This window comes from Streptomyces sp. NPDC015661 (assembly GCF_043077765.1).
GTDB lineage: Bacteria > Actinomycetota > Actinomycetes > Streptomycetales > Streptomycetaceae > Streptomyces.
Genome location: NZ_JBIBST010000004.1, coordinates 398294 through 455964 on the forward strand (window position 1 = coordinate 398294; position 57671 = coordinate 455964).

Below are 57671 nucleotides of genomic sequence, written 5' to 3' on the forward strand. Positions count from 1 at the left end.
CGAGAACCCCGCCCAGCGGCCGAGCGCCCGCTCCGCGTGGACCGAGAACGCACCCGAGGCGGGCATCGCCGCCGACATCTCGCCGAGCATCCGCATCACCAGCATCGCCAGCGCGCCGGCGATCAGGTACGAGACCACGATGCCGGGCCCGGCGACGGCGATGCCGGCGCCCGAACCGACGAAGAGGCCGGCGCCGATCACTCCGCCGAGCCCGAGCATCGTCAGATGACGCTGCTTCAGGCCGTGGGAGAGGGGCTCCGGTTCGGGGGCGAGGGAGTCGTGCATGTGGGGGGTTCGCGCTCTCTGACAGTTTATGGAGACTCCACAGTCTCTCCGTTGACCTTCCTCTGACGCAAAAGGGACGTCTGGCAGCGAGTTCCCAGTGACAAGGGTCACGTGGCGCGAGGCATGAAATCCGTCCTTTGTCGGAACCCCATGAACCGCTCGCCTCACGCTTTGTCGGCGGCTGACGGTGATCGGTCGTTCACTCCTGGCATACCGTCAACCTGTCCCCCTCACCCTCACCCCGCGGAGTACCGATGAGCACCGCCGCCGCCCCCGCCCGCTCCCTCCGGGCGGGCACCGTCCTCGCCGACCTCATCCCGGCGAGCCGCGCCCGCGACATCGCCCTGGTCGTCGGCGGCGCCGCCCTCACCGGCCTCGCCGCGCAGATCACGGTCCCGGTCCCCGGCTCCCCGGTCCCGGTCTCCGGCCAGACCTTCGCCGCCCTGCTCGTCGGCACCGCGCTCGGCGCCCGCCGCGGCTTCCTCGCCCTCGCCCTGTACGCGGTCGCGGGCATGGCGGGCGTCCCGTGGTTCGCCGAGGCCTCCTCCGGCTACGCCATGCCGACCTTCGGCTACATCCTCGGCATGCTCCTCGCCTCCACCGTCGTCGGCGCCCTCGCCCGCCGCGGCGCCGACCGCTCCGTGCTCCGCACCGCCGGCGCCATGGTGCTCGGCTCCGCGATCATCTACGCGGTCGGCGTGCCGTACCTGGCCCTCGCCACCGGCATGACCCTCGGCAAGGCCGTCGCCCTCGGCCTCACCCCGTTCCTCCTCGGCGACGCCCTCAAGGCCGCGCTCGCCATGGGCGCCCTGCCGGCCGCCTGGAAGCTCGTCGGCCGCAAGGGCTGAGCCCCGGAGCCGTACGCGAAGGGCCCCGCCGTTCCCGGAGGAACGGCGGGGCCCTTTCACATGCGGCCGATCACGTACAGCCGTGGTCAGACGCGTTCGGCGGACTTCCCGATCCGCTCCCGGACCAGGGCGATGCCGATCACGAGCGCGGCGACCAGCAGGGACAGCACGACCTGCTCACGGTTGCTGCCGCCGTCGTAGACCATGTAGCCGAGCACCGAGACGATCATGGCGATCGTCGCCCACGTCAGGTACGGGAAGAGCCACATCTTCACGACCAGCTTCTCCGGCGACTCGCGCAGGATGATGCCGCGCATCCGCAGCTGGGTCACGCAGATGACCAGCCAGACGAAGAGCGCGACCGCGCCGGAGGAGTTCAGCAGGAAGGCGAAGACGGTGTCCGGCCACTTGTAGTTGAAGAAGACCGCGACGAAGCCGAAGACGACCGAGCCGAGGATCGCGGCCGTCGGCACGCCCCGCTTGTTGGTCTTCGCGAAGGCCTTCGGCGCGTCACCGCGCTGCCCGAGCGAGAAGGCCATACGGGAGGCGGTGTAGAGACCCGAGTTCAGGCAGGACAGGACGGCCGTCAGGACGATCACGTTCATGATCTGGCCGGCGTGCGGGATGCCGATGGAGTCGAGGGCGGCGACGTACGAGCCCTTGTCGACGATCGACTTGTCGTTCCACGGCAGCAGCGTCAGGACGACGAAGATCGAGCCCAGGTAGAAGACGCCGATCCGCCAGATCACGCTGTTGGTGGCCTTGGTGACGGCCTTCTGCGGGTCCTCCGACTCGCCGGCGGCGAGCGTGACGATCTCGCTGCCCATGAACGAGAAGACGACCATCAGCACACCGGTGAGGACCGCGCCCGCGCCCATCGGGAAGAAGCCCCCGCTGTCGGTGAGGTGCGCGAATCCGGCGCCCGGGTTGTCCGAGCCGGGCAGCACGCCGAAGACCGCGAGCAGACCGATGACGACGAAGGCGCCGATGGCGACGACCTTGATGCCGGCGAACCAGAACTCGAACTCGCCGTACGAGGCGACGGAGCCCAGGTTGGTCACGGTGAGCACCACCATCACGATGAGCGCCCAGCCCCACTGCGGCACGGCCGGGACCCAGCTCTCCAGGATCTTGGCGCCCGCGGTCGCCTCGACGGCGAGGACGACGACCCAGAAGAACCAGTACAGCCAGCCGATGCTGAAACCGGCCCAGCGGCCCAGGGCCCGGTCCGCGTAGGCGGAGAAGGAACCGGAGGACGGCCGGGCGGCGGCCATCTCGCCGAGCATCCGCATCACGAAGACGACCATGGCGCCGACGAGTGCGTACGAGAGGAGGATCGCGGGACCGGCGGCGGCGATGCCGGAGCCGGAGCCGACGAAGAGGCCGGCGCCGATGACACCGCCGATGGCGATCATCGACAGGTGGCGGTTCTTGAGCCCGGCCTTGAGGCCGTCGGAGGACTCCGGAACACCGGGGGTGCCGGTCTCCTGGCCGTCCTTCATCAGGGTCGGTTGCGTGTTCACAGACGCTTCCTCGTGTGTGGGGGGCGCTCGGGTCGCGAGCCTGAGCATTGAACCCCGTGAGCAGGGATGATCGGAAGACCTCATTCCGGATCGTTGTACGGGCGACCTCGCGAGAGTCGAAGGTCCGTACCAGGTCGGGTGAAGGTCCCGACCCCGCTGCCTGCTACCCGGGCCCTGACGTGCCACACTCGGCATCATGCGCGTCTATATCGGTTCCGACCACGCCGGCTTTGAACTAAAGAACCACCTCGTCGAGTGGCTCAAGGCCCACGGCCACGAGCCCGTCGACTGCGGTCCCCACATCTACGACGCCCTCGACGACTACCCGCCGTTCTGCCTGCGTGCCGCCGAGAAGACGGCCGCGGACCCGGACAGCCTGGGCATCGTCATCGGCGGCTCCGGCAACGGTGAGCAGATCGCCGCGAACAAGGTGAAGGGGGTGCGCGCCGCCCTCGCCTGGAGCGAGCAGACCGCCGCCCTCGGCCGCGAGCACAACAACGCCAACGTGATCTCCGTCGGCGGCCGGATGCACACCCAGGAAGAGGCGACCAAGTTCGTCGAGATCTTCCTGAACACCCCGTACTCGGGTGACGAGCGTCACACCCGCCGCATCGACATGCTGTCGACGTACGAGACCACCGGCGAGCTCCCCCCGATCCCCGCGCACCACCCGCAGGAGCCGACCGCCTGATGCCCGAGGGGCACACCATCCACCGGCTGGCCGCCGACCACCGCGAGCGGTTCGGCGGCCGGCCCGTGCGCGTCTCCAGCCCCCAGGGCAAGTTCTCCGACTCGGCGGCCCTGCTCGACGGCGCGACCCTGGAGACGACGGAGGCCCACGGGAAGCACCTCTTCCTGGGCTTCCCCGGCGAGGAATGGATCCACATCCACCTGGGCCTCTTCGGCAAGGTGAACTTCGGCGACACCCCGGCCCCGCCGCCCACGGACACGGTCCGACTGCGCCTCGCCAACCCCGACGCGTACGTGGACCTGCGCGGCCCCACCACCTGCGCCCTGATCACGGACGCCGAGAAGCGGGCGATACACGACCGCCTCGGCCCGGACCCGCTCCGCGAGGACGACGACCGGGCGAGGGCCTGGCACCGGATCTCGAAGTCCCGGACGACGATCGCCGCCCTCCTCATGGACCAGAAGGTCATCGCGGGCGTCGGCAACGTCTACCGCGCCGAGGTCCTCTTCCGGCACGGCATCGACCCGTACCGCGCGGGCAGGGACCTCACGGCGGGGGAGTGGGACGCGATCTGGGAGGACCTGGCGATGCTCATGCGCGAGGGCGTCCGCCTGAACCGCATCGACACCGTCCGCCCCGAACACACCCCCGAGGCCATGGACCGCCCGCCCCGCGTGGACGACCACGGCGGCGAGGTCTACGTCTACCGCCGGGCCCGGATGCCCTGCCACATCTGCGGCGACGAGATCCGCACGGCGGACCTGGCAGCCCGCAACCTCTTCTGGTGCCCGAGCTGCCAGGCCCGCTAGCCGTCCCCTAGAACCCGTGCGGCAGCCACGGTGCGACAGGCGACCCGAAGGCCACCGACGCCTCGACGAGCGCCCCTTCCCGAAGCTCCCGCACCCGCCCGGCCGAGGCCAGCGACACCAACGAGGTCCCGCCCAGGTACGCCGCTCCCAGCTCCCGCACGGACAGCGCGAGGTCCGCGGGATCGGACGTCCGGAGACAGACCGCCCCCTTCGTGTCCCCCGTCAAGCGCCACCGCCCCTCGTTCCAGGGACAGAACGCGTCCGCGACCTCGAACACCACGTCCACCGGCGCCTGATACGTCCGCGCCTCAAGCGCCGCGCCCACCTCCACGAGCCGCACGTGCAGCGCGTCCCGCAGCGTCGGCTCGCACCGCCGCACGTCGCTCACCAGGTGCTGCCAGCCGTCGTCCACGGGCCGGCTGCGGAACCGTACCGACGAGGTCAGGTCCACCGAGCAGAGGAACCGCCACAGCGCCGCCTCGGCCACCGGGTCCAGACCCATCAGCTGATGCACGGCCACCGACCCCTCGGCCCCCGCGTAGGACCAGTCCGGCTTGATCGCGTAGTGCGCGAAGCCCACGACCTCCCCGCCCCGCTCCGCGAGCACGCACAGCCGCGGCGACGAACCCTCCCGCTGGCCCGGCGGGTCGAGCAGCGGCAGCCGCTCCCACTGCGGCTGCCGCGCGAGCATGCCGGGCCGCGCCGGCACGAGCTCCGCGTACACCGCCTCGCAGGCCGCCGCGGACTCCGCCAGGTCGGCCCGGCGCAGGGTGACCCCGTCCACGCCGTCCGGCCCCGTGAGCCGCACCCGGTTCGTATCGATGGCGGCGTGGACCGAGTACGCACCGACGCCGTAACCGAACCGCCCGTAGATCTCCGGCTCCGAGGCCGTCAGGACCGCCAGCGGCTCGCCCCAGCTCCGTACGTCCTCCAGCTGCCGCCGCATCATCGAGGTCAGGATCCCGCGCCGCCGGTGCGTCCCCGCCACGCTCACCATCGTCACGCCGCCCGCCGGGACCGACGCGCCGCCCGGCACCGTGAGCCGGAAGCTGAACGCCCCCGCCGTACCCACGCACACGTCACCGTCCCAGGCACCCAGGAAACGGTCGAACTCGGTCAGGTCGCGCCACAGCTGCCGCTCCTCCGGTGCCTCCGGCACACCGCCGAACGCGAGCTCCAGCACCCCGTACCAGCGGTCCCACTCCGACGGGTCGAGAACCCGCAGTTCAGTCGTCATATGCCATCGATATCAGCGGCGCGCGCCCGGGGCGACCCGATTTCACGCACATTGTCACCGGGGTACCCCTGCACGATGTCCGACGGGATGGATAGGGTCCAGGCCAATGGGACAGCGCGCCGGAGTGAACACGTACGCGGCCCGGACACGCAGGCGCGTGCGCCGGGCCCGCGTCGCGCTGCGCAGATCCGCCGTCGACTACTTCCGCGGCGATGGCGCCGACTGGCTCGCCTTCGCCGGACTCCTCCTGATGATCCCCGCCATCGCGTGCGGGACCCTCCTCAACCCCGTCTGGTGCGCACCCGCCGCGCTCGTCCTGCCCATCGTGGCCGGCGGCCTGCTGCTGCGCCCCGCCAGCCTGCTCGGTCTGTACGCGGCGGCCGCCGGCGCCCTCATCGTCGAGTCCGTCGTCCTCGGCCCGTACACCCAGGGCCCGGCCAGGGTCACCCCCGGCACCGTCCTGGTCGTCGCCGCCTGCGGACTCTTCGGGCTGCTCATCGCCCAGTTCCGGGCCAGGGTCGGCGTGCCCTGGCGGCGCGGCGGCACCATGCTCTTCGACCTGCGCGAGCGCATCCGCGTCCAGAGCGCCCTGCCCCGGCTCCCGCAGGGCTGGCACCGCGAGATGGCGCTGCGCCCGGCCGGCGGCCAGTCCTTCTCGGGCGACTTCGTCGTCGCCGCCCGCACCCACGGCGGACGCACCCTGGAAGTCGTCCTCACCGACGTCTCCGGCAAGGGCATGGACGCCGCCTCCCGCTCCCTGCTGCTCTCCGGCGCGTTCGGCGGTCTGCTCGGCTCGCTCCCGCCGCACGGCTTCCTCCCGGCGGCCAACGGCTACCTCCTCCGCCAGAACTGGGACGAGGGCTTCGCCACCTCGATCCATCTCGTCCTCGACCTGGAGTCCGGCGACTACGAACTGTTCTCCGCCGGCCACCTGCCCGCCCTCCAGCTCCACGCGGGCAGCGGCCGCTGGGAGGAGAAGGCCGCCGACGGGCCCCTCCTCGGCGTCTACGACGGGGCGGAGTTCCACCCGGTCAAGGGCTCGCTGCGCCCCGGCGACGTCCTGATGCTCTTCACCGACGGCCTGGTGGAGGCCGCGGACCGGGACATCGCCGAGGGCATCGACCGTCTCACCGGCGAGGCCGACCGCTGCGTCGCCGAGGGCTTCGAGGGCGTCGCCTGGCACCTGATCGAGGCCGTCGCCAAGGACGTCAACGACGACCGGGCGCTTCTCCTGCTTTCCCGTCCTTCCTGAACGCCCAGGCCAGCTCCGGCTCCGTCACCGGCTTCATGATCCGGTGCACCACCGGGGTGCACAGCAGCGTCATCACGGCGAGCGTCGTCACGGCGAGGAGGACCCGGCCGCCCGGCGTGCCGAGCGACGGGTACTGGTCGAAGAAGCCCGAGTACTGCCCGGCCCGGATGAGGAGTCCGTGCAGCAGGTAGCCGCAGATGGTGCCGGAGCCCAGCACGGTGAACCAGCGCTTGCGGGCGGGGACCAGGGCGAGGAAGGCCGCGGTGAGGATCAGCGTGCAGACGAAGAGGGCGCCGACCCTGATGAGCCCGGGCCACCACGCCACACCCATCTCCTGGGCGCTCACGGTCCGGTAGAACCAGGTCATGTAGATGCTGGCGGTGGCCCAGTAGGTGAAGGGCAGGGCGCCGGCGAAGACCAGGGCGGCGACGATCCGCACCGGCCGCCGCCGCAGGAACAGGAAGTGCTCGGGCCGCATGCGGAGCCCGATCACGAAGAACGGCAGGAACTGCAGCACCCGCTGCATGCCGATGACACCGTCGAGGCCGGGGGTGATCGCCGCGAGCGCCCCGATCCCGATGGACACGGGCACCGGCCAGCGGACGACCGACCAGAAGGGGGCGGTCACCCGCCAGACGAACAGCGCGATCAGGAACCACATCAGGTACGAGGGGTGGAGCAGGCTGTACGGCCGTTCGGGCTGCGCGCCCCAGCGGATGAGCAGCGTGTACGCGACCTCGAAGACGAGGTACGGCACGACGATCCCGGTGAGCAGCCGCCGCAGCTGGTCGGGCCGCCCGGTGTAGCTGCGCGAGAGGTAGCCGGATATCAGGACGAAGGCCGGCATGTGGAAGGCGTACACCAGCATGTACAGGGTTCTGGTCGTCCGGCTGCCCTCCACCACCACGGGGAGCACGTGCCCCACGGCCACGAGCAGGATGGCGAGGTACTTCGCGTTGTCGAAGTACGGGTCACGCCGCCGCCCGGCTCTGGGGGCGGGCGCGGTCAGCAGGGGAGAAGCGACGATTCCTGGGTGAGTGGTGGACGACATTGGCGAGACGGTAGCTGTGAGCCCGCTGTCCGAAAAGCATGAGCCGCAAAGGGTGTAAATAGCCTCAAACGACGGCGAAAGGTGCCAGTGGAGCGCGGTTCAAAAGCCTCAAAACACCGCAATCGACCTCTGGTTGTACGGGTGTGGCAATCCTCTCCCTTTCCGGTGCCGGTGCTCGACGATTCGTCACCCGGCAGCGAGGGCAAGGGGGTTGGTGGCACGATGGAGACAGCGGGGGGTGTTCCGAGACAGGGGCTCCCTGGTGGGCAAGGTGGGACCGACCGAGGGTGTGATCAGTTGTGGCCATTTCACTGTCTGTGGTGTTGCTGTTGGCAATCATCCTGGTGGTGCTGATCCGAGGGGGAAACCTCAAGGGCGGCCCGGCCGTGGTCGCGGTCCTCTTCGGCTTCTTCCTCGCCTCCACCGGCATGGCCGACGACATCCAGCGCTTTCTCGACTCGATAACGCAGACCGTCGGGTCCATAAAGTTCTGAGCCGGCCACGGCCCCCACCGATCCCGGCAGGGGCCGTGGCGGTCGTGCGTCGCCTCAGAAGAAGGCGACACCGCTCCATCCCGAGGACTGCAGCGTCACCGGAGCGGCCAGCGAGCCGTCCTCGGCGGCCGGGTGGAGCAGGAGCGCCCCCGAGCGGTCGACGCTCACCAGATCACTCCGCCCGTCCCCGTTCAGGTCGCCGACGACGGCCACGGAGGGGTGCTGCCGCGCGGTCCAGCCGGACGCGGCGACGGTGGTCGGCGTCCCCAGCATCCACGGCTCGGTCGTCCCGTACTCGACAGGGAAGTACTCCAGCGTTCCCCGTTTGGCGTCCCGCGCCCAGAAGAAGGGCATGCCGGACTCGGCAGGGCCGTCCGAGAAGTGGATGGACTTCGAGGCCCAGCCGCTCGAGGCGAGGACGATCGGCTCACCGATCACCCTTGGCTGTCCGTACGTGCTCAGATCGAAGAGCAGCAGCCGGTCACCCTCCTTCGCCAGCAGCAGAGAGCTCTCGCCCCGGTTGAATGTGACGTCGGTGACGCCCGACCAGTCGTAGCCGTCGATCTCCACGGGGGCGCCGAAACCGCCCTCGCCGTCGCCCGGGTACACGGACAGCTTCCCGTCCCGGAGCACAACAACGTCGTTGCGGACGTCGTTCATCGACTGGGGGCCGTCCCGGTGGGTGAGCCAACTCGCCCTCCGCACCACCGCGCCCGACCAGTCACGGCCGTCCGCGACCGCAGGGGCGCCGAAACCGCCACCCTCCTGCCCGGCGCGCAGCGTCAACTTCCCGTCCGCGCCGACACCGAGCAGATCGGCGCGGCCGTCGCTGGTGTAGTCGCCGAAGGGCTCGGCGAAGGGGTACGCGATCCAGTAGGACTCCCGCGCCGTCGCGGAGATGTTGCCGGCGCGGTCGGCCGCCAGTGCGTACAGCGTCATGGGACCGGAGCGCTCGGGCGTGACGAAGGTGGCCGTCGCGGTCCCGTCCGCCCCCACCGGCACCCACTGGCTGTCACAGCCGCTCTCGGACACGCCGATCTCCCGCTCCGGGTTGAAGCAGAAGCCCGTCGCCTCGGTCCCGGCCGGCAGGGTGAACCGCACCGTGCGGGTGACCCCGGGGGGTGCCCCCTGCGGGTACTGCCCGGCGTCCGTGAACGTGACCGAGGGGGTGGCGGGCGCCGTGTGGTCGGTCCGGAAACCGCAGGGCGCGCTCCAGTCGGAGGCCCCGGCGGCGCCCTCGATCCGGGCATGCCACCAGTAGGGCCCCTCCTCCGGGACCTGATCCCGCAGGACCTGGAGCCAGGCCGTCGACCCCGGGACCGTTGTGGCGGCCGCCTCGATCGCGGGAGTCGCCTCCTCGCCCTGCTTCCACAGCTGGAAGCGGGTCGTCACCAGCGCCCCGTCGCCCTGGCCCGCCGCCTTCACGGACAGGCTCAGGTCGTTGTTCCCCACCCACGGCAGCTCGCCGGCCGTCGCGCACCCGCCCGGCCAGAGCGTCGGCTCGGCCGGTGTGTACGGGAACTCCGCCGCCTGCGCCGTCCCGCCGCCCAGCAGTCCGGCCGCGCAGGCCAGCGCCAGCGCGGCCACCACGGCCGGCCGTCTCGTCTCCCTCATGACGTTCCCCTCCCGGATCTCTTGATCGTGGAGGGGAACGTAGCGATCCGCCCGGGCGGCGTGCGCAGCAATAAGCGGTAGTACGTCAGACGCGGCCGAAACGAGGCGGGGCCGGTCCGGAGAAGCTTCTCCGGACCGGCCCCGACCTGCGTGGAGCGGGTGACGGGAATCGAACCCGCGTAGCTAGTTTGGAAGACTAGTGCTCTACCATTGAGCTACACCCGCACAGCATCGCGCCGCAGGTCACGAGGACCGCGGCACGAGGAGCATGGTAGCCGGTCAGAGGCCTTTCGCGCACACCCCGAAATCAGGGGGCGCCGCACAGTCCCCGTCCATGTACCCTACGTGTCGCACCGACGGGGTGTGGCGCAGCTTGGTAGCGCGTCCGCTTTGGGAGCGGAAGGCCGTGGGTTCAAATCCCGCCACCCCGACCATGACGATCACGCGTCCACCTCGCGCGTTCTTGATCACGTTGTGGGCGTCATCCCGCTTGCGGTTACTATGCAAGCTGCGTGCCCGTGTGTCTTTCTGACCGGGCCGACCCGCCGGAACCGCCACACGCGGCCCCGGCGGATTCCAGGAATCAGCCACAAGGAGACCGAACCGTGAAGAGCGCCGTGGAGACCCTGAACCCGACCCGGGTTCGGCTCACTGTCGAGGTGCCCTTCGAGGAGCTCAAGGACAGCCTCGACGCGGCGTACAAGAAGATCAACCAGCAGGTCACGGTCAAGGGCTTCCGTAAGGGCAAGATCCCGGCTCGCGTGATCGACCAGCGGTTCGGCCGCGGCGCCGTGCTGGAGGAGGCCGTCAACGACGCGCTCCCGAAGTTCTACACCGAGGCCGTCAACGAGGCCGAGGTCAACCCGCTCGGCCAGCCCGAGGTCGACATCACCGAGCTGAAGGACGGCGAGCTGCTGGCCTTCACCGCCGAGGTCGACATCCGCCCGACGATCGAGATCCCGGACTACTCCGGCATCGAGGTCACCGTCGACGCGGTCGAGGTCACCGACGAGGACGTCGAGAAGTCCGTGGAGCAGCTCCGCGAGCGCTTCGCCTCGACGAAGACCGTCGAGCGCGCCGCCGCCGAGGGCGACGTCGTCACCATCGACCTCGAGGCCAAGGTCGACGGCGAGGTCCTGCCCGACGGTGTCGCCGGCGACGTCTCGTACACGATCGGCTCCGGCGAGCTGCTCGACGGCATCGACGAGGCCGTCAAGGGCCTGGAGGCCGGTGGCGAGGCCACCTTCACCTCGCAGCTGAAGGGCGGCTCCGCCGAGGGCAAGGACGCGGAGGTCACCGTCAAGGTCACCGCCGTCGCCGCCCGTGAGCTCCCCGAGCTCGACGACGAGTTCGCGCAGATGGCCTCGGAGTTCGACACCCTCGACGAGCTCAAGGCCGACAGCCGCAAGCGCCTCGAGAACATGAAGCAGTTCGACCAGGCCACCCAGGCCCAGGAGCGCGTCCTCGACGAGCTCCTCAAGCTGGTCGAGGTCCCGATGCCCGAGAAGCTTCTCGAGGACGAGATCAACACCCGCAAGCACAACCTGGAGCACCACCAGCTCGGCCAGATGGGCCTCGACCTCGCGAAGTACCTGGAGATCCAGGGCAAGACCGAGGAAGAGTTCCTGGCCGAGACCAAGGAGCAGGCCGAGAAGGGCATCAAGACGCAGTTCATCCTCGATGAGCTCGTCAACAAGGAGAAGCTCGACGTCTCCCGCGAGGAGCTCACCGAGCACCTGTTCCGCCGTGCCGCCTCCTCCGGCATGAGCCCCGACCAGTTCGCCCAGGCCGTCGCCCAGCAGGGCCAGGTCCCGATGCTGGTCGGCGAGGTCGCCCGCGGCAAGGCCCTCGCGGTCGTCGTCGAGGCCGCCAAGGTCGTCGACACCAACGGCGAGGTCGTCGACCTCTCCGACGACGAGGACGAGGTCGAGACCGCCGCCGAGGCCGTCGAGGCCGTCACCGGCGAGGCCGAGGTCTCCGAGGACAAGTAAGGGCTCCCGCCCCCGGCGGACCCTGCTCCACGGGCCCGTGCGCACTCCTGTGCGTACGGGCCCGTGGACGTACCGGGACCCCCTTACACGCCCCCAACTACCTTGCGCTCCCAGCGAACAGTTCGGGAACCGGGATGGCGTTGTCCGACCTGCGCGTTAGGGTCCATGAATACGAGGGCACTGCCCTCAGAACAAGACGCTGAGACGGCTTGGGGCCGTCGGAGACGAGCAGGTGGATACGTGACGAATCTGAAGCCTTACGCCGCGGGTGAGCCGTCCATCGGTGGCGGCCTCGGCGACCATGTCTACAACCGGCTGCTCGGCGAGCGGATCATCTTCCTCGGCCAGCAGGTCGACGACGAGATCGCCAACAAGATCACCGCGCAGATGCTCCTCCTGGCCGCCGAGCCGGAGAAGGACATCTTCCTGTACATCAACAGCCCCGGCGGCTCGGTGACGGCCGGCATGGCGGTCTACGACACCATGCAGTTCATCCCGAACGACGTCGTCACCATCGGTATGGGCATGGCGGCCTCCATGGGCCAGTTCCTGCTCACCGCCGGTGCCCCCGGCAAGCGCTTCGCGCTGCCGAACACCGACATCCTGATGCACCAGGGATCCGCCGGCATCGGCGGCACCGCCTCCGACATCAAGATCCAGGCCCAGTACCTCCTGCGCACCAAGCAGCGCATGGCCGAGATCACCGCGCAGCACTCCGGCCAGACCGTCGAGGCGATCATCCGCGACGGCGACCGCGACCGCTGGTTCACCGCGGACGAGGCCAAGGAGTACGGCCTCATCGACGACATCATCACGCACGCTGCGGGTGTTCCGGGCGGCGGCGGCACGGGCGCCTGAGCGCCGGCAGCCCACCGAAGAGCCCCAGCCCCCCGCCGAACGCCACCAGGACGGTGAACACCCAGATGCAGAACAACCTCTCCCCGAGCGGCCTCTACACCGGCGCGCCGATGGACAACCGCTACGTCGTGCCGCGCTTCGTCGAGCGCACCTCGCAGGGCGTCCGCGAGTACGACCCGTACGCGAAGCTGTTCGAGGAGCGCGTGATCTTCCTCGGCGTGCAGATCGACGACGCCTCCGCCAACGACGTCATGGCGCAGCTCCTGTGCCTGGAGTCGATGGACCCGGACCGCGACATCTCGATCTACATCAACAGCCCGGGCGGCTCCTTCACCGCCCTCACGGCCATCTACGACACGATGCAGTTCGTGAAGCCCGACATCCAGACGGTCTGCATGGGCCAGGCGGCCTCCGCCGCGGCCGTGCTGCTCGCCGCCGGCACCCCCGGCAAGCGGATGGCCCTGCCGAACGCCCGTGTGCTGATCCACCAGCCCTCCGGCGGCACCGGCCGTGAGCAGCTCTCCGACCTGGAGATCGCGGCCAACGAGATCCTGCGCATGCGCAGCCAGCTCGAAGAGATGCTGGCCAAGCACTCCTCGACGCCGATCGAGAAGATCCGCGACGACATCGAGCGCGACAAGATCCTGACGGCCGAGGACGCCCTGGCGTACGGCCTGATCGACCAGATCGTCTCCACCCGCAAGAGCACGGCCTCCGCCGAGCGCTGACGCCCGACCTTCCCTCGGCACGGTTCGCGCGGCCCCGACGGCCCGTGTGGCCGAATCGCGACCATGTGAACCGTGCCAAGGGGGGCCCGAACGGGGGGCCCGGCAAGGTACCGTCGAATATGAGGCACCAGGAGTCGCTGAACCAAGCGCTCCCAGGCGAAGGGGAAGCACCTCGTGGCACGCATCGGTGATGGCGGCGATCTGCTCAAGTGCTCGTTCTGCGGAAAGAGCCAGAAGCAGGTGAAGAAGCTCATCGCGGGACCCGGTGTGTACATCTGCGACGAGTGCATCGACCTCTGCAACGAGATCATCGAGGAAGAACTCGCGGAGACGAGCGAGGTGCGGTGGGAGGAACTCCCCAAGCCCCGCGAGATCTACGAGTTCCTCGAGGGGTACGTCGTCGGGCAGGAGCCCGCGAAGAAGGCCCTCTCGGTCGCGGTGTACAACCATTACAAGCGCGTCCAGGCCGGCGAGAACGGCGGCGCGCAGGGCCGTGACGACGCCATCGAACTGGCGAAGTCCAACATTCTGCTGCTGGGTCCCACGGGCTCCGGGAAGACGCTCCTGGCCCAGACCCTGGCCCGCATGCTCAACGTCCCGTTCGCCATCGCGGACGCGACGGCGTTGACGGAGGCCGGCTATGTCGGCGAGGACGTCGAGAACATCCTGCTCAAGCTGATCCAGGCCGCCGACTACGACGTCAAGAAGGCCGAGACCGGGATCATCTACATCGACGAGATCGACAAGGTCGCCCGTAAGAGCGAAAACCCGTCGATCACGCGTGACGTGAGCGGCGAGGGCGTGCAGCAGGCCCTCCTGAAGATCCTGGAAGGGACGACGGCCTCGGTTCCCCCGCAGGGCGGCCGGAAGCACCCGCACCAGGAGTTCATCCAGATCGACACGACGAACGTGCTCTTCATCGTGGGCGGCGCCTTCGCCGGCCTGGAGAAGATCATCGAGTCGCGGGCGGGCGCCAAGGGCATCGGCTTCGGGGCGACCATCCGCTCCAAGCGGGAGATCGAGGCGAGTGACCAGTTCCAGGAGGTCATGCCGGAGGACCTGGTGAAGTTCGGGATGATCCCCGAGTTCATCGGCCGTCTCCCCGTGCTCACCTCCGTCCACAACCTGGACCGCGAGGCGCTCCTCCAGATCCTGGTCGAGCCGCGCAACGCGCTGGTGAAGCAGTACCAGCGCCTCTTCGAACTCGACGGTGTGGAGCTGGACTTCGACCGCCCGGCCCTGGAGGCCATCGCCGACCAGGCGATCCTCCGCGGCACCGGCGCGCGCGGCCTGCGCGCCATCATGGAGGAGGTCCTCCAGTCGGTCATGTACGAGGTCCCGTCCCGCAAGGACGTGGCCCGCGTGGTCATCACGGCCGACGTCGTCCGCAACAACGTCAACCCGACGCTGGTCCCGCGGATCGTGAAGAACGACGGCAGGCACGAGAAGTCGGCCTGAGCCGTACGGACATGGAAGGGGCGCCCCGCCGGCCGGCGGGGCGCCCCTTCTCCGTGTGCGGGCCGGGCATCAGGCCTTGACGCGGATCTCCTTGCGGAGCTTGGCGGTGGTGGCGGCGGCGTCCTCGGCGGAGCCGGCCTTGCCCGTGAGCAGCGAGGCCATGTCGACCGGGACGGTCATGCCCACCGTGCTGTGGTCGGCCCACACGCACATCGTCATGGTCATCGCGGGGACGCTGGCGGAGGGGTCGGCCTTGGTCTTGAGCTGCTGGCACTTCAGGATCGCGCCGTCGAGGTCGGCCGGCTCGTAGGCCTGCGGGCTGCCGACCAGTTCGGGCGCGTCCTTGTCGTTGTCCTTCTCGGCCTCGGTCTTCGTGTAGGTGAAGATGGCGTCGACGACCTTCTCGGGGTCGTCGATCTCGCCGTAGAGGCCGTTGAAGGAGAGCATCTTGCCCCCGAGCGGGTTGGCCGGGTCCTTCACCTGCCAGGAGGCCTGAACCTCCTTGGCGTTCTTGACGCCGTTCTTCTCGGCCTCCTTCAGGGACTCCTTGTCGGAGGAGTTCTCCTTGTCCGGCGCCTTCTTGTACTCGCCGAGCACCGTCTCCGGCGTGATCAGCTTGTGCGGGCCGTCGTCCGCGACCGAGCCGCCGCCACCGCCGCCGATGACGAAGTACGCGCCCACGCCGATCGCCGCGACGACCGCGACCGCGCCGATGATCCAGCCGGCCTTGGACTTCTTCGGGGCCGGCGGGTGGGGCACGTAGCCGCCGGGGCCCTGCGGCGCGCCGTACTGCGGCTGCTGGCCGTAGGGGCCGGGCTGCTGGGGCTGCTGGGGGTAGCCGTAGGGCGGCTGCTGCGGCGGAACGCCCTGCGGGGCCTGCTGGGGGTATCCGTAACCGGGCTGCGGAGCCTGCGGCTGGCCGTACGGGCCCGGCTGCTGCGGCTGCTGGCCGTAGGGGCCCGGCTGGCCGTAAGGACCGGGCTGCTGACCGCCGTACGGACCCGGCTGGTTGTAGCTCATCGACAGGTTCCCCTCACAGGATGTTTATGTCTGCCGAACATCCTGGCGGAACCCGCGGCCGGTCAGTGCGGCGGGGGCCACACCGTTACCGAACCAAAGCGTTTCAGGACAGCACCGGGACACCCCTAAACTGGCCCCGTGACCGAGAACACTCAGCAGCAGACAGCGCCCACCACCGAACTGCCGACCCAGTACGCGCCGGCCGAGGTAGAGGGGCCGCTGTACGAGCGCTGGGTAGAGCGTGGGTACTTCGAGGCGGACCCGAAGAGCGAGAAGCCGCCGTACACCATCGTCATCCCGCCGCCGAACGTCACCGGTTCGCTCCACCTGGGCCACGCCTTCGAGCACACGCTGATCGACGCCCTCACCCGCCGCAAGCGCATGCAGGGCTTCGAGACGCTGTGGCAGCCCGGCATGGACCACGCCGGCATCGCCACCCAGAACGTCGTCGAGCGTGAGCTCGCCAAGGAGGGCAAGTCCCGCCACGACCTGGGCCGTGAGGCCTTCGTCGAGCGTGTCTGGGAGTGGAAGGCCGAATCCGGCGGGCAGATCGCCGGCCAGATGCGGCGCCTCGGCGAGGGCCTGGCGTGGAGCCGGGACCGCTTCACCATGGACGAGGGCCTGTCCCGTGCCGTCCAGACCATCTTCAAGAAGCTCTACGACGACGAGCTGATCTACCGCGCCGAGCGCATCATCAACTGGTGCCCGCGCTGCCTGACGGCCATCTCCGACATCGAGGTGGACTACCAGGAGGACGACGGCGAGCTCGTCTCCATGCAGTACGGCGAGGGCGAGGACACCATCGTCGTCGCCACGACCCGCGCCGAGACGATGCTCGGTGACACCGCCGTCGCCGTCCACCCGGACGACGAGCGCTACGCCCACCTGATCGGCAAGCGGATCAAGCTGCCGCTGACCGACCGTACGATCCCGGTCGTCGCCGACACGCATGTCGACCCGGAGTTCGGCACCGGCGCCGTCAAGGTGACGCCGGCGCACGACCCGAACGACTTCGCCATCGGCCAGCGTCACGACCTCGAGTCCATCGAGGTCCTCGACGAGCGCGGTGTGATCACCGTCCACGGACCCTTCCAGGGCCTGGACCGCTTCGAGGCGCGCTCCGCGATCGTCGCCGCCCTGCGCGCCGACGGCCGGATCGTCGCCGAGAAGCGTCCGTACGTCCACTCCGTCGGCCACTGCTCGCGCTGCAAGACGACGCTGGAGCCGCGTCTGTCGATGCAGTGGTGGGTCAAGGTCGAGACCCTCGCCAAGGCCGCCGGTGACGCGGTCCGCGACGGCCGGGTCAACATCCACCCGGCCGACATGTCGCAGCGTTACTTCGACTGGGTCGACAACCTCAACGACTGGTGCATCTCGCGCCAGCTGTGGTGGGGTCACCGCATCCCGGTCTGGCACGGCCCGAACGGCGAGCTGGTCTGCGTCGGCCCCGACGAGGAGCCGCCGACGGGCGAGGGCTGGACGCAGGACACCGACGTCCTCGACACGTGGTTCTCGTCCGGCCTGTGGCCGTTCTCGACGATGGGCTGGCCGGAGCAGACGCCCGACCTGGAGAAGTTCTACCCGAACTCCGTCCTGGTCACCGGCTACGACCTGATGTTCTTCTGGGTCGCCCGGATGATGATGTTCGGCCTGTACGCGATGGACGGTCAGCCGCCGTTCCACACGATCGCGTTCCACGGCATGGTCCGTGACGAGTTCGGCAAGAAGATGTCGAAGTCGTTCGGGAACACGGTCAACCCGCTGGACTGGATGGACAAGTACGGCTCCGACGCCCTGCGCTTCACCCTGGCCAAGGGCGCCAACCCCGGTGTCGACGTCCCGATCGGCGAGGACTGGGTCCAGGCCTCCCGGAACTTCGCCAACAAGATCTGGAACGCGACCCGTTTCGCGATGATGAACGGCGCGAACATCGAGGGTCCGCTGCCGGACGCCTCCGAGATGTCGGCGACCGACCGCTGGATCCTGTCCCGTCTCAACGAGACGGTCGCTCAGGTCGACGCGTACTACGAGGACTTCCAGTTCGCCAAGCTCAGCGAGGCGCTCTACCACTTCGCGTGGGACGAGGTCTTCGCCTGGTACGTCGAGCTGTCGAAGACCACGTTCTTCGCGGGCGGCGAGGGCGCCAAGGTCTCCGGCCGGGTCCTCGGCGAGGTCCTGGACGTCATGCTGCGGCTGCTGCACCCGATCGTCCCGTTCGTCACCGACACCCTGTGGACGACGCTCACGGGCGGCGAGTCCCTCGTGATCGCCGACTGGCCGAAGGACAGCGGCTTCCGCGACGAGGCCGCCGAGAAGGAGATCGAGCTCGTCCAGCGGGTCGTCACCGAGGTCCGCCGCTTCCGCAAGGAGCAGGGCCTCCAGGACGCCCAGAAGGTGCCGGCCCGCCTCGCCCTCGACGGCACCCCGCTCGGCGCGCACGAGGCCGCCATCCGGCAGATCCTGCGCCTCCAGCCGGAGGGCGAGGGCTTCTCCGCCACCGCCTCCCTGCCGGTCGCCGGTGCCACCGTCGCGCTCGACCTCTCGGGCACGATCGACGTGGAGGCCGAGCGCAAGCGCCTCGCGAAGGACCTCGCGGCGGCCGAGAAGGAGAAGGCCCAGGCCGAGGGCAAGCTCGGCAACGAGGCCTTCCTCGCCAAGGCCCCGGACAACGTGGTCGACAAGATCCGTGGCCGCCTCGCCAAGGCGGACGAGGACATCGCCCGCATCCAGGCCCAGCTGGCGAGCCTGCCGCAGGCCTGATCCGTACGACGAGAGGGGCCCGGAACCGCTTCCCGCGGTTCCGGGCCCCTTTCGGGTTTGTCCGTTTGTGGGTGAGATCACGCGACTTGTGACCGAAGTCCATGGGCCCGGGCCGAAAGACCCTGGATGATGGAAGGCATGCTCCGCCTCCCCACCGTCCCCGCGCTCCGCCGTTGCGTGGACCGGTGGGCCGTCTCGCCCCGCGCCCTCGACGTCGTCGCCGCGCTCAGCGCCTTCGGCCTGATGGTCCTGGACGTGCCGGGGCTCGCCCGCGCCGACAACTCCCTCACCGGGGTCACCGCGACCCTGGTCCTGGCGGCCGGCGCCGCCACGCTGGTGCTGCGCCGCCGGCTGCCCTGGCTGCCGTACGCCGTGGCGCTCGGCCTGATGGGCTGGCTGCACGAGCTGACCATGATCCAGTTCGCGCTGTACTCGATCGGCCGGTTCCGCGGGCGCCGCGCCGCGATCGTCGCGACCCTGCTGTACGTCGCCGTGGCGTACGGCCTCTTCCTGACGCCCGGCTGGCCCGCCGAGCACGGCGAGACCCTCAGCGACTTCCTCAGCCTGGTCGTCCCGATCGGCACCCTCGCGGCCGGCGTCGGCATCGCCGCCTACCGCCAGGACCTCGTCCGCGCCCTGGAGGCGCAGCGCCGCGAGGCCGCCGCCCGGCAGGCCGTGCAGGAGGAGCGGATCTCCGTCGGCCGGGACGTCCACGACCTGGTCGGCCGTGAGCTCACCGTCCTCGCGGTGCGGGCCGAGGTCCTCGCCGTACGGGCCAGGGGAGAGGCCCACCAGAAGGACTTCGAGGAGCTCGCGGACACCGCCCGGCGCGCCCACCTGATGCTCAACGAGACGATCGTGCGCCGCGCCGACCGGGACGCCGCGACGCCCGGCCTCGAAGGGCTCGCCGAACTCGCGGGGGAGAGCGAGCGGATGGGCAACCCCGTCGAGCTGACGGTCGCCGAGGAGGCCAAGGCGCTGTCCCCGCTCCGGCAGGCCGCCGTCCACCGCGTCGTCCAGGAGTGCCTGACCAACGCCGCCAAGCACGCGCCCGGCCTCCCCGTGACGGTCGCGATCACCGTGGCGGGACCCGATCTGCGCATCGAGGTGCGCAACCCGCTGCCGAAGAGCCCGCCGGACCCGTCGCCCGTGTCGACCGGCACCGGCCTGTTCTCCATGGAGGAGCGCGTCACGAGCATGGGCGGCACGCTGAAGGCCCGCCGGGAGGACGGCGGCTACCTCGTGACGGCGCTGCTCCCGACGGGCCTCGACCGGTAGCTCAGCGCACCGTCTCCGCCTTCCCCAGGACCCGCTGGAGCCCGTCGAAGTCCTCCACGCACCGGCCCGAACCCGGCGCCACGCAGTCCAGCGGCACGTCCGCGAGTGCTCCCCGGGAGCCCTCCTGGCCGCCACCACGGACGGTTCGTTGAGCACGATGCCCCGGCCCCGGGCGTAGAGGAGCGTGTTGGCCGTGCCGAGGTCGATCCCTATGTCCATGATCGCCAAGTTCGCCGGGGCGATCACTCCGGCGGTGGACCGAAAGTCCCGAAAGGGGTGGGTCCATCGTCCCGTCGGTGCCGCTCCGTAGACTGGGCCCCGTGAGCGAGCCGAGCGACCAGAGCGACGACCAGTTCGACGAGATCGTCGACACCGAGACCCAGCGTGATCCCGACCTGGCGGTGATCGAGGCCGGCAGCCGTACCCTGCGCACGCAGGGCGGACCGCCGCAGGGCGACCCCGTGCCCAGCCGCCCCGAGGACCCCGAGCTGGACAAGGCGCTGCGCGAGGTCGAGACCGAGCTGTCCACCCGCTGGGGCGAGACCAAGCTGGAGCCCTCCGTCACCCGGATCGCGGCCCTGATGGACGTCCTGGGCGAGCCGCAGCGCGCGTACCCCTCGATCCACGTCACCGGCACCAACGGCAAGACCTCGACGGCCCGCATGATCGAGGCCCTGCTCGGCGCCTTCGAGCTGCGCACCGGGCGCTACACCTCGCCGCACGTGCAGACCATCACCGAGCGGATCAGCCTGGACGGCGCCCCGATCTCCGCCGAGCGGTTCATCGAGACGTACCAGGACGTCAAGCCGTACGTGGAGATGGTCGACGCCCGCGAGGAGTACCGGCTCTCCTTCTTCGAGGTCCTCACCGGCATGGCGTACGCGGCCTTCGCGGACGCCCCGGTCGACGCGGCCGTCGTCGAGGTCGGCATGGGCGGCACCTGGGACGCGACGAACGTCATCGACGCCTCCGTCGCCGTCGTCACCCCCATCGACCTCGACCACACGGACCGGCTCGGCGGGACGACCGCCGAGATCGCGGCCGAGAAGTCGGGGATCATCAAGCCGGGCGCGACCGTCATCCTGGCCCAGCAGCCGGTCGACGCGGCCCAGGTCCTGCTGAAGAAGGCCGTCGAGGCGGACGCGACCGTGGCCCGTGAGGGCATGGAGTTCGGCGTGGTCTCCCGCGAGGTCGCGGTCGGCGGACAGCTCCTCACCCTGCGCGGACTCGGCGGCGAGTACGACGAGCTCTTCCTGCCGCTGCACGGCGCCTACCAGGCGCACAACGCCGCGGTGGCGCTCGCGGCGGTCGAGGCCTTCTTCGGGATCGGCGCCGAGCACGCCAGGACCCTGGACATCGACACCGTCCGGCGGGCCTTCGCCCAGGTGGCCTCGCCGGGCCGCCTGGAGATCGTCCGCTCCTCGCCGACCGTCGTCCTGGACGCCGCGCACAACCCGCACGGCGCGCGGGCGACGGCCGAGGGCATCAGCGAGGCCTTCGGCTTCTCCCGGCTCATCGGCGTGGTCTCCACGAGCGGGGACAAGGACGCCAAGGGGCTCCTGGAGGCCTTCGAGCCGATCTTCGCGGAGGTCGTGGTCACCGCGAACTCCAACCCGCGGGCCACCGACGTCGACGCGCTCGCCGCGATCGCGGTCGAGGTCTTCGGCGAGGACCGGGTGGTCGTCGAGCCGCGGCTGCCCGACGCCATCGAGGCGGCCATCACCCTCGCGGAGGAAGAGGCCGAGTTCGGCGGCGCGGGTGTGCTCGTGACCGGTTCGATCTTCACGGTCGGCGACGCCCGACTGCTGCTGCGAAGGGGCTGAAACCGATGCGTGTGCTCTGTTCCTCGACGCTCATCGGCGAGTTCTTCGTGATCGGCTTCGCCGGGCTCGTCGCCATGAAGGACGACGGTCTCGCCACGTCCACCGTCTGGTGGGTCTGCGGCGTGGCCATGCTCCTCTCGGTGCTGCTGTGCGGGATGATCACCCGGCCCGGCGGGGTGCAGCTCGGCTGGGCGCTCCAGGTCGGGCTGATCCTCAGCGGCTTCTTCGTCCCGACCATGTTCTTCCTCGGGGCGGTCTTCGCCGGTCTGTGGTGGGCCTCGGTGCACTACGGGCGGCGGATCGACGAGACCAAGGCGCGCTGGGCCGCACAGGCCTCGGCAGGGCCTGACGCTGCGTAATCGACGGGGGTGCGGGCCCTGTAGCCTCGGAGGTCCCGCACACCGTTTTTCCGAAGGAGTTCCCCCGTGAGCCAGCGATCGCTCGTCCTGCTCAAGCCCGACGCCGTCCGCCGTGGTCTGATCGGCGAGATCATCGGCCGTATCGAGCGCAAGGCCGGCTGGACCATCACGGCCCTGGAGCTGCGCGAGCTCGACCAGGACACGCTGGAGCAGCACTACGGCGAGCACAAGGGCAAGCCCTTCTACGAGCCGCTCATGGGCTTCATGCAGTCCGGCCCGGTCGTCGCGCTCGTCGTCGACGGCGAGAGGGTCATCGAGGGCCTGCGGACGCTCGCCGGCCCGACCGACCCGATCGCCGCCGCGCCGGGCTCCATCCGGGGCGACTTCGGCACGATCGTCCGCGAGAACCTGATCCACGCCTCGGACTCCGAGGAGTCGGCGGCCCGTGAGCTGAAGATCTTCTTCCCGGGTCTCGTCTGACGCGAAGTCAGCCGAACGAAGCACCCTGTGGGGCGACCGAAGGAATTTCGGTCGCCCCCAGGCATATGAACGCCAATCCCGGGAACGGATCGCCGCGTCCTGCCGTCACCAGTACTGAGGTGGACCAACGCGCGCCATTCGCGCGGGCGGCACTACGATGGAAAACTCCACGCCGCACCACTCTCAGCCATGGGAAATCAAGGGGAACTCAATGTCGTTCATCGGCCGTGACATGGCTGTCGACCTCGGGACCGCCAACACGCTGGTGTACGTCAGGGGTCGAGGCATCGTTCTGAACGAGCCGTCAGTCGTCGCCATCAACACCAACACCGGGGGCATCCTCGCGGTCGGCGCGGAGGCGAAGAAGATGATCGGCCGGACCCCCGGCAACATCGTCGCCGTGCGCCCGCTCAAGGACGGTGTGATCGCGGACTTCGAGATCACCGAGCGGATGCTCCGCTACTTCATCCTCAAGATCCACAAGCGCCGCTACCTGGCCCGCCCCCGCGTCGTCGTCTGCGTGCCCTCCGGCATCACCGGAGTGGAGCGCCGCGCCGTCATCGAGGCGTCGACCCAGGCCGGCGCCCGCCAGGTGCACATCATCGAGGAGCCCATGGCCGCGGCCATCGGCGCGGGCCTCCCCGTCCACGAGGCCACCGGCAACATGGTCGTCGACATCGGTGGCGGCACCACCGAGGTCGCCGTCATCTCCCTCGGCGGAATCGTCACGGCACAGTCCATCCGGGTCGCCGGCGACGAGCTGGACAACGCGATCATCCAGCACATCAAGAAGGAGTACTCGCTCCTCCTCGGTGAGCGCACCGCCGAGCAGATCAAGATCACCATCGGCTCCGCGTACGACCTCGACAAGGACGAGCACACCGAGATCCGCGGCCGCGACCTCGTCTCGGGTCTGCCCAAGACCGTGGTCATCTCCGCCGCCGAGGTCCGCAAGGCCATCGAGGAGCCGGTCAACGCAATCGTCGACGCCGTGAAGACCACCCTCGACAAGTGCCCGCCGGAGCTCTCCGGTGACGTCATGGACCGCGGCATCGTTCTCACGGGTGGCGGTGCTCTGCTCCGCGGCCTCGACGAGCGCCTCCGGCGCGAGACCGGCATGCCGATCCACATCGCCGAGGACCCGCTGGACTCGGTGGCGCTCGGCTCCGGCAAGTGCGTGGAGGAGTTCGAGGCCCTCCAGCAGGTCCTGGACGCCCAGCCGCGCCGCTAGAACCGCACCACCGCAGTAGTACAGCCGAACAACCGAACCACGAGGAAAGGCACGGCCGCCGCACGTGAGGGACACACGAGAGAGCCGGCTGCTCCTGGTGCTGCTGATCGCCATCGCGTTCGCACTGATCACGGTGGACATCCGCGGCGGTCAGGAGTCACCCGTCGACGGTGCCCGACAGGCCGCAGCCGCGGTCTTCGGGCCCGTCGAGAACGGTGTGGCGGCCGCCGTCGATCCCGTCGGCAACGCCATAGGCGCGGTACGGGACTCCGGCGAGCGGCACACCCGGATCGCCGCCCTGGAGAAGGAGAACGCCGAACTCAAGGCGAAGCTCGGCAGCGACGACCGCAACCGCAACCGGCTGCGCGAGCTCGACGCCATGCTCAAGACCGCCGGCGCCGGGCAGTACGGCATCAAGGGCGCCCAGGTCATCGCCATAGGAGCGGCCCAGGGCTTCTCCTGGACCGTCACCATCGACGTCGGCGCGCGCGACGGCATCAAGCGGGACATGACCGTCCTCAACGGCTCCGGTCTCGTCGGCCGCGTCACCACCGTCGGCCCCTCCACCTCCACCGTCCTCCTCGCCAACGACCCCGACTTCACCGTCGGCACCCGCATGGAGAAGAGCGACGAACTCGGCTTCGCCACCGGCCAGGGCGACAGCCCGCTCCTCGTCCAGCTCCTCAACGGCAAGGCCAAGGTCAAGCCCGGCGACCGGCTCGTCACCTTCGGCTCCCGCGCCGACAAGCCCTTCGTGCCCGGCGTCCCGGTCGGCGAGGTCGTCCGCGTCGACCCCTCGGGCGGCGGCCTGACCCGCAACATCTACGTCCGCCCGTACGTCGGCTTCACCAAGCTCGACATCGTCGGCGTCGTCGTCCAGGCCCCCCGCTCCGACCCCCGCGACACGGTCCTGCCGCAGAAGCCCAAGCCGGCACCGACCGTCACCGTCACGGTCACACCGCCGCCACCGGACGGACAGGCGAACCAGCAGAACCAGGGCCAGAATCAGAACGACGGTCAGAACCAGCAGGCGCAGCAGGACCAGGGGGGCGTGACACCGTGAAGTTCAACCGCATCCTCCTCTCCGCCACCCTGATCGTCGTCGCCCTGGTCGTCCAGGTCTCCGTCCTCGCCCGCCTCCAGCTCCCCGGCGCCGTCCCCGACCTCGTCCTCCTCACCGTCGTCGGCCTCGCCCTCGTCTACGGACCGGTCAGCGGCTCCCTCATCGGCTTCACCGCCGGCCTGCTCTCCGACCTCGCCCCGCCCGCCGACCACGCCGCCGGCCGCTACGCCCTCGTGCTCTGCGTCATCGGCTACCTCGTCGGCCTCGCGAAGCCGGACAACGGCCGGCTGACCTCCGCGACCGGCCCCATGGCCGTCGTCGTCGCCGCGGCCCTCGGCTCCACGCTCCTGTACGCGGGCGTGGGCGCCCTCGTCGGCGACACCGCCGCCCGCCATGTCGGCCTCGGCTTCCTGCTGTTCACCGCGGCCGTGTACGACCTGCTCCTCGCGCCCTTCACGGTGCCGCTCATCATGGCCCTGGCCCGCCGCGCCGAGAACGACCCGCTCGCCGACGCCGGCGGCGGCAACGGCGCCGACGTCGCCTCCGGCTGGCTCTCCTCCGGCACCGGCCTCAGGATCGGCGCCCAGCGCGGGGGCCTGCGCGTGAAGGCCGCACGGAGCCGCGCCTCACGGGCCGGACGCATCAAGGGAGTCAAGCGACTGTGACGACCGGACGCATCAAGGGAGCCGAGCGACCGTGACCGAGGGGGCACCGGCAGCATGAGCAACATCCCCGAGACAGGGCGGACCCCCCGGGTCCAGATCCGGCTCGTCGTCATCCAGATCCTCGTCTTCTCCCTGCTCCTCACCCTGGGCGGCCGGCTCTGGTACCTCCAGATCCGCAACGGCAAGGAGTACACGGACGAGGCGAAGAACAACCACGTCCAGCAGGTCGTCCAGCCCGCCGTCCGCGGCTCGCTCCTCGACGCCCGCGGCGTCCCGCTCGCCGACAACGAGACCCGCCTCGTGGTCTCCGCGTCCCGCACCGAGCTGATGAAGATGGAGGACCGCGGCAAAGCCGTCCTCACCCGGCTCGCCGACGTCCTCGACATGAAGCCGCAGGACGTCATCAACAAGATCCGGCTCTGCGACTCCAAGACGCCCAAGCCCTGCTGGAACGGTTCGCCCTACCAGCCGATCCCCGTCACCGACGAGGCCACCACCCAGCAGGCCCTCCAGATCCGCGAGCGCGCCGAGGACTTCCCCGGCATCACCGCCGAACCCACCGCCGTCCGCCGCTACCCGGCCCCCGGCAAGTCCCGCACCTCCCAGGTCCTCGGCTACCTCTCGCCCGTCACCGACGCCGAGATCGAGAAGGCCAAGGACACCGACTCGCCGTTCCTCCGCTCCGACCAGGTCGGCCGCTCCGGCCTGGAGCGCACCTACGACAAGGAACTCCGCGGCAAGGCCGGCGTCACCCGCTACGAGGTCGACAACCTCGGCCGCGTCATCGGCCAGGCCAAGAGCGACCCCGCCGTCCCCGGCTCCAACGTCGTCACCTCCATCGACGCCCGCGTCCAGGCGGTCGCCGAATGGGAGCTGCACAACGCGATGGTGGAAGCCCGCAAGACGTACGACAAGAACACCAGCGAGAACTACAAGGCCGACGCGGGCGCCGTCGTCGTCATGGAGAACAAGACCGGCCGCATCGTCGCCATGGCCTCGCAGCCCGACTACGACCCCAACGCCTGGGTCGGCGGCATCTCCGCCAAGGACTACTCCGCCCTCACCGGCAAGGACTCCAACTTCCCGCTCCTCAACCGGGCCATCCAGGGCCAGGCCGCCCCCGGCTCCATCTTCAAGGTCATGTCGACCACCGCCGCCGTCAACGCCGGATACGAGTTCAACGGCCACTACCCGTGCCCCTCCTCGTACTCCATCGGCGGCCAGGTCTTCAAGAACTTCGAGTCCCAGGGCCACGGCTCCATCACCCTCGGCCAGGCCCTCGAAGTCTCCTGCGACACCGTCTACTACGCCCTCGCCCACCAGCAGTGGCTCAACGACGGCGGCATGAAGCCGAAGAAGGACGCCAAGGACTGGTTCTACAGGACGGCCCATCAGTTCGGCCTCGGCGCCGAGACCGGCATCGACCTCCCCAACGAGGTCACGGGCCGCGTCCCCGACCGCAAGTGGAAGCAGGACTTCTGGGCGGCCAACAAGGACTACTGGTGCAAGATCGGCAAGCGCGGCGGCACCTACGTCCAGCAGCTCTCCTACGAGAACTGCCTCGAAGGCAACCTCATGCGCGCCGGTGACTCCGTCAACTACTCCATCGGCCAGGGCGACACCCTCGTCACCCCCATCCAGATGGCCACCATCTACGCCGCCATCGCCAACGGCGGCACCCTCTGGAACCCCACCGTCGGCAAGGCGGTCATCAGCCCCGACGGCAAGAAGGTCACCGAGATCAAGCCCAAGTCCCACGGCAAACTCCCGATGACGGAGGAGACCCGCGGCTTGATAGAGGAAGCCCTCGCGGGAGTCGCCACCCGCGGTACCGCCGCCTGGCGATTCGGCGGCTGGCCGCAGGACAAGATCCCGATGCACGCCAAGACGGGTACCGCGGAGGTCTACGGCAAGCAGACGACCTCCTGGTTCGCCACGTACACCAAGGACTACGCGATCGTCATGACGATCTCCCAGGGTGGTACCGGCTCCGGCGCCTCCGGCCCCGCCGTGCGCAACATCTACGACGCGCTCTACGGACTCGACGACGCCGGCAACCAGGACCTCAAGCGGGCCCTGCTGCCGACGCCGCAGAAGGCCCTGCCGAAGATCGAGGCCGACGGCTCCATCGACGCGCCGAAGATCAAGCCGTACGACCCCGAGGTCGGGAAGATCGACCCGGACGCGCCCCCGAAGACCCCCGACCCGGCCGCCACCAAGAAGCCGGACGACGACCAGACCCTCGCGGGCCCGCCCGCGGCCCGGCACCGGGACTGAGGAGGACAGGACGCATGACCGCACCCCACGGCTTCTCCGTCTCCCGGTACGCACCCGAGCGCGGAACCCTCGCCAAGCTGGCGGCCCGCGACTCGGTGCTCCGCCGGCTCGACTGGCCCATCCTGCTCTCGGCGCTCGCCCTCTCCGGCATCGGCTCGCTGCTCGTCTGGTCCGCCACCCGCGGCCGCACCGAGCTCAACAACGGCGACCCGTACTACTTCCTCTTCCGGCACGTGCTCAACACCGGCATCGGGCTCGCCCTGATGATCGGCACGATCTGGCTCGGCCACCGCACCCTGCGCGGCGCGGTGCCGATCCTCTACGGCCTCTCGATCGTGCTGATCCTCGCCGTCCTCACCCCGCTCGGCGCCACCATCAACGGCGCCCACGCGTGGATCGTCGTCGGCGGCGGCTTCTCCCTCCAGCCCAGCGAGTTCGTGAAGATCACGATCATCCTGGTCATGGCGATGCTCCTCGCCGCCAAGGTCGACGCCGGCGACCAGCTCCACCCCGACCACCGCACCGTCGCCAAAGCCCTCGGCCTGGCCGCCCTCCCCATGGGCATCGTCATGCTGATGCCCGACCTGGGCTCGGTCATGGTCATGGCGGTCATCGTGCTCGGCGTCCTGCTCGCCTCCGGCGCCTCCAACCGATGGGTCCTCGGCCTCATCGGCGCCGGCGTCCTCGGCGCGGTCCTCGTCACCGCGCTCGGCATGCTCGACGAGTACCAGATCAACCGCTTCGCGGCCTTCGCCAACCCGGACCTCGACCCGGCCGGCGTCGGCTACAACACCAACCAGGCCCGCATCGCCATCGGCTCCGGCGGCCTCCTCGGCGCCGGCCTCTTCAAGGGCTCCCAGACCACCGGCCAGTTCGTCCCCGAACAGCAGACCGACTTCGTCTTCACGGTCGCCGGAGAGGAACTCGGCTTCGTCGGCGCCGGACTGATCCTCGTCCTCCTGGGCGTCATCCTCTGGCGCTCCTGCCGGATCGCCCGCGAGACCACCGAGCTCTACGGCACGATCGTCGCGGCCGGGATCATCGCCTGGTTCGCCTTCCAGTCCTTCGAGAACATCGGCATGACGCTCGGCATCATGCCCGTCGCCGGACTGCCGCTGCCGTTCGTCTCGTACGGCGGCTCGTCGATGTTCGCCGTATGGGTGGCGATCGGACTGCTCCAGTCGATCCGGGTACAGCGGCCCATGACGGCGTGACCGCGACTAGATTCGAGCTATGGCGGAGACGAAGCGCGAGATCGAGCGGAAGTACGAAGCCACCGGAGGCACCGGACTCCCGGACCTCACCCGCGTCCCCGGAGTCGCGTCCGTCGTGGACGACGGCGTCATGGAACTCGACGCCGTCTACTACGACACCCCCGACCTGCGCCTGGCGGCCGACGGGCTGACCCTCCGCCGCCGCACCGGCGGGAGCGACGCCGGCTGGCACGTGAAGTTCCCCGTCGCCGTGGGCGTCCGCGACGAGATCAGAGCCCCGCTGAGCGACACCCTGCCGGGTGCGCTCGCGGGGCTCCTGCGCTCCCGCGTCCGCCACGCGGAAGTCGCCCCCGCGGTCCACCTCCACTCCTCCCGCGACGTCCGCCACCTCCTCGCCGCGGACGGCACCCTCCTGGCGGAACTCTCCGTGGACACGGTCCACGCGGAAAACCTCCTGGGCGGGGGAGAGGCCTCCTGGACCGAGATCGAGGTCGAGCTCGCCGACGGCACCGACGACGAGACGATCCTCGACGCCATCGGGAAACGCCTGAAGAAGGCGGGCATCGTCCCCTCGGAGGCCCCCTCGAAACTGGCGAGGGCCCTGGAGGAGACGGGCGCGGCCCCCCGCCCGCCGGCCACCCCCGGGAAACCCGGCACCGCCGGCGCCGCCGTGCTCGGCTATGTGCGCGAGCAGGTCGAGGCGATCGTCGCGCTCGACCCCGCCGTGCGGCGCGACCTGCCCGACGCCGTGCATCAACTGCGCGTCGCCTGCCGACGGCTGCGCAGCGCCTTCAAGACGTACCGAGCCGTCCTCGACCGGGACGTCACCGACCCCCTCGGCGAGGAGCTGAAGTGGCTCGCCGGCGAGCTCGGCGCCGCCCGCGACCAGGAGGTGCTCGCCGAGCGGCTGAGCACCCGGATCGACGAGGTCCCCAAGACCCTCCGCCTCGGCCCCGTCAGGGCCCGGCTGCGGATCTGGGCCGCCGCCCGCGGCGGCGCCGCCCGGCACCGGGCCCTCGACGCCCTGGACTCCGCCCGCCACCTGGCCCTCCTCGACGCGCTCGACACGCTGCTCGCCGACCCGCCCCTGCGCGGGGCCGCCAAGCGCGACGCCCGCAAGGTCCTCGCCCGCGCCGTCCTCAAGGACCACGACCGTCTCGCCGGCCGCGTCGAGCACGCCCTCGCCCTCGACCCCGGCCACGACCGGGACCTCGCCCTCCACGCGGCCCGCAAGGCGGCCAAGCGCGCCCGGTACGCCGCCGATGCGGCCCGCCCCACCCTCGGGAAGCCCGCGAAGAAGCTCGCCAAGCGCGTGAAGGCCGTCCAGAGCCTCCTCGGCGAACACCAGGACGCGGTGGTCGCCCGCGCGACCCTCCGGGAGCTGGCGGTCCAGGCCCACGCCGCCGGCGAGTCCGCCTTCACCTGGGGACTTCTCCACGGCCGCGAGGAGGCCGCGGCCGCGGAGACGGAGCGGGAACTGCCGTCGGCGTGGGCGCGGGCCTCGGCCCCGAAAATCCGGGCGGCACTGAGCCACTGAGCACCGGGGTACGCTTGAGAGTCGCCCCCCTGCCAGCTCACGAAGGTTCGAGATGTCTGCTGCCGAGTCTGTCTTCCCGCAGCTCGAAGCTCTGCTCCCGCACGTGCAGAAGCCGATTCAGTACGTCGGTGGAGAGCTGAACTCCACGGTCAAGCCGTGGGAGTCCGCCGACGTCCGCTGGGCGCTGATGTACCCGGACGCGTACGAGGTCGGCCTGCCCAACCAGGGCGTCATGATCCTCTACGAGGTGCTGAACGAGCGCGAGGGCGTCCTCGCCGAGCGCACCTACAGCGTGTGGCCGGACCTCGAAGAGCTGATGCGCGAGCACAACGTGCCGCAGTTCACCGTGGACAGCCACCGCCCCGTCGGCGCGTTCGACGTCTTCGGCCTGAGCTTCTCCACCGAGCTCGGCTACACGAACATGCTCACCGCCCTCGACCTGGCGGGCATCCCGCTGGAGTCGAAGGACCGGACCGTCGACCACCCGATCGTGCTCGCCGGCGGCCACGCCGCGTTCAACCCCGAGCCGATCGCGGACTTCATCGACGCGGCGATCATCGGCGACGGCGAGCAGGCCGTCCTCGACATGACCGAGATCATCCGCCAGTGGAAGGCCGAGGGCCGGCCGGGCGGCCGCGAGGAGGTCCTCTTCCGCCTCGCGAAGACCGGCGCGGTCTACATCCCGGCGTTCTACGACGTCGAGTACCTGCCGGACGGCCGCATCGGCCGTGTCGTCCCGAACAAGTCGGGCGTCCCGTGGCGCGTGTCCAAGCACACCGTCATGGACCTCGACGAGTGGCCGTACCCCAAGCAGCCCCTCGTGCCGCTCGCGGAGACCGTCCACGAGCGCATGTCCGTCGAGATCTTCCGCGGCTGCACCCGCGGCTGCCGCTTCTGCCAGGCCGGCATGATCACGCGCCCCGTGCGGGAGCGAAGCATCACCGGCATCGGCGAGATGGTCGAGAAGGGCCTCAAGGCGACGGGCTTCGAGGAGGTCGGCCTCCTCTCCCTCTCCTCCGCCGACCACACCGAGATCGGCGAGATCGCGAAGGGCCTGGCGGACCGCTACACGGACGACAAGGTCGGCCTGTCCCTCCCCTCGACCCGCGTCGACGCCTTCAACGTCGACCTGGCGAACGAGCTCACGAGGAACGGCCGCCGCTCCGGCCTCACCTTCGCCCCCGAGGGCGGCTCCGAGCGCATGCGCAAGGTCATCAACAAGATGGTCTCGGAAGAGGACCTCATCCGTACCGTCTCGACGGCCTACGGCAACGGCTGGCGCCAGGTGAAGCTGTACTTCATGTGCGGCCTGCCGACGGAGACCGACGAGGACGTCCTGCAGATCGCCGACATGGCGATGAACGTGATCGCCGAGGGCCGCAAGGTCTCCGGCCAGAACGACATCCGCTGCACCGTCTCCATCGGCGGTTTCGTCCCCAAGCCGCACACCCCCTTCCAGTGGGCCCCGCAGCTCTCGGCCGAGGAGACGGACGAGCGCCTGCGCAAGCTCCGCGACAAGATCCGCGGCGACAAGAAGTACGGCCGCTCGATCGGCTTCCGCTACCACGACGGCAAGCCCGGCATCGTCGAGGGCCTCCTCTCCCGCGGCGACCGGCGCCTCGGCGCGGTCATCCGCGCGGTGTACGAGGACGGCGGCCGCTTCGACGGCTGGCGCGAGCACTTCTCGTACGACCGCTGGATGGCCTGCGCCGAGAAGACGCTCCCCGAGGCCGGCGTGGACGTCGCCTGGTACACCACCCGCGAGCGCACCTACGAGGAGGTCCTGCCCTGGGACCACCTGGACTCGGGCCTCGACAAGGACTGGCTCTGGGAGGACTGGCAGGACGCCCTCGACGAGACCGAGGTCGAGGACTGCCGCTGGACCCCGTGCTTCGACTGCGGCGTCTGCCCGCAGATGGACACGCACATCCAGATCGGCCCCACCGGCAAGAAGCTGCTGCCGCTGACGGTGGTCAAGTAGTAACGCTTGCGTGACGGCCCGGCGGAGGGGGAAACCCTTTGCCGGGCCGTCGCGTCGTTCCGGGCATGAACACGGAAAACCCGGGCTGCCTCACGGGAGTGGCGCGCGCCGTCGCCCTTGTGATCGTGCTGCCGCTCCGGCTGCTCTGGGACGCCTTCGCCTTCTGCATGAAGCAGCTGTGGCGCTGGATCCTCGCCCCGGTCGGCCGGGCCCTCGGATGGCTGATCCACCACCTGGTCGTGATCCCGCTGCGGTTCCTGTGGGAATGGGTGGTCGTCCCCGTCGCCCGGGCCCTCTGGTGGGTGATCGACCTGCTCCTCGTCACCCCGCTGACCTGGCTCTGGCGCTGGGTCCTCCTCCCCGTCCTCAAGGGCCTGTGGTGGGTCGTCGACCTGCTGGTCGTCACCCCCCTCACCTGGCTCTGGCGGTACGTGCTCGCGCCCGTCGCCCGGGCGATCGGCGCGGTGCTCGCCTGGGCCTGGGACATCGCCGGGCAGATCTCGCGGGCCGTCGGCCGGGCGATCGGCTGGGTGCTGTGGAACCTGATCGGCCGGCCCCTCGCCTGGGCGTACCGGGCGATCCTGACTCCCGTCGGCCACTGGCTGCGGGCCTGGGTGTGGCGGCCCGTCGCCGCCGCCGCGCGCGCCGTCCGCACCGCCGCCCGGGAGGTGCGGATCGCCCTCTTCGGCGGACCCCGCTGACCCTGGACCTGCCCGGCCCGGGGAACCGAAGGTGGCCCGGGCGCGTACTCTGGGTAGTACAGCGAACGTCCCCGGCGCGGCGCCCGCCCCCGAGATCTCCCCGCGGAAGCGGGGGTGAACCGGGCGGGACCCCTGGGGCAACCCGTACATCTCGTGGACGGCGCGCACCCGCGCCGCCCCGCACCGAGGAGAAGAACCACTGGGCAAGCGACAGCCCGAAGGCCCGCCGCCCGCACCGGCGGTGCAGCGCATCCGACTGCGCTACACCAAGCGCGGCCGCCTCCGGTTCACCAGCCACCGTGACTTCCAGCGCGCCTTCGAGCGTGCGCTGCGCCGTGCCGAGGTGCCCATGGCGTACTCGGCGGGCTTCACCCCGCACCCCAAGGTGTCGTACGCCAACGCCGCCCCGACGGGTACGGGCTCCGAGGCCGAGTACCTGGAGATCGCGCTCACCGAGGCACGCGACCCGGAGACCCTGCGGGTCCTGCTCGACGAGTCCCTCCCGGCGGGCCTCGACATCACCGACGCCGTCGAGGCCCGGACCTCGGGTCTCGCCGACCGGCTCACCGCCTCCGTGTGGGAGCTGCGCCTGGAGGGCGTCCCGGTCGAGGACGCCGAGAAGGCCGTCGAGGCGTTTCTCGCGGCCGAGACGGTGGAAGTACAGCGCAAGACCAAGAACGGAGTCCGCACCTTCGACGCCCGTTCCGCTGTCACCGAGCTGACGGCAGGCCGTGCCCAGGGCGATCCCCAGGGTGATAGGCCGCTGGACAGCGCCTGTGCGATACTGCGGCTGGTTGTTCGGCACGTGACACCTGCCGTGCGACCCGACGACGTCCTGTCCGGTCTCCGAGCTGTGGCCGACCTGGCGCCGCCGGTCCCCGCTGCGGTGACCAGGCTGGCGCAGGGGCTCTTCGACGAGGAGTCCGGCACGGTGACCGACCCGCTCGCGCCCGACCGCGAGGCAGTCACGGCCGCTTCACCCACGGCCGCCGCGACCGCCCCGGCGACGGCGCCGGGTGCCGGTACCGCGTAGGGAGCGGTCGTCGTAGCGCCGCCCTGGTACTCGGGAGCCACCTGGGTCGGGCAGCGCACTGACCAGGAGACTTTCGCCAGGCCGTCCGCACAGGGCGTACGGAACCGGCGAGCCAGACATACAGCTCCCGTGCGGCGCCCGCGCCCCGGACGGCGGCACCGCGCCACTGGCGCGACCGTGCCGCCGGACCGGAACCAGGCGCGGCGCCCGGGAGCGTGACGGGAGAACCGCCCGCATGCTCGAGTCCAACGAAGACACCAACGCCCCCGGTGACAAGCTGCCGCCGCGCCGCAGGCGCCGCGCCGCTTCCCGCCCCGCCGGTCCGCCGGTGACGGGCGCCACCGCCGAGACCCCGGCGGCCGCCGAGGCCCCCGCCGTCGAGACCCCCGCCCCGGCCGAGGCCGAGGCCCCCGCGCCGCGGACCCGCCGCCGCGCCACCCGCAAGGCCACCGCCGCAGCGGTGGAGACCGCGGTCGAGCCGGCCGTGGAGCCGGTCGTCGAGGCCCCCGCGGCCGAGGCCGTCGAGGAGGCCCCCGAGGCCGCCCCCGCCCGCCCGCGCCGCCGTGCCACCCGTAAGGCCACCGCGCCGGTGACCTCCACGGCCGTGGTCGCCGAGGAAGCCGCGGAGCCCGTGGTCGCTGCCGCTCCGGCCGCCGAACCGGTGGTCGCTGCCGAGTCGGAGACGCCTGCCGTCGAGGAGGCCGCCCCGCCGGCCCGTACCCGCCGCCGTGCCACCCGTAAGGCCACCTCGCCCGAGGCGGCCACCGAGGCCGCCACCGGTGAGTCGCTGCCGGCCTCCGCCGTCGAGCAGATCGCCGCCGACGAGGCCGAGGTCGCCGCCGCCGAGACCGCCGCCACCCGTGGCCGCGGCCGCCGCCGCGTCACCTCGCCGCAGTTCACCTCCGAGCCGGCCCCGGCCCGCGAGCCCCGCCGTGCCACGCGCCCGGCCGTCGCCGTCTTCCAGGCCCCGGTCTTCGCCGAGCCGATGTTCCAGACCCCGGAGACCGCCGCCGCGGCCGCCGCCGCCGTGGTCGAGGAGCCGGAGGAGGAAGAGACGGCCGAGGCCGTCGAGACGGTCGAGGCCGTGACGGAGACCGAGCCCGCCGAGCGCGCCGAGTCCGGCTCCCGCCGTCGCCGTCGCCGCCGTGGCGAGCCCGTCGCCGTCGAGCCCGTCCCGGCCACCGTCGCCGACGAGCCCGAGGTCGAGGCCGCCGCCGACGAGGTCGAGGAGGCCGAGGAGGCCGAGGAGACGGACGAGTACGAGGACCGTCCCTCCCGCCGTCGCCGCCGTGGCGGCCGCCGTCGCCGTCGCGGCGAGCTCACCGAGGTCGAGGAGACCGAGGAGGGCGAGGAGCCGCACGCCGAGGACGAGGCCGAGGAGGCCGAGGAGGGCGAGGAGGAGCCCGAGGAGGCCGAGGGCTACGCCGGCGGCTCCAGCAGCTCCCGTCGTCGCCGTCGTCGGCGCCGTCGCAGCGGCGACGCCGCCGCCGAGGCCGAGACGGCCGAGGAGGACGGCGTCCGCACGGTCGTCAAGGTCCGCGAGCCCCGCCCGGCCCGCGAGAAGGCCGAGCCGTCCGACGAGGTCCAGTCCATCAAGGGCTCGACCCGCCTGGAGGCCAAGAAGCAGCGCCGCCGCGAGGGCCGCGAGCAGGGCCGCCGCCGCGTCCCGATCATCACCGAGGCCGAGTTCCTCGCCCGCCGCGAGGCCGTCGAGCGCGTCATGGTCGTCCGCCAGAACGGCGAGCGCACCCAGATCGGCGTCCTGGAAGACAACGTGCTCGTCGAGCACTACGTCAACAAGGAGCAGGCCACCTCGTACGTCGGCAACGTCTACCTGGGCAAGGTCCAGAACGTGCTGCCGTCCATGGAGGCCGCCTTCGTCGACATCGGCAAGGGCCGCAACGCCGTCCTGTACGCCGGTGAGGTCAACTTCGAGGCGCTCGGCATGGCCAACGGGCCGCGCCGCATCGAGACCGCCCTCAAGTCCGGCCAGTCGGTCCTCGTGCAGGTCACGAAGGACCCGATCGGCCACAAGGGTGCCCGTCTGACCAGCCAGGTCTCCCTGCCCGGCCGCTACCTCGTGTACGTCCCCGAGGGCTCGATGACCGGCATCAGCCGCAAGCTCCCGGACACCGAGCGCGCCCGCCTGAAGACCATCCTCAAGAAGATCGTCCCCGAGGACGCGGGCGTCATCGTGCGCACCGCCGCCGAGGGCGCGAGCGAGGACGAGCTGCGCCGCGACGTCGAGCGACTGCAGGCGCAGTGGGAGGACATCCAGAAGAAGGCGAAGAGCGGCAACGCCCCGACCCTGCTCTACGGCGAGCCGGACATGACCGTCCGCGTCGTCCGCGACATCTTCAACGAGGACTTCTCCAAGGTCATCGTCAGCGGCGACGACGCGTGGGAGACCATCCACGGGTACGTCGGCCACGTCGCGCCCGACCTGGTCGACCGTCTCTCCAAGTGGACGAGCGAGGTCGACGTCTTCGCGACGTACCGGATCGACGAGCAGCTCATGAAGGCGCTCGACCGCAAGGTCTGGCTGCCCTCCGGCGGCTCGCTGGTGATCGACAAGACCGAGGCGATGATCGTCGTCGACGTCAACACCGGCAAGTTCACCGGCCAGGGCGGCAACCTGGAGGAGACCGTCACCAGGAACAACCTGGAGGCGGCCGAGGAGATCGTGCGCCAGCTGCGCCTGCGCGACCTCGGCGGCATCGTCGTCATCGACTTCATCGACATGGTCCTGGAGTCCAACCGCGACCTGGTGCTGCGCCGCCTCCTGGAGTGCCTGGGCCGGGACCGGACCAAGCACCAGGTGGCCGAGGTCACCTCGCTCGGCCTGGTCCAGATGACCCGCAAGCGGGTCGGCCAGGGCCTCCTGGAGTCCTTCTCCGAGACCTGCGTCCACTGCAACGGCCGCGGTGTCATCGTGCACATGGAGCAGCCGACCACCGCCGGTGGCGGTGGCGGCGGCAAGCGCTCGAAGAAGCGCGGCCGCGGCGGCGCCGAGCACGTCCACGAGCACGAGCACGCCGAGGCCCTGGAGCCGGAGACGGCGGAGGCCGAGGCCGAGACCGAGGCCGAGGTCGCCGCGGAGCTGGCCGCCCCGGTGGCCGTGCCGGTGCCGATCGCCCCGGACGAGGAGCTGTACGGCTCCGTCGCCGAGGCGGAGGCCGCCGCCACGCGCGGTCGTGGCCGCCGTCGCGCCACCCGCCGGGTGTCGGCGCCGGTCGTCTCGACGCCGGTCGCCCCGGCGCCGGTCGTGGAGACCGAGGCCGTGGTGTTCGAGCCGGCGCCCGTCGCCGAGCCGGTCGCCGAGGCCGTCGTGGAGCCCGAGCCGGTCGTCGAGCCCGTCGTCGAGGAGACCCCGGCCCCGGCCCCGCGTGGCCGTCGCCGCGCCACCCGCCGGGTGACGTCCCCGGTCGTCTCGACCACGGACGCCGCCGCCGAGATCGTCGCCGAGCCGGTCGCCGAGGCCGAGCCCGTCGTGGCGCCGGAGCCGGTGGCCGAGCCGGTCGTCGAGGCCGTCGCCGAGCCCGTCGTCGAGGAGGCCCCCGCGGCCGCCGCGCCGCGTGCCCGTCGCCGGGTGGTCCGCAAGGCCACCGCTCCCGCCGGTTCGCCGGCGGGCGCCGAGGAGGCGGCCGTCGTCGTGGTGACCACGGCTCCCGCCGAGGCCGCCGAGGCGCCGGTCGAGGCCGAGGCGGAGGCCGCGCCGGCCAAGAAGACGGCCGCGCGCAAGACCGCGAAGAAGGCCACGGCCAAGAAGGCCGCCACCAAGAAGACGGCGGCGACCAAGAAGACCGCGGCGAAGAAGACGACCGCCAAGAAGGCCACGGCCAAGAAGGCGGCGGAGAAGACCCCGGCTCCGGCCCAGGACTGATCCACCGGGTGCGGGCCGTCCCTCCACGGGGCGGCCCGCACCCGCTCGGGCGAATTTGACCCCTTGTGGCAGCCGCCCGTAACCTAGACCGTCGGCGTGTCTGATCGATGCGCCGCGCCTCTGAGCACCTCCCTCCCGCTCGCCGGGAGAGGCCGCTCGTCCGATTCCGGAACGCCGCGGGCCCCCGGGCCCGTGTGAGCGGCTGGCTTCAGAGGTTTCGATCCCGAGTGAGAGAGAGATCCGCGTGTACGCCATCGTGCGCAGCGGTGGTCGCCAGCACAAGGTTGCTGTCGGCGACATCGTTGAGGTTGACAAGATTTCCACTGCCAAGGTTGGCGACACGGTCGAGCTCTCGACCCTGCTCGTTGTCGACGGCGACGCCGTGACCAGCGACCCGTGGGTCCTGGCCGGTATCAAGGTCACGGCCGAGGTCGTGGACCACCACAAGGGCGCCAAGATCGACATCCTGCGCTACAAGAACAAGACCGGCTACCGCCGTCGCCAGGGTCACCGTCAGCAGTACACGGCGATCAAGGTCACCGGTATCCCCGCGGCTGCGAAGTAAGAGGGACTGAGACATGGCACACAAGAAGGGCGCATCGTCCACCCGGAACGGGCGCGACTCGAATGCCCAGCGGCTCGGCGTGAAGCGCTTCGGCGGTCAGGCCGTCAACGCGGGTGAGATCCTGGTCCGCCAGCGCGGCACCCACTTCCACCCGGGCTCGGGTGTCGGTCGCGGTGGCGACGACACGCTGTTCGCCCTGCAGGCCGGCGCGGTGCAGTTCGGCACCCACCGTGGCCGCAAGGTCGTGAACATCGTTCCGGTCGCCTGATCGGAACACTTTGCGGAGGCGGACCTCACTTCCCGTACGGGAAGCGGGTCCGCCTTTCGCGTGTTACTAGATAGACATTCCGCACGTAATTCTCTGGAGGCACACCCATGACCACCTTCGTGGACCGCGTCGAGCTGCACGTCGCCGCGGGTAACGGAGGCCACGGCTGCGCCTCCGTCCATCGCGAGAAGTTCAAGCCGCTCGGCGGCCCCGACGGCGGCAACGGCGGCCGCGGCGGCGATGTGACCCTGGTCGTCGACCAGTCGGTCACCACGCTCCTCGAGTACCACCACTCGCCGCACCGCAAGGCGACCAACGGTCAGCCCGGTGCCGGCGACAACCGCTCCGGCAAGGACGGCCAGGACCTGGTCCTGACCGTGCCCGACGGCACCGTCGTCCTCGACAAGCGGGGCAACGTCCTCGCCGACCTCGTCGGCGAGGGCACCACCTTCGTCGCCGGCCAGGGCGGCCGCGGCGGCCTCGGCAACGCCGCGCTGGCCTCGGCCCGCCGCAAGGCCCCCGGCTTCGCGCTCCTCGGCGAGCCCGGCGAGGCCCGGGACATCGTCCTGGAGCTCAAGACCGTCGCCGACGTGGCCCTCGTCGGCTACCCGAGCGCCGGCAAGTCCTCGCTCATCTCCGTCCTCTCGGCCGCCAAGCCGAAGATCGCGGACTACCCCTTCACCACGCTCGTCCCGAACCTCGGCGTGGTCACGGCCGGCTCGACCGTCTACACGATCGCCGACGTGCCGGGCCTCATCCCGGGCGCCAGCCAGGGCCGCGGCCTCGGCCTGGAGTTCCTCCGCCACGTCGAGCGCTGCTCGGTCCTCGTCCACGTCCTCGACACGGCGACGCTGGAGTCCGAGCGCGACCCGGTCACCGACCTGGACGTCATCGAGGAGGAACTCAAGCAGTACGGCGGCCTGGAGGACCGGCCCCGGATCGTCGTCCTCAACAAGATCGACATCCCGGACGGCCAGGACCTCGCGGACATGATCCGCCCGGACCTGGAGGAGCGCGGCTACCAGGTGTTCGAGGTCTCCGCCGTGGCCCGTACGGGTCTCAAGGAGCTCTCCTACGCCCTCGCCGGCATCGTCGCCGAGGCGCGCGCGGCCAAGCCGAAGGAGGAGGCGACCCGGATCGTCATCCGCCCGAAGGCCGTCGACGACGCGGGCTTCACCGTCACGTACGACGAGCACGAAGAGGTCTACCGGGTGCGCGGCGAGAAGCCGGAGCGCTGGGTCCGCCAGACCGACTTCAACAACGACGAGGCCGTGGGCTACCTGGCCGACCGTCTCAACCGCCTCGGCGTCGAGGACCAGCTGATGAAGGCCGGTGCCCGCGCGGGCGACGGCGTCGCGATCGGCTCCGAGGACAACGCGGTCGTCTTCGACTGGGAGCCGACCATGATGGCCGGCGCCGAGATGCTCGGCCGCCGCGGTGAGGACCACCGTCTGGAGGCCCCGCGCCCGGCGGCCCAGCGCCGTCGCGACCGCGATGCGGAGCGCGTCGACCCGCAGCGCGAGTACGACGAGTTCGACCCGTTCTAGCGGGAGGGCTGCGCCGGCCCGGCGGACGGAGTCCGGCGCAGCCGCCCGAAGCCGGTGAGGCCCCTTGGGGCCGAGCCGTGCGAGGGTGGCGGGGGGAGGTTCTGCCCACCGTCTGGAGGCCCCGCGTCCGGCGGCGCAGCGTCGCCGTGACCGGGGGGCTGAGCGCGACGACACGCGCAGCGCGAGTACGACGAGTTCGACCCGTTCCAGCAGTCGCCCGGGAGCTCCCCGACCCCGTCGGAGGGGGCGGGGAGCTCCCGTAGGATCCTGGTGTGAGTAGCGTCCCCCCGCCCGAGACCGCAGGCCGGCTCAGTGTCGTCGTCATCGCCTTCAACGACGAGGAGCTGGTCGCCCAGGCCATCGGCTCCGCGCTCGACCAGGGGCCCGTGGTGGCGGAGGTCGTGGCGGTCGACGACTGTTCGAGCGACGGGACCGCCGCGGTCCTCGACGAGCTCGCCGCCCGGCATCCCCGGCTGCGGGTGGTGCGCCGCACCGAGAACAGCGGCGGCTGCGGAACCCCGCGCAACGACGGCGTCCGCGCCGCCACTTCCCCGTACGTCATGTTCCTGGACAGCGACGACATCCTGCCGGCCGGCGCCGCCGAGGCCCTCGTCGCCGCCGCCGAGCGGCACCGCGCCCCGGTCGCGGTCGGCGTCTGCGTACGGCGTGAACTGCCCGAGGGCCGGGACGTGCGCTGGCAGCCCGCGCTGTACCGGGAGCCGGCCGTCCTGGAGACGCCCGACGAGCTGCGCCCGCTCGTCCACGACACGCTCTGCGTCAACAAGATCTACGACCGGGCCTTCCTCGCCGAGCACGACATCCGCTTCCCCGACGGCCGCTTCGTCTACGAGGACTTCCTCTTCACCGCCCGCGTGTACGCCGCCGCGCCCCGCGTCGCCGTGATCCCCGACACCGTCTACGTCTGGCACGTCCGCCGGGCCGCCGCGCAGCTGTCGATCTCCCTGGACCGCGAGGGCGTCTCCAACTGGCGGTCCCGGATCGCCGCCCACAGCGCGGCCGTCGAGACCCTGGCCGACGCGGGACGCGCGGAGCTCGCCGCCGCCTGCCGCACCAAGTTCCTCGAACACGACCTGCGCATGTACGCCCGCGACCTGCGGCTGCGGGACGCCGGGCACCGCGCCGAATGGTGGGAGCTCACCCGCGCGCACCTGGCCGGCTTCGCGGACGAGGAGATCGCCGCGGCGGCCGCCCCCGCCCGCTGGACCGCCCGCTTCCTGCTGGCCGCGAAGGAGCCGCGCGACCTGCTCCGGCTGTCCCGGCTCACCGCCAACCCGGGCCGGCTGCTCCCGCCGTACGCCGGCACCCGCACCGCCGCCGTCTGGGCGGACGACCTGCCGGAGGCCCGTCTCGACGGCATGGACGAGCTGCCGCTCGACGGGCTGCCGCTCGTCGTGGACGCCGTGCTGAGCACCGGCGGGGGCGGCGAGCTGCGGTTCACCGTCCAGGACCTGTACGGCCGGCTCGCCGAGGCCGGGCCCGTGCGCGCGGAACTCTCCTTCCTGCCGCGCGGCGACGCCGAGCCCGCCCGTACCGAGGAGGCCGGGCTGAGCGCCGTGGCCGGGGCGGACGGCACGGCGGGAGCCTGGACCGCCCGGGTCCCCGTGGGGCTCACCGGGCTCGCCGGATCCGGCCGGCGGCGGGGGCGCGAGGGCGTCCAGCTGTGGGACATCAGCGCCACGGTGACGTGTGCGAACGGTGAGTCGTTCACCACGTCGCTGCGGGCGCCGGACGGTTCGCAGCGGCGTTCGGTGCTTCCGAGCAGCCGGTACGGTGTACTCCTGGTGCAGCCGTACACCACGGCCAACGGTTCGCTGGCGGTACGGATCGCACCCGGCGCACGGGACGGATTCCGGGCGGTCAGGGCCCGGCTCCGTCGGCTTGCCCGCAGTTCACAGTGAAAGGGTTTGGGGCACTATGACTTATCTGATCACCGGCGGCGCCGGATACATCGGCTCCCACGTGGTCCGCGCCATGACGCAGGCGGGCGAGCGGGTCGTCGTCCTCGACGACCTGTCCACGGGCTACGAGTCGCGGGTCCCCGAGGGCGTTCCCCTGGTGGTCGGCTCCACCCTGGACCGTGAGGTCCTGGACCGGACGATCGCGGAGCACGGTGTGACGGGCGTCGTCCACCTCGCCGCGAAGAAGCAGGTCGGCGAGTCCGTCGAGCTGCCGCTGCACTACTACCGCGAGAACGTCATCGGCCTCACGGTCCTCCTGGAGGCCGTCGCGGCCGCGGGCGTGCGGAACTTCCTCTTCTCCTCCTCCGCCGCCGTCTACGGCATGCCGGACGTCGACCTCGTCACCGAGGAGACCCCCTGCCTGCCGATGAGCCCCTACGGCGAGACCAAGCTCGTCGGCGAGTGGCTGGTGCGCGCGGCGGGTGCCGCGCACGGCATCTCGACGGCCTGCCTGCGCTACTTCAACGTGGCGGGTGCGGCGACCCCCGAGCTGGCCGACACCGGGGTCTTCAACCTGGTCCCGATGGTCTTCGAGCGCCTCGACGCGGGGGAGTCCCCGCGGATCTTCGGCGACGACTACGACACGCCCGACGGCACCTGCATCCGTGACTACATCCACGTCGAGGACCTGGCCGACGCGCACCTCGTCGCCGCGCGGAAGCTCGCCGAGTGGGCCGAGGCGGGCGAGCCGCGCGACCTGACGGTCAACATCGGCCGGGGCGAGGGCGTCTCCGTCACCGAGATGGTCCGGCTGATCAACGAGATCACCGGTCACACCACCGAGCCGCTGGTCACCCCGCGCCGTGCCGGCGACCCCGCCCGGGTCGTCGCCGCCGCCGACCGCATCGAGTCGGAGCTGGGCTGGAAGGCCCGTCACGACGTGCGCGACATGATCGAGTCGGCCTGGGCCGGCTGGGTCTCCCGTCGCGGCGCGACCGTCTGACCGAGGACACGGCACAGCAAGGAGGAAGGGCCGGGGAGTCGTACTCCCCGGCCCTTCCCCTGTGTCCGGACGCGTGTGTCCGGTCCCTTGTGTCCGTACGCGCCGTCAGCGCTCCAGGAAGGCGAAGAGCGCCTCCCAGCGGTCGGTGATCTCGTCGGCGGAGTACCGCTTCACGTTCTCGAAGGCGGCGTCGCCCATCCGGTTCCGCAGCTCCTCGTCGGCGATGAGGGTGCTGATGCGGCCGCCGAGCTCGACGGTGTTGCCGAGCCGGGCGAGCAGACCGTCCTCGCCGTCACGGATGATCTCCCGGACACCCGGGGCGCAGTCGAAGGCGGCACAGGGCACGCCCGCCGCCATCGCCTCCAGAAGGGTGATCGGGAAGCCCTCGGCGCGGGACGCCTGCGCGAAGACCGAGGCACCGGAGAGCGCCCCGAGCACATCGCTCGTGCGGCCCATCCATTCCACGGAGTCCTCGATGCCGAGCGTGGCCGCCCGGACGGTCAGGGCCTGCTCCTCGTCGCCCGTGCCGTAGATCCGCAGCTTCCAGTCGGGGTGCCGGTCGGCGATCTCGGCCCAGCTGTCGAGCAGCATGTCGACGCCCTTCTCGTGCGAGAGGCGTCCGATGGAGGCGACGACCTTCGCGGTGCGGGGCGCAGGGGCGTCGGGCATGAACGGCAGGGCGTTCGGCATGTGACCGACGTTGTCCATGCCGGCCCGGATCCAGAGGTCCGCGTCGCCCGGGGTGAGGACGAGCATCCGGTCGACGTCCTGGTAGTACCGCTTCACCCGGGCGAGCCGGGAGGAGGCGGCGCTCGCCGCGTACGACTCGTGGCTCATGCCGATGACGACATGGCCCTTGGTGTCGGCGAGGGAGACCCACTCCATCGCCCACACCTGGGTCACGATGACGACGGCCCCGGGCCGGGCGGCGGCGAACAGCGCCGTCATCCGGTCGGCCCGCTCGCGCATCCCGGCGGCGCGGGCCGTGTGGCGCCGCCGCTCCACCGCGTTGAGCTTGCCCTTGAGGCCGCGCAGCGGCTTCACCTGCGGCGGGTGCGCGTCGTACAGCGTGGTGGTGTCGTACGGCAGCGGCTCGGGGAACTCGTGCTGCCGCCCCGCGGGGGCGGGGGTGATGCCGATGACGTGGACCTTGTGCCCCCGGTCGGTGAACTCCCGGGCCATCTGGTGCGTCCAGGTGGTCACACCGCCCATCTCGTCCACGCTGTTGGAGACGATGAAGATGTCGCGGCCGCCGGACACGGCGGTCTGGTTGGTCACTTACCGCTCCTGGTGAAGAACTTGGCGACGATCTGCCGGGCCGCGTCGCCCCGGTCGTACTCGCTGAACTCCGCGTTGAACCGCCGACGGGCCGTCGCGTACTTGGTGTCGGCCTCGTCCTGGAAGTTGGCGATCACTCCGAAGAGCTCCTCCTCCGTGGCCACGACCGGGCCCGGAGCGTGCTCCTTCAGGTCGAAGTAGGTGCCGCGGTTCTCCGTCGCGTACTCGTCGTAGTCGTACGTGAAGAAGATCATCGGCCGGTCGAGCAGCCCGTAGTCGAACATCACGGACGAGTAGTCGGTGATCAGTCCGTCGGCGAGGGCGAGCAGCGGCGTGATGTCGTGCTGCGTGGACACGTCGATGATCCGGCCGTCGACCGACTCCGGCAGCGTCACGCTGTTCAGGTAGTGCGTCCTGATCAGCAGCGTGTGCGTGTCGCCGAAGCGCTCGGCGAACTCCTCCAGGTCGAAGGGCGGCTTGAAGGCGCGCACCTTGCCGCCGGGGGCGGACCGGAACGTCGGCGCGTACAGCAGCACCTTCTTGTCCGGGTCGAGACCCAGCTCGGCCGCGAGCGGACCGTGCTCCCGCTTGCCGGTCCCGGCCTCCTCGGAGCGCGCCTGGGCGAGCTCGTCGTTGCGCGGGTAGCCGACGGGCAGCAGCACCTCGTCGCGGAGGCGGAAGGCCCGGCCGAGGGTGCGCCGGTCGTGCTCGCCGCGGATGAGGAAGTGGTCGAAGCGGTCCAGGGCGTTCTGGAAGGACTCCTGGGCGGCCAGGGGGCGCGCCTTGGAGTTGGGCTCGTCGAAGCCCATCCGCTTGAGGGCGGTGCCGTGCCAGGTCTGGATGTAGGTGGTTCCGGGGCGCTTGGTGAGGCGCAGCGGGAAGCCCTGGTTGTCGATCCAGAACTCGGCCTGCGCCAGCGCCTTCAGGTACTGCCAGCTCCAGCGCCGGACGAGGGTGGCGTCCTCGGGGAAGCCGGCCGGCGTCGCCCCGGAGTACGACCAGACGGCCTCGAACGCGATGCCCTGGCGGCGCATCTCCTCGTAGATCGCCTTGGGGCTGTCGCTGTACTGCTTGCCGAGGTGGCTCTCGAAGACGACGAGGCCCTTGCGGATCGGGAGCTTGCTGTAGAACTCGTGGTAGACGCGCAGCTTCGTCTCGCCCGAGGTCAGGTCCTTCTTCGCCTTCCGCAGGCGGCGCAGGCTGGTCTTCGCCAGCTGCGCGGAACGCCCGTGCATGGCGCCCTCGATCATCGCCGAGGTGCGCACGGCCGCCTTGCCCTCGGCGGCGAGGACGTACGACAGGTTCCCCTTCTTGGTGATCTCGGGGACCAGGCGGTCCGAGACCAGCGTGGTCAGCCGCGGGCGGACCTTGAGGGCACGGGCGTCGTCGAGGGAGGCGTCGCCGACGGAGACCCGGGTCCGCAGACGCTGGCCGTCGACGGTGAGTATCACGCGGACGTCCCAGACGGCGTCGATGATGCCGAGCGGACGGACGGAGCTCGCGATGTCCGCGGTGCCCTCCCACTCGATCCACTCGCCGGCGTGGCGGAGGGTCGTCACCGGGATGCGGGCGGCCTTGCCGCTGACGCTCCGGCGGGCCGAGATCTCCAGGACGGCGCTGAGCTTCGCGTCCGGGCTGATCCGGCCCAGCGGGTTGACGATGCGTCCGGCGAGCCTGACCACGCCGTCGGTGCTCTCGTACGAGGTGAGGCGGTTGCCGAGGGCGAGGGTGGCGAGCGACCTGGTGTGGAAGCCGCGGGCGGTGACGTCGAGGATGCCGCGTCCCTGCTCGGTGTCCAGGTGGCGGCCGCACCAGTAGATCTGCCCGTCCAGCTCGGCGAGGGGGACGGTGAGGCGGCCCGGGTTGCTGAGCGCCTCGGTGGCCGGGAGCAGGTTCTCCCAGTCCTCCTTGCTCAGCAGATAGGCGCAGATCGCGTGGATCGGCTGGACTTCCTCGTACGCCTGCGGGTCGATGTCCGCGAGGTACGCGTTGGCCAGTTCGGCGAACGCGTGGCGGTACTCGTCGTCGGCGCGCGACAGGTCACGGAAGTGGAGGACCAGGTCGTGCTTGAGGAACTTGATGTCCTTGCGGTACTTGAGCTCGTCGTAGCCCTTGCTCGCGAGCAGCGCGTCCACGCGGCGGTGGATCTCCATGCGGTGCTCGAAGTTGGCGATCTCGTGGCGCCGGTTGCTGATCGACTTCGCGGCGGCGCTCTCCTGCACGTTCCAGTAGTAGACCGTGTTCGGGATGAGCGTGATCCGGCGGGCGGCGACGTAGGCCTGGGCCGAGAAGAGCAGGTCCTCGTAGTGGATGCCGACCGGGAACTCGAGGCCGGACTCCAGGAGGAACTCCCGGCGGTAGCACTTGTTCGTCGACAGGGTGTCGAAGGTCAGCAGGTCCGACAGCTCGGTGATCGAGTCGATCGTCCTGGTCGAGGCGTAGAGCCAGGGGTACCAGGAGGTCTTCTTCTGGTTGCGGCTGTCCAGGTGCACGCGGACGCAGAGGCCGGAGACGATGTCGGAGCCGGTGCTCTCGGCGGCGTCCAGCATGTTGCGGCAGGCGTTGCGCTCGAGCACGTCGTCGCTGTCGAGGAACATGACGTAGTCGCCGGCGCACTGCTGGATGCCGTAGTTGCGGGGCGCGCCGCAGCCGCCGCTGTTCTGCGGCAGCTGGAAGGCCCTGACCCGGTCCGGGTTCGCGGCGGCGAGCGCCTGGGCGACCTCGAAGGTGCTGTCCTTGCTGCAGTCGTCGACGATGACCACTTCGACGGCCTGCAGGGTCTGATCCAGTACCGACTGAACGGCCGTCGGGAGACGCTCTGCGTCGTTGTAGGCGATGACGACCACGGAGACGTCAGGCACTTGCACCTCGATCCACTTGTCTTTCCTCTAGACACACCCAAGCTACCTGGTGTTGTCCACCTGGTTCGCCGCCGCTTCGGGCACGACGGCGGGCCCCGTGTCCCGATCGTTACGGGACGGAGCGGGGCCCGGAGGCAACCATCCGCGCGCGTGAGAGGTCGCCCTCATGGGCGTTCGTTCGGGAGCGGCTGTGCGGACGGCGGCACATGTGGCGAGAACCTACCCCAAAGCTGCTTACTTCCGGCCACTCCAAGTGACAGGCGTCACAGCTTTCCCGGGGGTGTCGTGGGTCATGAACGGCGCAGCCGCTCCACGCCGTAGTAGCGCGCGGCACACTGGGCGACCCAGTCCCGCTGGTACACGGTCGTGAAGAAAGGTTCCGCGAGGCCGCCGATGAACAGGGGGCGATACGTCACATCCGCGCGTCCCGCCGCCGCCTCGGCGCGGATCCGGGCGTCCTGCCGGTCCCAGGCGAGACTCCGCTCCACCGTCCTCGTGGTCAGCGTCCGCGTCGGGTTCACCAGGGCGGCCGTACCCGCGACGGCCACGACCCCCGCGATTCCCGCCGCGACCGCCGCGAGGGCGGACCGGGCTCCGAGCCGCCGCCCGATCCGGTGGCCGAGCCAGGCCCCGTAACCGCAGAGCGCGATCAGGAACGGCACGAGGAAGCTGGTCCACGCGCGCGCGTAGGTCCAGCCGCCCGCTCCGTAACCACCGCGCAGGCCGTACGCGGTCACGAGGCTGCCCAGGGCGATCAGGGGCACGGGGAGAACGGCGATCGTGAGGAGCGCCCCGCGCGGCAGCGCCCCGGGCCCGCCGGCCGCGGGGGCGGACCGGCGGGCCCCGAGGGCCGTCGCCAGGCCGAGGAGCACCCCGGCGGCGAGAGCGCCCACGTACGCCCACTGACCGCCGATCGACTCCCAGATACGGGCCCAGTCGTGGAACGTGGCCCCGATCTCCGACAGGGACAGCGGCCGCTTCGGCTGCTGGGCGCGCCGCCAGCGGGCCCCGGGGGAGACGAACAGCACCACCGAGCCGATGACGAGGCCCACGCACCAGGCGGCGCACCACGTCGAGGCGAAGCGGTCGCGGCAGAGGCGCAGCCGGGGGAGGCAGAGCACACCGGCCGTCGCCGCGAGCAGCCCGGACATGGCGACGAAGGGTTCGCTGAGGGTGCCGGCCGCCGCGCCCATGAGGACCGCCGCGCCGACGGCGACGGACCGGGCCCAGGGCCGGTGGCTGCGGGCCGCCCACACCCCCGAGAGGGCGGCCCAGACGCCGAGGACGCTCGGGAGGGTGTGCGAGATGGTGGCCGGAGCCCAGAGCAGCACCTGGTACGAGCGGGTCCCCCCGAGGAACAGCAGCGCTTCGAGCATCAGGACGGCCGTCGCGGTGGCCGCCACCGGGAACGGCAGGCGCAGGGCGCGCAGCGCCTCCCGGGCGAGGAGGAACAGCCCCACGCCGAGCGTGACGATCAGGAAGGCGGGCAGCAGCTTCGGCCCCCGCATGCCGTCGGAGTAGAGGAGGCCGGTGAGGAAGGCGTTGGTGACGCGCCCGTTCTGGGTGCGGTAGAAGTCCGAGGTGATCCCCAGGGGGCCCATGTCGCGGGCCTTCCAGAGGGCGCACCAGTCGTCCGAGGTGGGGCGTACGTAGACGCCGAGGAAGGCGCCGACGGAGAGCAGCGCCCCGGCGCCGGCGGCGACGGCGAGCGTGATCCAGGGCAGCAGCCGCCGCGGAGCGCCCCGTCGGCCGTCCGTGCCCGCCGCGCCGTCCGTCTCCTCGGTGCCGGTCATTCCGTTCGTGTTCCGCATCCGCGCGTCACCGTGCTCCGAGAGGGTCGTCCTGCTCAACGGTCATCGCTCCAGCCGGCCAAGGTCCGTGACGTGTCGCCCCTATGGGTGACAAATGGGTGAAAAAGTCATGTATATCAATATCTTCCCCGCATGCTTTGCTCCATGGACGACATGCCGACCGGGGGTGGTCACTCGCACGACGCCGGGCAGTCACCGCCCCGCCGTACCGTGGCCGCGCTGCTCGAAGGAGAGTCCGGTGGCGGTCCTTCCATTCCTTCAGGACGTCTTCTCGCCCATCCCTCTGGAGTGACCGTTCCATGACCAGGCTTTCCGTCGTCGTCCCCTGCTACAACGAGGAAGACGTCATCGAGCGGTTCGACACGCGGATGCGACAGGTGCTCGATGCACTCCCGGTCGGATACGAGATCTGTTACGTCGACGACGGAAGCTCCGACGGGACGCTGGGCCAACTGCGCGAGATCGCCGCCCGGCACCCGCAGCGCACCCAATACGCCTCCTTCAGCCGCAATTTCGGCAAGGAGGCCGCCATGCTCGCCGGCCTGCGCAAATCCACCGGCGACGCCGTGGTCATCATGGACGCCGACCTCCAGCACCCGCCCGAGCTGCTCGGCCGCATGCTCGACCTCTACCACCAGGGCCACGACCAGGTGATGGCGCGGCGCACCCGCGAAGGCGACAAGAGGATCCGTACGGCACTCAGCCGTGTGTACTACCGGGCCGTCAACCGCTGGGTGGACGTGGAACTCACCGACGGCGTCGGCGACTTCCGTCTGCTCTCCCGGCCCGCCGTCGACGCGCTCCTCTCGCTGCCCGAGTACAACCGCTTCTCCAAGGGCCTCTTCTCCTGGATCGGCTTCGACACCGTCACGTTCGACTACCAGAACGCCGCGCGCGAGGGCGGCGAGACGAAGTGGAAGTTCAGCTCCCTGCTCAACTACGGCATGGACGGGCTGATCTCCTTCAACAACCGTCCGCTGCGCATCGCCCTCTGGCTCGGCATGATGCTCACCGGCCTCGCCGCCCTCTACGCGGTCTGGGTGACCGTCGCCGCGATCACCCAGGGCGTCACCGCCCCCGGCTACGTCACGCTGGTCGCGATCATCGTGGGGCTCGGGGGAGTGCAGATGGTGATGCTGGGGCTGATCGGCGAGTACATCGGCCGCATCTACTACGAGACCAAGCGCCGGCCGCACTTCCTGGTGAAGGAGACCCACCGCTCCTTCGGCCGCGGGGCCGCCGAGCGGGCCGCCGCCGAACGGATCCGCGTCATGACCGCCGAGCGGGAGCGCTGATGGGCCCGGGGGGCGTGTCCGGTCCGGGCCCGGGAGGCGTGTCCGGTCCCGGCTCGGGAGGCGTGTCCGGTCCCGGCTCCAGGGGCGTGCCCGCTGCCGGCTCGGGGGGCGTGTCCGGTGCCGGCTCGGGGGGCGTGTCCGGTCCCGGCTCGGGGGGCTTGCCCGGTCCACCGGCGAGCACCGTCCCGGCTCCTCCGGCGAGCGCACGGCGGGCCCGGCTCGCCGAGATCTTCCGGTTCGCCCTGGTCGGCGGCGTCAACACCGGGACCTTCTTCGGCTGTTATCTGCTCCTGCACCCGTGGATGCCGTACTTCGCCGCGTACTCCCTCGCCTTCCTCCTCAGCATGATCGGCTCCTTCTTCCTCAACACCTACTTCACCTACCGCACCCGGCCGACGTGGAAGAAGTTCGCCCTCTTCCCGCTCACCAACGTCACCAACTACCTCGTGCAGAGCGTCGGTCTCTACGCCCTCGTCACCTGGGCCGGAACGGACGACAGAATCGCGCCACTCGTCGCGGCCGTCGTCGCCATCCCGTTCACCTACCTGATCTCCCAGCGGATCCTGGTGCCCCGCTCCACCGACCGGCCCGCCGCCGCGGGTCCAGGGAGCGAAACGGACGAGCGGCAGCCCTCCCGGCTCGCGTAGATTGCCTGGCAGCCGCGGCGCGGAGCGCGCGGCGCGTGGGACAGCCGAGTGAGGACGACGCAGGTGGCGACGCAGGTGACGGGACAGACGGACGTGGCAAGGCAGTACGTGACGGAGGCCCGCAGGATCGTCGTCAAGGTCGGCTCCTCCTCGCTCACCACCGCCTCCGGCGGACTCGACGCCGACCGCGTCGACGCCCTCGTCGACGTCCTCGCCAAGGTCCGCAGCGGCGGCGAGAAGGAGATCGTCCTCGTCTCCTCCGGCGCCATCGCCGCGGGACTCGCACCGCTCGGCCTCACCCGCCGCCCCAAGGACCTCGCCCGCCAGCAGGCCGCCGCCAGCGTCGGCCAGGGCCTCCTCGTCGCCCGCTACACCGCCTCCTTCGCCCGCTACGGCGTCCGCGTCGGCCAGGTCCTCCTGACCACCGACGACACCAGCCGGCGCGCCCACTACCGCAACGCGTACCGCACCCTGGACCAGCTCCTCGCCATGGGCGCGCTGCCCGTCGTCAACGAGAACGACACCGTCGCCACGGACGAGATCCGCTTCGGCGACAACGACCGGCTCGCCGCCCTCGTCGCCCACCTCGTCCGCGCCGACCTGCTCGTGCTGCTCTCCGACGTCGACGGGCTGTACGACGGAGACCCGTCCAAGCCCGGCACGTCGAGGATCGCCGAGGTCACCGGCCCCGCGGACATCGCCCACGTCGAGATCGGCTCGGCCGGCAAGGCGGGCGTCGGCACCGGCGGCATGGTCACCAAGGTCGAGGCCGCCCGGATCGCCGCCGCCGCCGGCATCCCCGTGGTCCTCACCTCCGCGAGCCGCGCCGCCGACGCCCTCGCCGGACGGGACACCGGCACGTACTTCCACCGCACCGGCCGCCGCTCCGCCGACCGGCTGCTCTGGCTCGCCCACGCCTCCACCCCGCAGGGCCACCTCAGCCTCGACGACGGAGCCGTACGAGCCGTCGTCGAGGGCAAGAAGTCCCTGCTCGCGGCCGGTGTCGCGGCCGTCGAGGGCGACTTCGTGGCCGGCGACCCCGTCGAGCTCCGCGACGCCTCCGGCCGGGCCGTCGCCCGCGGCCTCGTCAACTTCGACGCCAAGGAGCTGCCCCGGATGCTCGGCCGCTCCACCCACGAGCTCGCCAAGGACCTCGGACCCGAGTACGAGCGCGAGGTCGTCCACCGCGACGACCTGGTCGTCATCCGCTGATTCGGCCGACGCCGAAACGGCTGAAAGTCTGGCCATCCGGAAGGGACGTTTACCAAAACCGCCCCATGTGCCGCCTCGGGCTGGTCAACTTTGTCTCGGGGGTAAGACAAGGCGGGGTACAGCACCACACGCATCACACAGGAGGCCGCCGGTGAGACGAGCGCGCCCAGGGGCACCGCCCCGCGGGACTGCCGAACGCGCCCTGACCAGTGTCGAGGCCGGAGCCGACTTCGACGAGGCACGGCACAGGTCCACGGACAGGAAGACCGAGACCACCACCGAGACACGTGAGGAACGGCCGGTGTCCAAGCTCTGGCACATCACCCTCAGTGTGTCGGGCGTGGAGTCACCGCTGAAGGAGGTGCGGCGCGGGCTCGAACAGCTGGCCCACGACCACCCCTTCCTGCTGACCAGCCGCTATGCCAACGACCACGCCGAGATCCGGTACTGGGAGGAGGCCCGCGACCTGCACGACGCGGCGGCCGTCGCCCTGCGGCTGTGGGGCGAGCACCGGCAGACCGCCAAGCTGCCGCCCTGGGAGATCGTGGGCCTGGAGGTCATCGACCGCGAGACCTACCACCAGCGGATCGCGGAGGGCTACGGCCCGCCGCCCGCCGCCCCGGTCGGCGTCCACCCCTACTGACGGGCGGCGTCACGACACGGCGCCGGAGTGCGTCTCCGCGTACGGGTACGTCTCGGAGTGCGGGATACGTGAGGGATGTCCGCAGGGGTGCCAGTACCCTGCGGGCATGACCTCGCTCACGCCCCTCGACAACCTCTCCCCGGTCACCCGGGCCGCCTACCGGGCCCGTGGCGCCGCCGCCGAAATCGCGCCACTCCCGCGCGCGGCCAAGGACGACGCGCTCCTCGCGATCGCGGACGCCCTCGAAGTCCGCACGGCCGAGATCGTCGAAGCCAACGCCGTGGACATCGCCAAGGCCCGCGAAGCCGGGACCAGCGAGGCCATCATCGACCGCCTGACCCTCACCCCGGAGCGCGTCCGGGCCATCGCCGCCGACGTCCGCGACGTCGCCGCGCTGCCCGACCCCGTCGGCGAGGTCGTCCGCGGCTCGACCCTCCCCAACGGCATCGACCTGCGCCAGGTCCGCGTCCCCCTCGGCGTCGTCGGCATCATCTACGAGGCCCGCCCCAACGTCACCGTCGACGCCGCCGCCCTCTGCCTCAAGTCCGGCAACGCCGTCCTGCTCCGCGGCTCCTCCTCCGCGTACGCCTCCAACACCGCCCTGGTGACCGTCCTGCGCGACGCCGTCGGCGGCGCCGGACTGCCCGCCGACGCGATCCAGCTCGTCCCCGGCGAGTCCCGCGAGTCGGTCCGCGAGCTGATGCGCGCCCGCGGCCTCGTCGACGTCCTCATCCCGCGCGGCGGCGCCTCCCTGATCAAGACGGTCGTCGAGGAGTCCACCGTCCCCGTCATCGAGACCGGCACCGGCAACTGCCACGTCTACGTCGACGCCCAGACCGACCTCGACATGGCCGTCGACATCCTGATCAACTCCAAGGCCCAGCGGGTCAGCGTCTGCAACTCCGCCGAGACCCTCCTCGTCCACCGGGACGTCGCCGAGGCCTTCCTGCCCAAGGCCCTCGCCGCCCTCGCCGAGGCCGGCGTCACCGTCCACGCCGACGAGCGGGTCCTCGCCCTCGCCGAGGGCTCCAAGGCCACCGTCGTCCCGGCCACCCCCGAGGACTGGGAGACCGAGTACCTCTCGTACGACATCGCCGCCGCCGTCGTCGACTCCCTCGACAAGGCCGTCGAGCACATCCGGATGTGGTCCTCCGGCCACACAGAGGCGATCGTCACCACCTCGCAGGCCGCCGCCCGCCGCTTCACCCAGCTGGTCGACTCCACCACGGTCGCCGTGAACGCCTCCACCCGCTTCACGGACGGCGGCCAGTTCGGCTTCGGCGCCGAGATCGGCATCTCCACCCAGAAGCTCCACGCCCGGGGCCCCATGGGCCTTCCCGAGCTGACGTCGACCAAGTACATCGTCACCGGTGACGGTCACGTGCGGTAACACCTCCTTTCGGTACGGGGAGGGACGGGCGGGGAGGCTTCGCACTCTCCCTGCCCAAAACCACCTTCCGGGTCTACTCTGAATCCGTGCCGGACGACGTGGGGGGCAGGCCGTTCCAGGACGGCGGGGACCCCGAGGACTCTGTCGACCGCGGAGGCGCCGACGAGGTCCACGCCGACGTGGTCTTCGACGAGGCCTTCGTCAGGGCCGCCACCATCCACGAGCCCACCGCGGTCGAGCGGCTCCTCGCCGCCGCCCAGGCCCGTGCCGAGGCCGAGGCGGCCCGCGCCCGCGCGGGCGGCGGATCCGTCGAGGACGACCCCTACGAGGACGGCCACGACCCTCTCGGCCTCACCTACGAGCCCGACGACGTCGGCGACGACGCCAGCCCCTACGGCCGCCACGGCGGCGCCCTGCGCCCCTACCGGGGCCGCGCCCGCTGGCTCCGGCCCGTCGCCTGGATCCTCGCCCTCGTCATGGGCGTCGGGATGGTCGCCCTCGCCTTCAGCGCCGTCTACCGCGGCGCGGCCGCCAACCACGAGGACCAGGTCCCGCCGCCGGCCACGACCGGCGTCGACACACCCAACCCGAACCCCGCCCCACCGGCCGCCCAGGCCCCGGCTCAGGCCCCCGCCCAGGCCCAGGCCCCGGCCCCCGCCCAGGCCCAGGCCCCGGCCCCCGCCCAGGCCACCGCTCCCGCCCCGGCGGCCCGGCAGGCATCACCCCGCTAGCCCTGGTCGGAATCTCCCGTGAGGCGTGGTCCGCAGCGTCCCGTGAGGCGTTCCGGGCCGTGCACGGCACACCCCGACGGCCGAATTCCCCCGAACTTGTCTCCCAGCGTTTACCGAAGCCCCAACAGACCTACCCTGAAGGTATGGCAGGGCGTGGCGACCCGCCTGAGGGGACACCCGAGGGGTTCCCCGGCGGTGGTGAGGACGAATACCGATCCGTCGTCTTCGACGAGGCGTTCATCCGTGCTGCCCACCTCCAGGAGTACTCGGCCCGGGAGCGGATGGGCGAGCACGCGCAGGCCGTCCGCAGCCGCTCCTCGTGGGAGAGCCGGAGCGGCTCCCGCCAGGCGGTCCTGCTCGTGCTGCTGATCCTCCTCGCCTTCGGCACCGCCATCTACCTCGGCGTGCGCAACCCGTACCAGCCCCCCGTCGACCAGCGGGCCGAGCCCCTGCGGACCACCGTCGTCCCGCTCGCCCCCCAGGGCCCCGTCCCGGGCGGCACACCCACCCAGCTCTTCGCCCACAGCCCGGCCGCCGAGTACCGCACCGGGGCCGCCGGCATCAACCTGCCCATCGCGGGGCGCACCTCCCACTTCGCCGAGAGCCAGGTCGTCACCGGCCTGAGCATCGCCAAGGAGTACCTGGTGGCCTCCGCCCTGGAGCCGGGCGTCCTCTCCGGGACCACCGTCCGGCCCGCGCGCCTGCTGCTCGACCCGGACCTGCTGGAACAGTTCGACCGGAGCGTCGAGTCCCCCGCGGACGACGGCCGGCACGCCCTCGCCGCCTGGCTCGTCCGCTTCGACCCCCGGCAGGTGGCCCTGGCGGAGCCCGCCGCCCGGGTGCAGGGCACCCTCCGCTTCGAGGAGACCAGTCCCGACACCCTGGACGTCACCGCGGACCACACGTACACCTACGCTCTCCGCCCGGCCGCCCACGGCGCGGGTCCGGTCGCCGCGGCGTCCCTCTTCACGGTCCACCGCGTGGTGCACTTCCGCTTCGACCGCGAGGACCTGCGCATGCACCGCGCAGAGCTGCTGACCAGCACCGTGGAGGCCGGGCCGCAGGCGTGCGGCGCCGACACCACGGGCTCCCTGAAGCCGCTCCTGGCGGGAGCGCGGGCCTCGGACGCGGGCGGCGGCCCGGTGGTCACCGACCCGTACGCCACCGCCCGGCCCGCCGCCCCCGCGCTGTGCGGTGCGCTGGCGCCGAGCGCTCAGCCCTCGCTCTGACCGTCCCCGGTCCCGTCGCCGGCCGGCTTCCCGGCCTCGCCGCCGGCGCCCTTGCCGTCCCCGGCCGGACCGGCGTCCGCCTTCCCGCCGCCGTCCGCCTTCTGGCCGCCCTGGCCGCCGCCGAACCGGTTGCGCAGCCGCCCGCCCAGGTCGCCCGCCAGGTCACCGGCGCCCCCGGCTATGTCCCCGACCAGCTTCAGCAGGGGATCCTTGCTGGTCCGCACCGTGTCGGCGTAGTGCCCGGCCGACTCGCGGAAGGAGTCCGTGACCGAGGTGTCCTTGTCCTCCGAGCGCTTCGGGTAGTGCCCGTCCATGATCCGCTGGAAGTCGCGGCTCTCCGACCACTTCTTCAGCTCCGCCGCCCGGACGGTGGTGAACGGGTGCGAGCGCGGCAGCACGTTGAGGATCTTCAGGACCGAGTCCCGCAGGTCCCCGGACTTCTCGTACTCGTCGGCCTGGGCGAGGAACGCGTCCACGTTCATCTCGTGCAGGTGGTTGCCGCCGGCGATCTTCATCAGGCCGCGCATCGAGGCCCGCACGTCCTGGCCGACGAGGAGGCCGGCCCGGTCGGCGGAGAGCTCCGACTTGCGGAACCACTCGCGCAGCGCGGTCACGATGGCCGTGATCGCGACCGTACCCAGCGGGATCCACGCGATCTTGAGCGCGAGGTTGGTGAGGAACAGCAGCACCGTGCGGTACACGGCGTGTCCCGAGAGCGCGTGCCCGACCTCGTGGCCGACGACCGCCCGCATCTCCTCCTCGTCGAGGAGCTCCACCAGGCCGGTGGTGACCACGATGATCGGCTCGTCCAGGCCGATGCACATGGCGTTGGGCTTCGGGTCCTGGACGACGTACATCGGCGGGACCTTCTCCAGGTCCAGGATGTAACAGGCGTCCCGCAGCATGTCGTTGAGGTGGATGAACTGCGCGTCGCTCACCCGGACGGAGTCCGAGAGGTAGAGGAGCCGCAGGCTGCGCTCGGGCAGCAGTGCGCTGAGCGCCTTGAAGGCCGTGTCGAAGCCGCTGAGCTTCCGCAGGGCCACGAGGGCCGAGCGGTCGGCCGGATGCTCGTAGGCCCGCGAGGAGATGCCGGGGAACCGCTTCCGCTGCCTGCTCGGCACGTTCCCC

At 71.1% G+C, this 57671-nt stretch carries 46 protein-coding genes, 2 tRNA genes and 1 pseudogene (2 of these 49 running past the window's edge); 37 read left to right on the forward strand and 12 right to left on the reverse strand.

Annotated elements, in window-relative coordinates:
- On the reverse strand, positions 1-285 hold the beginning of the coding sequence (locus ACF07V_RS13660; protein WP_392153933.1) for an amino acid permease. Its footprint begins 1089 nt before the window's first position; 285 of the gene's 1374 nt are visible here — the first part of the coding sequence; it begins with the start codon at positions 283-285; the stop codon falls past the left edge of the window.
- A 254-nt stretch (positions 286-539) separates the two neighbouring features.
- On the opposite strand from ACF07V_RS13660, the gene ACF07V_RS13665 reads away from it, so the two are divergent.
- Positions 540-1133, forward strand: coding sequence for a biotin transporter BioY (locus ACF07V_RS13665; protein ID WP_392153935.1), 594 nt, complete (start codon positions 540-542; stop codon positions 1131-1133).
- Between the two features lie 86 nt (positions 1134-1219).
- Here ACF07V_RS13665 and ACF07V_RS13670 read toward each other — a convergent pair whose 3' ends face one another.
- Positions 1220-2656, reverse strand: coding sequence for an amino acid permease (locus ACF07V_RS13670; RefSeq protein WP_392153936.1), 1437 nt, complete (start codon positions 2654-2656; stop codon positions 1220-1222).
- Positions 2657-2852: 196 nt separating this feature from the next.
- Between ACF07V_RS13670 and ACF07V_RS13675 the strand changes: the two genes are divergently transcribed.
- Together ACF07V_RS13675 and ACF07V_RS13680 are read left to right on the forward strand one after the other, a co-directional pair.
- Entirely contained in the window at positions 2853-3347 is a 495-nt protein-coding gene (locus tag ACF07V_RS13675) for a ribose-5-phosphate isomerase (protein WP_392153938.1), read from the forward strand.
- Positions 3347-4156 (forward strand): Fpg/Nei family DNA glycosylase, encoded by an 810-nt coding sequence (locus ACF07V_RS13680; RefSeq protein WP_392153939.1) that lies wholly within the window; start codon positions 3347-3349, stop codon positions 4154-4156. Before ACF07V_RS13675 ends, ACF07V_RS13680 begins: the two co-directional genes overlap by 1 nt.
- Before the next feature lie 7 nt (positions 4157-4163).
- On the opposite strand, the gene ACF07V_RS13685 is transcribed toward ACF07V_RS13680, so the two are convergent.
- Positions 4164-5393, reverse strand: a complete 1230-nt coding sequence (locus ACF07V_RS13685) for a GNAT family N-acetyltransferase (protein WP_392153941.1) — start codon at positions 5391-5393, stop codon at positions 4164-4166.
- A 106-nt stretch (positions 5394-5499) separates the two neighbouring features.
- On the opposite strand from ACF07V_RS13685, the gene ACF07V_RS13690 reads away from it, so the two are divergent.
- A complete protein-coding gene (locus tag ACF07V_RS13690) occupies positions 5500-6645 on the forward strand; it encodes a PP2C family protein-serine/threonine phosphatase (RefSeq protein ID WP_392153943.1) in 1146 nt (381 codons plus the stop codon).
- On the opposite strand, the gene ACF07V_RS13695 is transcribed toward ACF07V_RS13690, so the two are convergent.
- Complete coding sequence (locus tag ACF07V_RS13695; protein ID WP_392153944.1) at positions 6602-7696, reverse strand: acyltransferase family protein; 1095 nt, start codon at positions 7694-7696, stop codon at positions 6602-6604. The genes ACF07V_RS13690 and ACF07V_RS13695 overlap by 44 nt on opposite strands.
- Positions 7697-7995: 299 nt before the next feature.
- Between ACF07V_RS13695 and ACF07V_RS13700 the strand changes: the two genes are divergently transcribed.
- Positions 7996-8190 (forward strand): hypothetical protein, encoded by a 195-nt coding sequence (locus ACF07V_RS13700; RefSeq protein ID WP_030684996.1) that lies wholly within the window; start codon positions 7996-7998, stop codon positions 8188-8190.
- Positions 8191-8244: 54 nt separating this feature from the next.
- Here the strand turns inward: ACF07V_RS13700 and ACF07V_RS13705 are convergent, their stop codons facing one another.
- Positions 8245-9804, reverse strand: a complete 1560-nt coding sequence (locus ACF07V_RS13705; RefSeq protein ID WP_392153946.1) for a hypothetical protein — start codon at positions 9802-9804, stop codon at positions 8245-8247.
- Positions 9805-9955: 151 nt separating this feature from the next.
- Positions 9956-10029, reverse strand: a tRNA-Gly gene (locus tag ACF07V_RS13710).
- Between the two features lie 132 nt (positions 10030-10161).
- Between ACF07V_RS13710 and ACF07V_RS13715 the strand changes: the two genes are divergently transcribed.
- The 5 genes from ACF07V_RS13715 to clpX all read left to right on the forward strand — a co-directional run bounded on the left by ACF07V_RS13715 (position 10162) and on the right by clpX (position 14839).
- A tRNA-Pro gene (locus ACF07V_RS13715) sits at positions 10162-10238 on the forward strand.
- Between the two features lie 171 nt (positions 10239-10409).
- Positions 10410-11795: a trigger factor gene (tig, locus tag ACF07V_RS13720; protein ID WP_392153948.1), complete on the forward strand. Its 1386-nt coding sequence runs from the start codon at positions 10410-10412 to the stop codon at positions 11793-11795.
- A 240-nt stretch (positions 11796-12035) separates the two neighbouring features.
- Positions 12036-12653: an ATP-dependent Clp protease proteolytic subunit gene (locus ACF07V_RS13725; protein WP_376594040.1), complete on the forward strand. Its 618-nt coding sequence runs from the start codon at positions 12036-12038 to the stop codon at positions 12651-12653.
- Positions 12654-12718: 65 nt separating this feature from the next.
- A complete protein-coding gene (locus tag ACF07V_RS13730) occupies positions 12719-13381 on the forward strand; it encodes an ATP-dependent Clp protease proteolytic subunit (protein WP_030684990.1) in 663 nt (220 codons plus the stop codon).
- 174 nt (positions 13382-13555) lie between these two features.
- Positions 13556-14839, forward strand: coding sequence for an ATP-dependent Clp protease ATP-binding subunit ClpX (gene clpX / locus ACF07V_RS13735; protein ID WP_015033605.1), 1284 nt, complete (start codon positions 13556-13558; stop codon positions 14837-14839).
- A gap of 69 nt (positions 14840-14908) precedes the next feature.
- On the opposite strand, the gene ACF07V_RS13740 is transcribed toward clpX, so the two are convergent.
- On the reverse strand, positions 14909-15859 hold the full coding sequence (locus ACF07V_RS13740) for a hypothetical protein (protein ID WP_392153950.1): 951 nt from the start codon (positions 15857-15859) through the stop codon (positions 14909-14911).
- 138 nt (positions 15860-15997) lie between these two features.
- Here ACF07V_RS13740 and ACF07V_RS13745 point away from each other — a divergent pair, with 138 nt between their 5' ends.
- Complete coding sequence (locus tag ACF07V_RS13745; protein WP_392153952.1) at positions 15998-18619, forward strand: valine--tRNA ligase; 2622 nt, start codon at positions 15998-16000, stop codon at positions 18617-18619.
- Positions 18620-18757: 138 nt separating this feature from the next.
- Entirely contained in the window at positions 18758-19897 is a 1140-nt protein-coding gene (locus tag ACF07V_RS13750) for a sensor histidine kinase (RefSeq protein ID WP_392153954.1), read from the forward strand.
- Positions 19898-20017: 120 nt separating this feature from the next.
- Here ACF07V_RS13750 and ACF07V_RS13755 read toward each other — a convergent pair.
- Positions 20018-20116 (reverse strand): annotated as a pseudogene (locus tag ACF07V_RS13755) (rod shape-determining protein); the annotation flags it as partial.
- Positions 20117-20217: 101 nt separating this feature from the next.
- Between ACF07V_RS13755 and ACF07V_RS13760 the strand changes: the two are divergent.
- The 18 genes from ACF07V_RS13760 to galE all read left to right on the forward strand — a co-directional run bounded on the left by ACF07V_RS13760 (position 20218) and on the right by galE (position 43446).
- Positions 20218-21720: a bifunctional folylpolyglutamate synthase/dihydrofolate synthase gene (locus ACF07V_RS13760; protein WP_392153956.1), complete on the forward strand. Its 1503-nt coding sequence runs from the start codon at positions 20218-20220 to the stop codon at positions 21718-21720.
- 5 nt (positions 21721-21725) lie between these two features.
- Positions 21726-22079 (forward strand): DUF4233 domain-containing protein, encoded by a 354-nt coding sequence (locus tag ACF07V_RS13765; protein WP_392153957.1) that lies wholly within the window; start codon positions 21726-21728, stop codon positions 22077-22079.
- Between the two features lie 66 nt (positions 22080-22145).
- A complete protein-coding gene (gene ndk, locus ACF07V_RS13770) occupies positions 22146-22559 on the forward strand; it encodes a nucleoside-diphosphate kinase (protein WP_392153959.1) in 414 nt (137 codons plus the stop codon).
- Positions 22560-22770: 211 nt separating this feature from the next.
- Positions 22771-23790, forward strand: a complete 1020-nt coding sequence (locus ACF07V_RS13775) for a rod shape-determining protein (RefSeq protein ID WP_093876113.1) — start codon at positions 22771-22773, stop codon at positions 23788-23790.
- A 64-nt stretch (positions 23791-23854) separates the two neighbouring features.
- A complete protein-coding gene (gene mreC / locus ACF07V_RS13780) occupies positions 23855-24853 on the forward strand; it encodes a rod shape-determining protein MreC (RefSeq protein ID WP_392153960.1) in 999 nt (332 codons plus the stop codon).
- Complete coding sequence (gene mreD / locus ACF07V_RS13785; RefSeq protein WP_392153962.1) at positions 24850-25518, forward strand: rod shape-determining protein MreD; 669 nt, start codon at positions 24850-24852, stop codon at positions 25516-25518. Before mreC ends, mreD begins: the two co-directional genes overlap by 4 nt.
- A gap of 54 nt (positions 25519-25572) precedes the next feature.
- The gene (mrdA, locus tag ACF07V_RS13790) at positions 25573-27795 is read left to right on the forward strand and encodes a penicillin-binding protein 2 (RefSeq protein ID WP_392153964.1); all 2223 of its coding nucleotides are present in this window, start codon (positions 25573-25575) and stop codon (positions 27793-27795) included.
- A gap of 14 nt (positions 27796-27809) precedes the next feature.
- A complete protein-coding gene (gene rodA / locus ACF07V_RS13795) occupies positions 27810-29009 on the forward strand; it encodes a rod shape-determining protein RodA (protein ID WP_392153965.1) in 1200 nt (399 codons plus the stop codon).
- Positions 29010-29028: 19 nt separating this feature from the next.
- Entirely contained in the window at positions 29029-30546 is a 1518-nt protein-coding gene (locus tag ACF07V_RS13800) for a CHAD domain-containing protein (RefSeq protein ID WP_392153967.1), read from the forward strand.
- A 52-nt stretch (positions 30547-30598) separates the two neighbouring features.
- A complete protein-coding gene (locus ACF07V_RS13805) occupies positions 30599-32527 on the forward strand; it encodes a TIGR03960 family B12-binding radical SAM protein (RefSeq protein ID WP_392153969.1) in 1929 nt (642 codons plus the stop codon).
- Positions 32528-32592: 65 nt separating this feature from the next.
- Positions 32593-33228 carry a hypothetical protein gene (locus ACF07V_RS13810; protein WP_392153970.1) on the forward strand — a complete coding sequence of 212 codons (636 nt, stop codon included), beginning with the start codon at positions 32593-32595 and terminating at the stop codon, positions 33226-33228.
- A 241-nt stretch (positions 33229-33469) separates the two neighbouring features.
- Entirely contained in the window at positions 33470-34261 is a 792-nt protein-coding gene (locus tag ACF07V_RS13815) for a TIGR03936 family radical SAM-associated protein (protein WP_392153971.1), read from the forward strand.
- 235 nt (positions 34262-34496) lie between these two features.
- On the forward strand, positions 34497-38144 hold the full coding sequence (locus tag ACF07V_RS13820; protein WP_392153973.1) for a ribonuclease E/G: 3648 nt from the start codon (positions 34497-34499) through the stop codon (positions 38142-38144).
- Positions 38145-38388: 244 nt separating this feature from the next.
- Positions 38389-38709 carry a 50S ribosomal protein L21 gene (gene rplU / locus ACF07V_RS13825; RefSeq protein ID WP_015033583.1) on the forward strand — a complete coding sequence of 107 codons (321 nt, stop codon included), beginning with the start codon at positions 38389-38391 and terminating at the stop codon, positions 38707-38709.
- 13 nt (positions 38710-38722) lie between these two features.
- Entirely contained in the window at positions 38723-38977 is a 255-nt protein-coding gene (gene rpmA / locus ACF07V_RS13830; protein ID WP_015033582.1) for a 50S ribosomal protein L27, read from the forward strand.
- 107 nt (positions 38978-39084) lie between these two features.
- On the forward strand, positions 39085-40524 hold the full coding sequence (obgE, locus tag ACF07V_RS13835) for a GTPase ObgE (protein WP_392153975.1): 1440 nt from the start codon (positions 39085-39087) through the stop codon (positions 40522-40524).
- A 272-nt stretch (positions 40525-40796) separates the two neighbouring features.
- The gene (locus tag ACF07V_RS13840) at positions 40797-42443 is read left to right on the forward strand and encodes a glycosyltransferase family 2 protein (protein ID WP_392153977.1); all 1647 of its coding nucleotides are present in this window, start codon (positions 40797-40799) and stop codon (positions 42441-42443) included.
- Between the two features lie 16 nt (positions 42444-42459).
- Positions 42460-43446 carry a UDP-glucose 4-epimerase GalE gene (gene galE / locus ACF07V_RS13845; RefSeq protein ID WP_351183006.1) on the forward strand — a complete coding sequence of 329 codons (987 nt, stop codon included), beginning with the start codon at positions 42460-42462 and terminating at the stop codon, positions 43444-43446.
- Positions 43447-43551: 105 nt separating this feature from the next.
- Here the strand turns inward: galE and ACF07V_RS13850 are convergent, their stop codons facing one another.
- The 3 genes from ACF07V_RS13850 to ACF07V_RS13860 form a co-directional block, all read right to left on the reverse strand.
- Entirely contained in the window at positions 43552-44658 is a 1107-nt protein-coding gene (locus tag ACF07V_RS13850; protein ID WP_392154199.1) for a glycosyltransferase, read from the reverse strand.
- 62 nt (positions 44659-44720) lie between these two features.
- Positions 44721-47591 (reverse strand): CDP-glycerol glycerophosphotransferase family protein, encoded by a 2871-nt coding sequence (locus ACF07V_RS13855; RefSeq protein WP_392153979.1) that lies wholly within the window; start codon positions 47589-47591, stop codon positions 44721-44723.
- A 284-nt stretch (positions 47592-47875) separates the two neighbouring features.
- Positions 47876-49435, reverse strand: coding sequence for a DUF6056 family protein (locus ACF07V_RS13860; protein WP_392153981.1), 1560 nt, complete (start codon positions 49433-49435; stop codon positions 47876-47878).
- A 260-nt stretch (positions 49436-49695) separates the two neighbouring features.
- On the opposite strand from ACF07V_RS13860, the gene ACF07V_RS13865 reads away from it, so the two are divergent.
- From ACF07V_RS13865 to ACF07V_RS13895, 7 genes are all read left to right on the forward strand, one after another.
- A complete protein-coding gene (locus tag ACF07V_RS13865) occupies positions 49696-50691 on the forward strand; it encodes a glycosyltransferase family 2 protein (protein WP_392153982.1) in 996 nt (331 codons plus the stop codon).
- A gap of 158 nt (positions 50692-50849) precedes the next feature.
- Complete coding sequence (locus ACF07V_RS13870; protein WP_392153984.1) at positions 50850-51338, forward strand: GtrA family protein; 489 nt, start codon at positions 50850-50852, stop codon at positions 51336-51338.
- Positions 51339-51446: 108 nt separating this feature from the next.
- Positions 51447-52550, forward strand: coding sequence for a glutamate 5-kinase (proB, locus tag ACF07V_RS13875; RefSeq protein WP_392154201.1), 1104 nt, complete (start codon positions 51447-51449; stop codon positions 52548-52550).
- A 151-nt stretch (positions 52551-52701) separates the two neighbouring features.
- Positions 52702-53193 (forward strand): hypothetical protein, encoded by a 492-nt coding sequence (locus tag ACF07V_RS13880; RefSeq protein WP_093876131.1) that lies wholly within the window; start codon positions 52702-52704, stop codon positions 53191-53193.
- Positions 53194-53299: 106 nt separating this feature from the next.
- Entirely contained in the window at positions 53300-54583 is a 1284-nt protein-coding gene (locus ACF07V_RS13885; protein ID WP_369144215.1) for a glutamate-5-semialdehyde dehydrogenase, read from the forward strand.
- Between the two features lie 86 nt (positions 54584-54669).
- Positions 54670-55314 (forward strand): hypothetical protein, encoded by a 645-nt coding sequence (locus ACF07V_RS13890; protein WP_392153986.1) that lies wholly within the window; start codon positions 54670-54672, stop codon positions 55312-55314.
- A 143-nt stretch (positions 55315-55457) separates the two neighbouring features.
- A complete protein-coding gene (locus tag ACF07V_RS13895) occupies positions 55458-56543 on the forward strand; it encodes a hypothetical protein (protein ID WP_392153987.1) in 1086 nt (361 codons plus the stop codon).
- Here ACF07V_RS13895 and ACF07V_RS13900 read toward each other — a convergent pair.
- On the reverse strand, positions 56528-57671 hold the 3' portion of the coding sequence (locus ACF07V_RS13900; protein WP_392153989.1) for a M48 family metallopeptidase. The gene runs 17 nt beyond the window's last position; only the last 1144 of its 1161 coding nucleotides appear in the window; the start codon falls outside the window, past its right edge; its stop codon occupies positions 56528-56530. The two genes, ACF07V_RS13895 and ACF07V_RS13900, sit on opposite strands and share 16 nt — an antisense overlap.

What these genes read in the sequence shown, in the direction of transcription:
- ACF07V_RS13665 (WP_392153935.1), top strand. Translation starts at nt 540, where the DNA reads ATGAGCACCGCCGCCGCCCCCGCCCGCTCCCTCCGGGCGGGCACCGTC.
- ACF07V_RS13675 (WP_392153938.1), top strand. Translation starts at nt 2,853, where the DNA reads ATGCGCGTCTATATCGGTTCCGACCACGCCGGCTTTGAACTAAAGAAC.
- ACF07V_RS13680 (WP_392153939.1), top strand. Translation starts at nt 3,347, where the DNA reads ATGCCCGAGGGGCACACCATCCACCGGCTGGCCGCCGACCACCGCGAG.
- ACF07V_RS13685 (WP_392153941.1), bottom strand. Translation starts at nt 5,393, where the DNA reads ATGACGACTGAACTGCGGGTTCTCGACCCGTCGGAGTGGGACCGCTGG.
- ACF07V_RS13690 (WP_392153943.1), top strand. Translation starts at nt 5,500, where the DNA reads ATGGGACAGCGCGCCGGAGTGAACACGTACGCGGCCCGGACACGCAGG.
- ACF07V_RS13695 (WP_392153944.1), bottom strand. Translation starts at nt 7,696, where the DNA reads ATGTCGTCCACCACTCACCCAGGAATCGTCGCTTCTCCCCTGCTGACC.
- ACF07V_RS13705 (WP_392153946.1), bottom strand. Translation starts at nt 9,804, where the DNA reads ATGAGGGAGACGAGACGGCCGGCCGTGGTGGCCGCGCTGGCGCTGGCC.
- ACF07V_RS13730 (WP_030684990.1), top strand. Translation starts at nt 12,719, where the DNA reads ATGCAGAACAACCTCTCCCCGAGCGGCCTCTACACCGGCGCGCCGATG.
- ACF07V_RS13740 (WP_392153950.1), bottom strand. Translation starts at nt 15,859, where the DNA reads ATGAGCTACAACCAGCCGGGTCCGTACGGCGGTCAGCAGCCCGGTCCT.
- ACF07V_RS13750 (WP_392153954.1), top strand. Translation starts at nt 18,758, where the DNA reads ATGCTCCGCCTCCCCACCGTCCCCGCGCTCCGCCGTTGCGTGGACCGG.
- ACF07V_RS13765 (WP_392153957.1), top strand. Translation starts at nt 21,726, where the DNA reads ATGCGTGTGCTCTGTTCCTCGACGCTCATCGGCGAGTTCTTCGTGATC.
- ACF07V_RS13775 (WP_093876113.1), top strand. Translation starts at nt 22,771, where the DNA reads ATGTCGTTCATCGGCCGTGACATGGCTGTCGACCTCGGGACCGCCAAC.
- mrdA (WP_392153964.1), top strand. Translation starts at nt 25,573, where the DNA reads ATGAGCAACATCCCCGAGACAGGGCGGACCCCCCGGGTCCAGATCCGG.
- rodA (WP_392153965.1), top strand. Translation starts at nt 27,810, where the DNA reads ATGACCGCACCCCACGGCTTCTCCGTCTCCCGGTACGCACCCGAGCGC.
- ACF07V_RS13800 (WP_392153967.1), top strand. Translation starts at nt 29,029, where the DNA reads ATGGCGGAGACGAAGCGCGAGATCGAGCGGAAGTACGAAGCCACCGGA.
- ACF07V_RS13805 (WP_392153969.1), top strand. Translation starts at nt 30,599, where the DNA reads ATGTCTGCTGCCGAGTCTGTCTTCCCGCAGCTCGAAGCTCTGCTCCCG.
- ACF07V_RS13810 (WP_392153970.1), top strand. Translation starts at nt 32,593, where the DNA reads ATGAACACGGAAAACCCGGGCTGCCTCACGGGAGTGGCGCGCGCCGTC.
- ACF07V_RS13820 (WP_392153973.1), top strand. Translation starts at nt 34,497, where the DNA reads ATGCTCGAGTCCAACGAAGACACCAACGCCCCCGGTGACAAGCTGCCG.
- rpmA (WP_015033582.1), top strand. Translation starts at nt 38,723, where the DNA reads ATGGCACACAAGAAGGGCGCATCGTCCACCCGGAACGGGCGCGACTCG.
- obgE (WP_392153975.1), top strand. Translation starts at nt 39,085, where the DNA reads ATGACCACCTTCGTGGACCGCGTCGAGCTGCACGTCGCCGCGGGTAAC.
- galE (WP_351183006.1), top strand. Translation starts at nt 42,460, where the DNA reads ATGACTTATCTGATCACCGGCGGCGCCGGATACATCGGCTCCCACGTG.
- ACF07V_RS13850 (WP_392154199.1), bottom strand. Translation starts at nt 44,658, where the DNA reads ATGGGCGGTGTGACCACCTGGACGCACCAGATGGCCCGGGAGTTCACC.
- ACF07V_RS13865 (WP_392153982.1), top strand. Translation starts at nt 49,696, where the DNA reads ATGACCAGGCTTTCCGTCGTCGTCCCCTGCTACAACGAGGAAGACGTC.
- ACF07V_RS13885 (WP_369144215.1), top strand. Translation starts at nt 53,300, where the DNA reads ATGACCTCGCTCACGCCCCTCGACAACCTCTCCCCGGTCACCCGGGCC.
- ACF07V_RS13895 (WP_392153987.1), top strand. Translation starts at nt 55,458, where the DNA reads ATGGCAGGGCGTGGCGACCCGCCTGAGGGGACACCCGAGGGGTTCCCC.